The 57,671-nt window shown below is 70.3% G+C and carries 48 protein-coding genes and 1 pseudogene (1 of these 49 running past the window's edge); 25 read left to right on the forward strand and 24 right to left on the reverse strand.

The window, feature by feature from the left end:
* Positions 1-1,249: 1,249 nt before the first annotated feature.
* Positions 1,250-2,002, forward strand: coding sequence for a peptidoglycan recognition protein family protein (locus ADL12_RS15510; protein ID WP_062702720.1), 753 nt, complete (start codon positions 1,250-1,252; stop codon positions 2,000-2,002).
* Positions 2,003-2,048: 46 nt separating this feature from the next.
* Here ADL12_RS15510 and ADL12_RS15515 read toward each other — a convergent pair whose 3' ends face one another.
* Positions 2,049-3,176 carry a lipid II:glycine glycyltransferase FemX gene (locus tag ADL12_RS15515; protein ID WP_062702722.1) on the reverse strand — a complete coding sequence of 376 codons (1,128 nt, stop codon included), beginning with the start codon at positions 3,174-3,176 and terminating at the stop codon, positions 2,049-2,051.
* Positions 3,177-3,381: 205 nt separating this feature from the next.
* Here ADL12_RS15515 and ADL12_RS15520 point away from each other — a divergent pair, with 205 nt between their 5' ends.
* A complete protein-coding gene (locus ADL12_RS15520; protein ID WP_062702724.1) occupies positions 3,382-3,603 on the forward strand; it encodes a hypothetical protein in 222 nt (73 codons plus the stop codon).
* 42 nt (positions 3,604-3,645) lie between these two features.
* Here ADL12_RS15520 and ADL12_RS15525 read toward each other — a convergent pair whose 3' ends face one another.
* The 10 genes from ADL12_RS15525 to ADL12_RS57715 all read right to left on the reverse strand — a co-directional run bounded on the left by ADL12_RS15525 (position 3,646) and on the right by ADL12_RS57715 (position 15,441).
* Positions 3,646-4,164, reverse strand: coding sequence for a DUF4240 domain-containing protein (locus ADL12_RS15525; protein WP_062702726.1), 519 nt, complete (start codon positions 4,162-4,164; stop codon positions 3,646-3,648).
* 86 nt (positions 4,165-4,250) lie between these two features.
* A complete protein-coding gene (locus ADL12_RS15530; RefSeq protein ID WP_062702728.1) occupies positions 4,251-5,243 on the reverse strand; it encodes a helix-turn-helix transcriptional regulator in 993 nt (330 codons plus the stop codon).
* Positions 5,244-5,327: 84 nt separating this feature from the next.
* Positions 5,328-8,030, reverse strand: a complete 2,703-nt coding sequence (gene aceE, locus ADL12_RS15535; RefSeq protein WP_062702730.1) for a pyruvate dehydrogenase (acetyl-transferring), homodimeric type — start codon at positions 8,028-8,030, stop codon at positions 5,328-5,330.
* Between the two features lie 311 nt (positions 8,031-8,341).
* Entirely contained in the window at positions 8,342-8,785 is a 444-nt protein-coding gene (locus ADL12_RS15540; RefSeq protein WP_062702732.1) for a hypothetical protein, read from the reverse strand.
* 131 nt (positions 8,786-8,916) lie between these two features.
* Positions 8,917-9,051 (reverse strand): hypothetical protein, encoded by a 135-nt coding sequence (locus tag ADL12_RS57710; protein WP_279617145.1) that lies wholly within the window; start codon positions 9,049-9,051, stop codon positions 8,917-8,919.
* A gap of 187 nt (positions 9,052-9,238) precedes the next feature.
* The gene (locus ADL12_RS15545) at positions 9,239-9,871 is read right to left on the reverse strand and encodes a GntR family transcriptional regulator (RefSeq protein ID WP_062702734.1); all 633 of its coding nucleotides are present in this window, start codon (positions 9,869-9,871) and stop codon (positions 9,239-9,241) included.
* 227 nt (positions 9,872-10,098) lie between these two features.
* Positions 10,099-11,868, reverse strand: a complete 1,770-nt coding sequence (gene sucB / locus ADL12_RS15550; protein WP_062702736.1) for a 2-oxoglutarate dehydrogenase, E2 component, dihydrolipoamide succinyltransferase — start codon at positions 11,866-11,868, stop codon at positions 10,099-10,101.
* A gap of 68 nt (positions 11,869-11,936) precedes the next feature.
* On the reverse strand, positions 11,937-13,325 hold the full coding sequence (lpdA, locus tag ADL12_RS15555; RefSeq protein WP_062702738.1) for a dihydrolipoyl dehydrogenase: 1,389 nt from the start codon (positions 13,323-13,325) through the stop codon (positions 11,937-11,939).
* 271 nt (positions 13,326-13,596) lie between these two features.
* On the reverse strand, positions 13,597-15,150 hold the full coding sequence (locus ADL12_RS15560) for a leucyl aminopeptidase (RefSeq protein WP_062702740.1): 1,554 nt from the start codon (positions 15,148-15,150) through the stop codon (positions 13,597-13,599).
* Between the two features lie 165 nt (positions 15,151-15,315).
* Complete coding sequence (locus ADL12_RS57715) at positions 15,316-15,441, reverse strand: hypothetical protein (protein WP_279617146.1); 126 nt, start codon at positions 15,439-15,441, stop codon at positions 15,316-15,318.
* Positions 15,442-15,502: 61 nt separating this feature from the next.
* On the opposite strand from ADL12_RS57715, the gene ADL12_RS15565 reads away from it, so the two are divergent.
* The 5 genes from ADL12_RS15565 (at position 15,503) to ADL12_RS15585 (ending at position 22,119) form a co-directional block, all read left to right on the forward strand.
* On the forward strand, positions 15,503-17,548 hold the full coding sequence (locus tag ADL12_RS15565; RefSeq protein WP_062702741.1) for a hypothetical protein: 2,046 nt from the start codon (positions 15,503-15,505) through the stop codon (positions 17,546-17,548).
* Positions 17,549-17,643: 95 nt separating this feature from the next.
* The gene (pelF, locus tag ADL12_RS15570) at positions 17,644-19,167 is read left to right on the forward strand and encodes a GT4 family glycosyltransferase PelF (protein ID WP_062702743.1); all 1,524 of its coding nucleotides are present in this window, start codon (positions 17,644-17,646) and stop codon (positions 19,165-19,167) included.
* Positions 19,164-20,666: a hypothetical protein gene (locus ADL12_RS15575; RefSeq protein ID WP_062702746.1), complete on the forward strand. Its 1,503-nt coding sequence runs from the start codon at positions 19,164-19,166 to the stop codon at positions 20,664-20,666. Before pelF ends, ADL12_RS15575 begins: the two co-directional genes overlap by 4 nt.
* Positions 20,663-21,322 (forward strand): spherulation-specific family 4 protein, encoded by a 660-nt coding sequence (locus ADL12_RS15580; RefSeq protein ID WP_062702748.1) that lies wholly within the window; start codon positions 20,663-20,665, stop codon positions 21,320-21,322. The genes ADL12_RS15575 and ADL12_RS15580 overlap by 4 nt, the downstream gene beginning before the upstream one ends.
* Entirely contained in the window at positions 21,319-22,119 is an 801-nt protein-coding gene (locus ADL12_RS15585) for an endo alpha-1,4 polygalactosaminidase (RefSeq protein ID WP_062702750.1), read from the forward strand. Before ADL12_RS15580 ends, ADL12_RS15585 begins: the two co-directional genes overlap by 4 nt.
* Before the next feature lie 6 nt (positions 22,120-22,125).
* On the opposite strand, the gene ADL12_RS15590 is transcribed toward ADL12_RS15585, so the two are convergent.
* Positions 22,126-24,660: a toll/interleukin-1 receptor domain-containing protein gene (locus ADL12_RS15590; RefSeq protein ID WP_062702752.1), complete on the reverse strand. Its 2,535-nt coding sequence runs from the start codon at positions 24,658-24,660 to the stop codon at positions 22,126-22,128.
* Between the two features lie 92 nt (positions 24,661-24,752).
* Positions 24,753-25,565, reverse strand: coding sequence for an adenosylcobinamide-GDP ribazoletransferase (locus ADL12_RS15595; protein ID WP_062702754.1), 813 nt, complete (start codon positions 25,563-25,565; stop codon positions 24,753-24,755).
* A gap of 73 nt (positions 25,566-25,638) precedes the next feature.
* Between ADL12_RS15595 and ADL12_RS15600 the strand changes: the two genes are divergently transcribed.
* Entirely contained in the window at positions 25,639-26,397 is a 759-nt protein-coding gene (locus ADL12_RS15600; protein WP_062702757.1) for a hypothetical protein, read from the forward strand.
* Here ADL12_RS15600 and ADL12_RS55575 read toward each other — a convergent pair.
* Both ADL12_RS55575 and cobT read right to left on the reverse strand, forming a co-directional pair.
* Positions 26,343-27,035 (reverse strand): hypothetical protein, encoded by a 693-nt coding sequence (locus tag ADL12_RS55575; RefSeq protein ID WP_062702934.1) that lies wholly within the window; start codon positions 27,033-27,035, stop codon positions 26,343-26,345. The genes ADL12_RS15600 and ADL12_RS55575 overlap by 55 nt on opposite strands.
* Before the next feature lie 97 nt (positions 27,036-27,132).
* Positions 27,133-28,266, reverse strand: coding sequence for a nicotinate-nucleotide--dimethylbenzimidazole phosphoribosyltransferase (cobT, locus tag ADL12_RS15610; RefSeq protein ID WP_062702759.1), 1,134 nt, complete (start codon positions 28,264-28,266; stop codon positions 27,133-27,135).
* A gap of 300 nt (positions 28,267-28,566) precedes the next feature.
* On the opposite strand from cobT, the gene ADL12_RS15615 reads away from it, so the two are divergent.
* A complete protein-coding gene (locus ADL12_RS15615; RefSeq protein ID WP_062702761.1) occupies positions 28,567-29,382 on the forward strand; it encodes a class I SAM-dependent methyltransferase in 816 nt (271 codons plus the stop codon).
* Here ADL12_RS15615 and ADL12_RS15620 read toward each other — a convergent pair.
* On the reverse strand, positions 29,379-30,581 hold the full coding sequence (locus ADL12_RS15620) for a bifunctional adenosylcobinamide kinase/adenosylcobinamide-phosphate guanylyltransferase (RefSeq protein WP_062702763.1): 1,203 nt from the start codon (positions 30,579-30,581) through the stop codon (positions 29,379-29,381). The two genes, ADL12_RS15615 and ADL12_RS15620, sit on opposite strands and share 4 nt — an antisense overlap.
* 113 nt (positions 30,582-30,694) lie before the next feature.
* Between ADL12_RS15620 and ADL12_RS15625 the strand changes: the two genes are divergently transcribed.
* Positions 30,695-30,907, forward strand: a complete 213-nt coding sequence (locus tag ADL12_RS15625; protein ID WP_062702765.1) for a hypothetical protein — start codon at positions 30,695-30,697, stop codon at positions 30,905-30,907.
* Positions 30,908-30,959: 52 nt separating this feature from the next.
* Here the strand turns inward: ADL12_RS15625 and ADL12_RS15630 are convergent, their stop codons facing one another.
* The 3 genes from ADL12_RS15630 to ADL12_RS15640 all read right to left on the reverse strand — a co-directional run bounded on the left by ADL12_RS15630 (position 30,960) and on the right by ADL12_RS15640 (position 33,960).
* A complete protein-coding gene (locus tag ADL12_RS15630) occupies positions 30,960-32,051 on the reverse strand; it encodes a S1C family serine protease (RefSeq protein ID WP_062702766.1) in 1,092 nt (363 codons plus the stop codon).
* A gap of 494 nt (positions 32,052-32,545) precedes the next feature.
* Entirely contained in the window at positions 32,546-33,250 is a 705-nt protein-coding gene (locus ADL12_RS15635) for a class I SAM-dependent methyltransferase (protein WP_062702936.1), read from the reverse strand.
* An 80-nt stretch (positions 33,251-33,330) separates the two neighbouring features.
* Positions 33,331-33,960, reverse strand: a complete 630-nt coding sequence (locus ADL12_RS15640; RefSeq protein WP_079052062.1) for a DUF3043 domain-containing protein — start codon at positions 33,958-33,960, stop codon at positions 33,331-33,333.
* Positions 33,961-34,300: 340 nt separating this feature from the next.
* Here ADL12_RS15640 and ADL12_RS15645 point away from each other — a divergent pair, with 340 nt between their 5' ends.
* The 6 genes from ADL12_RS15645 (at position 34,301) to ADL12_RS15670 (ending at position 43,221) form a co-directional block, all read left to right on the forward strand.
* On the forward strand, positions 34,301-35,077 hold the full coding sequence (locus ADL12_RS15645; RefSeq protein WP_079052063.1) for a PspA/IM30 family protein: 777 nt from the start codon (positions 34,301-34,303) through the stop codon (positions 35,075-35,077).
* Positions 35,078-35,119: 42 nt separating this feature from the next.
* Positions 35,120-35,398: a PspA-associated protein PspAA gene (pspAA, locus tag ADL12_RS15650; RefSeq protein ID WP_062702938.1), complete on the forward strand. Its 279-nt coding sequence runs from the start codon at positions 35,120-35,122 to the stop codon at positions 35,396-35,398.
* 148 nt (positions 35,399-35,546) lie between these two features.
* Entirely contained in the window at positions 35,547-36,752 is a 1,206-nt protein-coding gene (locus tag ADL12_RS15655) for a sensor histidine kinase (protein WP_425265103.1), read from the forward strand.
* 69 nt (positions 36,753-36,821) lie between these two features.
* Positions 36,822-37,502: a response regulator gene (locus tag ADL12_RS15660; RefSeq protein WP_062702774.1), complete on the forward strand. Its 681-nt coding sequence runs from the start codon at positions 36,822-36,824 to the stop codon at positions 37,500-37,502.
* Positions 37,503-37,694: 192 nt separating this feature from the next.
* Positions 37,695-40,832 carry an efflux RND transporter permease subunit gene (locus tag ADL12_RS15665; RefSeq protein WP_062702776.1) on the forward strand — a complete coding sequence of 1,046 codons (3,138 nt, stop codon included), beginning with the start codon at positions 37,695-37,697 and terminating at the stop codon, positions 40,830-40,832.
* A 145-nt stretch (positions 40,833-40,977) separates the two neighbouring features.
* Positions 40,978-43,221, forward strand: a complete 2,244-nt coding sequence (locus ADL12_RS15670) for a serine/threonine-protein kinase (RefSeq protein WP_062702778.1) — start codon at positions 40,978-40,980, stop codon at positions 43,219-43,221.
* Between the two features lie 21 nt (positions 43,222-43,242).
* Here the strand turns inward: ADL12_RS15670 and nadA are convergent, their stop codons facing one another.
* Positions 43,243-44,439, reverse strand: coding sequence for a quinolinate synthase NadA (nadA, locus tag ADL12_RS15675; protein ID WP_062702940.1), 1,197 nt, complete (start codon positions 44,437-44,439; stop codon positions 43,243-43,245).
* A 327-nt stretch (positions 44,440-44,766) separates the two neighbouring features.
* On the opposite strand from nadA, the gene erpA reads away from it, so the two are divergent.
* Positions 44,767-45,123: an iron-sulfur cluster insertion protein ErpA gene (gene erpA / locus ADL12_RS15680; RefSeq protein WP_062702780.1), complete on the forward strand. Its 357-nt coding sequence runs from the start codon at positions 44,767-44,769 to the stop codon at positions 45,121-45,123.
* Between the two features lie 84 nt (positions 45,124-45,207).
* On the opposite strand, the gene ADL12_RS15685 is transcribed toward erpA, so the two are convergent.
* Together ADL12_RS15685 and ADL12_RS15690 are read right to left on the reverse strand one after the other, a co-directional pair.
* Positions 45,208-47,085, reverse strand: a complete 1,878-nt coding sequence (locus ADL12_RS15685; protein WP_062702783.1) for a hypothetical protein — start codon at positions 47,083-47,085, stop codon at positions 45,208-45,210.
* Positions 47,086-47,269: 184 nt separating this feature from the next.
* Positions 47,270-47,479, reverse strand: coding sequence for a hypothetical protein (locus ADL12_RS15690; protein WP_062702785.1), 210 nt, complete (start codon positions 47,477-47,479; stop codon positions 47,270-47,272).
* A 131-nt stretch (positions 47,480-47,610) separates the two neighbouring features.
* Here ADL12_RS15690 and ADL12_RS15695 point away from each other — a divergent pair, with 131 nt between their 5' ends.
* Entirely contained in the window at positions 47,611-48,585 is a 975-nt protein-coding gene (locus ADL12_RS15695) for a carbohydrate kinase family protein (RefSeq protein WP_062702787.1), read from the forward strand.
* A gap of 86 nt (positions 48,586-48,671) precedes the next feature.
* Here ADL12_RS15695 and ADL12_RS15700 read toward each other — a convergent pair whose 3' ends face one another.
* On the reverse strand, positions 48,672-50,051 hold the full coding sequence (locus ADL12_RS15700; RefSeq protein WP_079052065.1) for a cysteine desulfurase/sulfurtransferase TusA family protein: 1,380 nt from the start codon (positions 50,049-50,051) through the stop codon (positions 48,672-48,674).
* Positions 50,052-50,337: 286 nt separating this feature from the next.
* Here ADL12_RS15700 and ctaC point away from each other — a divergent pair, with 286 nt between their 5' ends.
* From ctaC to ADL12_RS15720, 4 genes and pseudogenes are all read left to right on the forward strand, one after another.
* Positions 50,338-51,303: an aa3-type cytochrome oxidase subunit II gene (gene ctaC / locus ADL12_RS15705; protein ID WP_062702791.1), complete on the forward strand. Its 966-nt coding sequence runs from the start codon at positions 50,338-50,340 to the stop codon at positions 51,301-51,303.
* Positions 51,300-52,993 (forward strand): annotated as a pseudogene (gene ctaD, locus ADL12_RS15710) (aa3-type cytochrome oxidase subunit I). Before ctaC ends, ctaD begins: the two are co-directional and overlap by 4 nt.
* Entirely contained in the window at positions 52,990-53,388 is a 399-nt protein-coding gene (locus ADL12_RS15715; protein WP_062702793.1) for a cytochrome c oxidase subunit 4, read from the forward strand. The pseudogene ctaD and the gene ADL12_RS15715 overlap by 4 nt, the downstream one beginning before the upstream one ends.
* A 131-nt stretch (positions 53,389-53,519) precedes the next feature.
* Positions 53,520-54,782, forward strand: coding sequence for a L,D-transpeptidase (locus tag ADL12_RS15720; protein WP_062702795.1), 1,263 nt, complete (start codon positions 53,520-53,522; stop codon positions 54,780-54,782).
* 20 nt (positions 54,783-54,802) lie between these two features.
* On the opposite strand, the gene ADL12_RS15725 is transcribed toward ADL12_RS15720, so the two are convergent.
* Positions 54,803-55,204 (reverse strand): response regulator, encoded by a 402-nt coding sequence (locus ADL12_RS15725; protein WP_062702797.1) that lies wholly within the window; start codon positions 55,202-55,204, stop codon positions 54,803-54,805.
* 146 nt (positions 55,205-55,350) lie between these two features.
* Here ADL12_RS15725 and ctaE point away from each other — a divergent pair, with 146 nt between their 5' ends.
* The 3 genes from ctaE to qcrA all read left to right on the forward strand — a co-directional run.
* Entirely contained in the window at positions 55,351-55,971 is a 621-nt protein-coding gene (gene ctaE, locus ADL12_RS15730; RefSeq protein WP_062702799.1) for an aa3-type cytochrome oxidase subunit III, read from the forward strand.
* Between the two features lie 80 nt (positions 55,972-56,051).
* Positions 56,052-56,864: a cytochrome bc1 complex diheme cytochrome c subunit gene (gene qcrC / locus ADL12_RS15735; protein WP_062702801.1), complete on the forward strand. Its 813-nt coding sequence runs from the start codon at positions 56,052-56,054 to the stop codon at positions 56,862-56,864.
* A protein-coding gene (gene qcrA, locus ADL12_RS15740) for a cytochrome bc1 complex Rieske iron-sulfur subunit (RefSeq protein WP_062702803.1) crosses the window boundary here: on the forward strand, positions 56,861-57,671 show its 5' portion. It continues 239 nt past the right edge of the window; 811 of the gene's 1,050 nt are visible here — the first part of the coding sequence; its start codon is at positions 56,861-56,863; the stop codon falls past the right edge of the window. The genes qcrC and qcrA overlap by 4 nt, the downstream gene beginning before the upstream one ends.

The raw sequence follows: 57,671 nt of genomic DNA on the forward strand, positions 1-57,671 counted from the left end.
GGAGAAGCCGGTTGTGCGAGGTGATCCCGTTGTGCGGGAGCAGTCGGCCGGGCGGGGGCAGTCTGCTGGGCGAGAAGCGTCGTCCGGACAGGGTCAGCAGGTCGAGTGGGAGCAGGCGGCTGGGCAGGAACAACCGGCTGGGTGGGGGCGGCCGGTTGTGGGAGAAGAGTCTGCCGTGAGGGAACAGTCAGCTGGGCGAGAAGCGCTGGCTGGGCGGGAGGAGCCGGTTGTGCCCGTTGTGCGGGAGCAGCTGGCCGGGCGGGGGCAGTCTGCTGGGCGAGGGGAGTCGTCCGGGCAGGGTCAGCAGGTCGAGTGGGAGCAGGCGGCTGGGCAGGAACAACCGGCTGGGTGGGAGCAGCCGGTTGTGCGAGAACAGCCTGCCGTGAGGGAACAGTCAGCTGGGCTGGGACAGTCAGTTGGGCGAGAAGAGTCGTCCGGGCGGGAACAGCTGGTCGAGTGGGAGCGGTCGGCGGGGCCGGAGCAGTCGGCCGGGCGAGAAGCGCTGGCCGGGCTGGAGCAGTCAGCTGTGCGAGAGGAGTCGGCCGGGCGGGAGCACCCGGCTGGGTTGGCTGGGCGAGAGCGGTCGGTCGTGCGAGAAGGGGCGGCCGTGGAGGAGCAGTCGGCAGGGCAGCAACAGCCGGCTGGAGGGGAGCCGTCGGCCGGGCGGGAGCCGCCGGGCGTGTCGGAGTGGCGGGCTGGGCCGGTGTCCGGGGCCGCGCGGCAGGACCGACATCGGCAGCGGCCTCGAACCTTGGGGCAGGCCCGGGTCGGGTTGCGATCCGGGACCGGGCAGCGCTCCCGAGCCCAGCGCGACTCCCGAACCCGGCTCCGCCCCCGAACCCGGCTCCGCCTTCGAGTCTGGCTCAGCCCCCGAGTCTGGCTCCGCCTTCGAGTCTGGCTCCGCCCGCAAGTCTGGCTCCGCCTTCGAGTCTGGCTCCGCCCGCAAGTCTGGCTCCGCCTTCGAGTCCGGCGGCAGCTCCAAGCCGGGCGGCACTCCCATGACCAGCTGCAGTCCCGTGACCGGCTGCAGTGGCGAGATCGGCTGCAGTCCCGTGACCGGCTGCACTTCCGTGACCGGCTGCAGCTTCGAGACTGGCCGCAGGCCGCTGTCGGGGAGCGGTTCCGAGCCGGGTTCTGGGCCTGTGTCGGGGAGCGATTTCGAATTCGGTCGCAGGGAGCGGGAGTCCGGCTGTGGTGTTCTGCCGGGTGGTCATCCCGGGGGCGGCTGCAGTCAGCTGCCGGGTGGCGTATGGCGCCCGTCGTGCTCGTGCTCCTCGGCTGTGTTCCCGGGCTTGCCGCCATTCTCGCGCTGGCGCTGTGCGCGGGCGGGGTCGAGCGGAGTGTGGCGGCGTCCGCACGGCAGGCCGTGGCGCGTGCCGCCCCGCACAAGGCGGCCCGGCCGCCCATCGTGCCGAGGTCGCTCTGGCTGGACGACGACTCCCGGCACGCCCAGCCGCCCCCGCGCTACGACGACACGGTCGTCGCGGTCTTCGTCCACCACACCGACTCGCCCAACGGCTACGACTGCGCCGACGCGCCCCGCATCATCCGCTACCTGTACGCGGGCCAGACCGGCTCCCGCGACTGGGACGACATCGGCTACAACTTCCTCGTCGACCGTTGCGGCACCATCTACGAGGGCCGCGCGGGCGGCATGGACCGCCCGGTGACCGGCGCCCACACCCAGGGCTTCAACCACCGCACCACCGGCATCGCCGCCCTCGGCACCTTCACGGCCGGCGTCGCCGTGCCGAAGGAGATGACCGACGCGATCGCCGCGCTGGCCGCCTGGAAGCTGGGGATGTCCGACACCGACCCGCGCGCGAGGGTCCGCCTGACCTCCAGCAACAGCCACAGCCGCTACGCCGCCGGCACCACCGCCACGCTCCCGGCCCTGGCCGGCCACCAGGAGGGTTACATGACGAGTTGCCCGGGCGCGGCCCTCAGCGCCCTCCTCCCGGAGATCAGGGAGACGGCGGCCCGCCTGCAGGGCAGACGCTGATCAGCGCGCTCCCCCCCGCCCCTCCGGACTCCCCCCCCCCGTGCCGTCACCGGCGCCCGAGATATACCCCCAACGCCCGCTGCAGCACCTTTCCCTGGCTGCCCACCGGAAGCTCCCACTCCCCGAGGTACTCCACGGCCCGGCCGCCCGTGCCGGTCTTGAAGCGGAGGCGTCCGAGCAGGCGGTCCTCGGTGAGGGCGGGGGTGATGGAGCGCAGGTCGTACGTCGCGGCGCCCGCAGCCCGCGCGTCACCCAGCATGCGCCACAACAGCGCGCTGCTGGGCCGCAGCCGGCGCCCGCGGCGGCCGGACGCGGCGTACGAGTGCCAGGCGCGGGAGCCGACGTTGATCATCAGGGCCGCGGAGAGCACCTCGTCGTCGTACTCGGCGAGGTAGAGGCGCAGCCGGTCGTCGTCCTCGGCGTTCAGGGCCTTCCACATGCGCCGGAAGTAGTCCAAGGGGCGGGCCTTGAAGCCGTCGTGGGCGGCGGTCGCGGTGTACAGGCGGTGGAATTCGGGCAGGTCGGCCGCCGAGCCCCAGGAGACCCGGACGCCTGCCGCCTCGGCCGTGCTCAGGGCCTGCTCCCAGTGCGGTGCGAGGTCGGCGCGCAGTTCGTCCATCGAGCGTCCCGCCAACGGGATCTCACAGCCGTAGCGCGGCTGGCCGAGACCGAAACCGCTCCCGTCGTCCTCCTCGCACCGCCGCCACCCGAGCCGGCGCAGCCGCTCCGCGGCGTCGAGCGCGTATCCGTCGATGCCGGCCGCGGGCAGCTCGTGCAGATGACGTACGTCGGGGTCGGCGATGCCGGCCGCCACGGTGGCCGCGTCCCAGTGCCGTACGACGAGGGGCGGGCCGATCCGGACCGAGAACGCCCCGATCCGCTTCAGATGGGCGACGAGCGGGTCCAGCCACCGCTCCAGGCGCGGATCGCGCCAGTCGATCGCGGGGCCGTCCGGGAGGTAGGCGAGGTAGCGCCGGGTCCCGGGCAGCGGCCGGTACAGGACCAGCGCCGTCGCGACCATCTCCCCGTCCTCGAACCAGCCGACGCTCTCCGGCAGCCAGTCGGGCTTCACATCGCCCCACTCGGGTATCTGCAGGTGGCTCGCGTCGGGATACAGCCGCAGATGGGCGAGGTGCTCCGCGCGCGGTATCTCCCGCACGAACAGGCTGGTCATGGGCTGGGTGCTCCTGGTCGGGGCGGCCACCCTAAGCCGGAGATCACACAACGGGTCAAGAGACGGGGCGTGAACCTTCCCGACCCGCCCGGTGACGTCGGTCACCAGGTGAAAACGCCTCACAGGTTTCTCGTAGCCGACTCAGGGATCCCTCCGAGACTGCCTCCCTATCGTCATGCACACGCACTGACCGGAGGTGGGGATCATGAGCAGCAGCAGCAGCAACAGCAACAGCAACAGCAACACCAGCCGCGCGCGGGTCTGGACGGTGGTCGCCACCGTCGCGACCGTCGTCCTCGGGCCGGCCGCCGTCACGGCGTCCGCGCTGGACCAGGCCAACAAGGCCCCGATGTACCACGCGGTGAAGGCCGAGCAGACGCAGGGCTACATCCCGTCGGACCCGAGCCGCCGGCGGGCCATGGCCTGAGGCTCAGTCCTCCGGCTCAGTTCTCGTGGCTCAGTCCTTGGCTCAGTCCTTGAACCGCTCCCACAGCCTGGGATACCGCTGCGCCAGCGCCTGTTCGTTCTCGAAGTCGACCGGTGCGCCCTCCGGTTCCGAGGGCGCGGGGGCGATGCCGAGGTCCGGGGCGACGGTGCCGGTGAGCTGCTCGTAGGCCTCGTCCGCGGCGTAGCCGAGCTCCTCGCCGTCGCCGTCGAACTCCTCGTCGAAGTCGCCCAGCAGGTCGGCGAGCGAGTCGGGCTCGTGCACACCGCCCTCGTACACCTCGCGGCCCTGGCCGATCAGCCAGCACCGGAAGAAGTCGAACGCGTCGTCGCTGGCCCCGTCCAGCAGGACCCAGGCGGCGCCCCACAGATCCCAGGTGTACGCGCGGTTGTAGCGGGCCTCGAAGTGACGGGCGAAGTCCAGGACCATGTCCGGCTCCAGTTGCAGGAGCTTGTCCACGAGCAGGTCGGCCTGCTCCTCGGGGTCGCCCTCGGCAGCCTCGCGAGTGCCGTCGACCAGCTCCCAGAACTCCGTCTCGTCCATCACGGGTCAAGCATCGGCCCTGTACGGGTGGGACGCACGTGGAGTGCGACGGATTGTTATCGACGTACGGCTCGTGGGCGTACGGCTCATGAGCGGTACAACGCGGCCAGCCGTATCGCATCGCTCGCGCACCGCGCCCGCAGTGCCTCCGGCGCGAGCACCTCGACCTCCGGGCCGAGCGACGCGAGCTGGGTGTGGGCGACTTCCTCGGATTCCACCGGGAGGGTCAGCGTCACCCATCCGTCCCCGTCCGGGGCACCCGCCGCCTCCAGCGCCTCCCGCGCGGACTGCGGATCGACGGCGTACGGCAGTCTGCGCACCCCGCCGGGGGACACCCGCACCACGACCTCGGTCCGCAGAAGGGACCGCGCGAACTGTTCCGCCCGCTCGTCCCAGAAGCCCGGCAGATCGAACTCCTCGTCCCGCTCGAACCGCTCGAACCGGTCGGACCGCTCGTCACCAGCGTCCACGGCGGTGAACCGGTCGATGCGGTACACCCGGTACGACCCGTGCCCCGCGACCCGGGCGCACACGTACCAGACGCCTGCCTTCAGCACGAGCCCGTACGGTTCCAGCTCCCGCTCGACCTCGGCCTCCCCGCGCCGGTACCGAGCGACGATCCGCCGGTCGTCCCACACCGCCTCCGCGACGGCCGGCAGCAGCTCGGGTGTCTTCGGTTCCTTGAACCAGTTCGGGGCGTCGAGGTGGAACCGCTGAGCGGCCGTACGGGAAGCGTCACGCAGGGAGGGCATCAGGGCTGCCGACACCTTCAGCCGGGCGGCGGAGGCGGCGTCCTCCAGCCCCATCTCCCGCAGTGCGCCCGGCACCCCGGACAGGAACAACGCCTCGGCCTCGCCCCGCGCGAGCCCCGTCAGCCGGGTCCGGTAGCCGCCGATGAGCCGGTACCCGCCGGCCCGCCCTCGATCCGCGTACACCGGAACCCCCGCCTCCGACAACGCCTGCGCATCCCGCGTGACCGTCCGCTCGGACACCTCCAGCTCCCGCGCCAGCTCGGCGGCGGTCATGGAGGGCCGGGACTGGAGCAGCAGCACCATCTTGATCAGCCGGGCAGCACGCATACGGCCATCATGCCGGGGGCCACTGACAACGAAGGGGTACGGCAACCGCCGTACCCCTTCGCCGAAGGCCAGGAAGGTCAGCCTTTACAGGCCGTACTTCTCGCGCGCTTCCTTCACGGCCGTCGCCTTGACCTCGCCGCGCCGGGCGAGCTGGGCCAGGGCCGCGACGACCACCGACTGGGCGTCGACACCGAAGTGGCGGCGAGCCGCCTCGCGGGTGTCCGACAGACCGAAGCCGTCGGCGCCCAGCGAGGAGTAGTCCTGCTCGACCCACTGCGCGATCTGGTCCGGGACCTGACGCATGTAGTCGGAGACCGCCAGCACCGGGCCCTCGGCGCCGTGCAGCGCCTGACGGACGTACGGCACCCGCTCCTCGCCGCGCAGCAGCGCCGTGTCGGCCTCCAGCGCGTCACGGCGGAGTTCCGTCCAGGAGGTCGCGGACCATACGTCGGCCGCCACGCCCCACTCCTCGGCGAGCAGCTTCTGCGCCTGAAGCACCCAGTGGATCGCGGTGCCGGAGCCCAGCAGCTGGATGCGCGGGGCGTTGGCCACCGGGGACAACCCGGCCGACTCGGCCGTGTTGAAGCGGTACAGGCCCTTGACGATGCCCTCGTCGATGCCGAGGCCCTGCGGCTTGGCCGGCTGCGGCATCGGCTCGTTGTAGACGGTCAGGTAGTAGAAGACGTTCGGGTCCTCGCCCGGGGCCGCCTCGCCGTACATCCGGCGCAGACCGTCCTTGACGATCGTGGCGACCTCGTACGCGAACGCCGGGTCGTACGTCAGCGCGGCGGGGTTCGTCGCCGCGATCACCGGCGAGTGGCCGTCGGCGTGCTGCAGGCCCTCGCCCGTCAGCGTCGTACGGCCCGCCGTGGCGCCGACGAGGAAGCCGCGGCCGAGCTGGTCGCCGAGCTGCCACATCTGGTCGGCCGTGCGCTGCCAGCCGAACATCGAGTAGAAGATGTAGAAGGGGATCATCGCTTCGCCGTGCGTGGAGTACGCGGTCGACGCGGCGATGAAGTCGGCCATCGAACCGGCCTCGGTGATCCCCTCGTTGAGGATCTGGCCGTTCTTGGCCTCCTTGTAGTACATGAGCTGGTCGCGGTCGACGGGCTCGTACGTCTGCCCCTTGGGCGAGTAGATGCCCAGCGACGGGAACAGGCTCTCCATACCGAAGGTGCGCGCCTCGTCCGGCACGATGGGCACCCAGCGCTTGCCCGTCTCCTTGTCGCGGACCAGGTCCTTGATCAGGCGGACGAAGGCCATGGTGGTGGCCACGTTCTGGGAGCCGGAGCCCTTGTCGAAGGACGCGAACGCCTTCTCGGCGGGGGCGGGGAGAGGCGCCACCGGGTGGACGCGGCGGGCCGGGGCCGGGCCGCCGAGGGCCGCGCGGCGCTCCTGGAGGTAGCGGACCTCGGGGGAGTCGGCGCCGGGGTGGCCGTAGGGGACCACGCCGTCGACGAAGTCGCTGTCCTTGATCGGCAGGTCGAGCAGGTCGCGCATCGCCTTGAACTCGTCCACCGACAGCTTCTTCATCTGGTGGTTGGCGTTCTTCGAGGCGAAGCCTTCACCGAGCGTGAAGCCCTTGACCGTCTGGGCCAGGATCACGGTCGGCGCGCCCTTGAACGCGACGGCGGCCTTGTAGGCGGCGTACACCTTGCGGGCCTCGTGACCACCGCGGGAGAGGTGGAAACACTCGAGGATCTTGTCGTCGCTCAGCAGCTTCGCCATCTCGACGAGCGCCGGGTCCTTGCCGAAGAAGTCCTGGCGGATGTAGGCGGCGTCACGTGTCTGGTACGTCTGGACCTGCGCGTCCGGTACCTCGCGGAGCCGTCGTACGAGCGCGCCCGTGGTGTCGAGCTGGAACAGCTCGTCCCACGCCGTGCCCCACAGGGTCTTGATGACGTTCCAGCCGGCGCCACGGAACTGGGCCTCCAGCTCCTGCACGATCTTGAAGTTCGCGCGGACCGGGCCGTCGAGGCGCTGCAGGTTGCAGTTGATGACGAAGGTCAGGTTGTCCAGGCCCTCGCGGGAGGCCAGGGCGAGTGCCGCCGTGGACTCCGGCTCGTCCATCTCGCCGTCGCCCAGGAACGCCCACACGTGGGAGGCGGAGACGTCCTTGATGCCGCGGTTGGTGAGGTAGCGGTTGAAACGGGCCTGGTAGATGGCCGACAGCGGGCCGAGGCCCATGGAGACGGTGGGGAACTCCCACAGCCAGGGCAGACGGCGCGGGTGCGGGTACGACGGGAGGCCGTTGCCGCCGGCCTCCTGGCGGAAGTTGTCGAGGTGCTGCTCGTTCAGGCGGCCGTCGAGGAAGGCGCGGGCGTAGATGCCGGGGGAGGCGTGGCCCTGGATGTACAGCTGGTCGCCGGAACCGTCCCCCTCCTTGCCCTTGAAGAAGTGGTTGAAGCCGGTCTCGTACAGCCAGGCCGCGGAGGCGAAGGTGGCGATGTGGCCGCCGACGCCGTGTTTGCTGCCCCGGGTCACCATCGCGGCCGCGTTCCAGCGGTTCCACGCGGTGATACGGGACTCCATCGCCTCGTCACCGGGCACGGACGGCTCGGCGGCGGTCGGGATGGTGTTGACGTAGTCGGTCTCGAGAAGCTTGGGCAGCGCGATGCCGGTGCCCTCGGCACGCTCCAGCGTGCGGCGCATCAGGTACGCCGCACGGTGCGGCCCGGCCGCCTTGGCGACCGCGTCCAGCGAGGCCTGCCATTCGGCGGTCTCCTCCGGATCACGGTCCGGGAGCTGGTCGAGCGCGCTCGGCTGGATGGCGTTGGGGTCGGTCATGTCGCCGCCTTCCTCAGTCGAAGGGGGTTCCCTCATCGGTAAGGGTTCGGGGGTGCCCTTGGTCTTTGGCAGGACAGGGCGGGAGGCCTCGGGTGGAAGCCCGTCGGCGACTGTAACTCCCTGATCGATGATCGATCAAAGGGTGGCGGCCTAAAAAGTCTCGACATCGAGAAATTGGCATCCGGTGCCGGGGAAAAGGGCACGCGGTGCCGCATTTTCCCTGCTCACCTGAGTTCTGGGCGGCTAGCTTGGGCGGCTTGCTCGGCCTTCAGGGTGCGGACGGGGACGGACGAGGACGGACGGGGACGTGGTCAACCCGTCGCTGCCTGCCGCCCCTGCTCGCCCTCGGCGCGCTCCCGGTCCATGCGTTCCCGGTCCATGCGCTCGTGCTCCTGGCGATGCTGTGCGGACTGCTCGCGGGTGATCACCTCGGTTGCCGCGCCGACGGCGACCGCGACCGGCCACGCCATGGCTCCGGCGGCGGTCATCCCGCCGAGGACCCCGTAGAAGGCCAGCCTGCGGGGCGTGGGGAGCAGGGCCGTGGCCGCCGATGCGGCCGTGGACGTGGCCTTGCGGGCGCCCGAGAACATGTCGCCCGGTGTCACATAGGGGATGGGGACCCGGGGGTGCGCGGTGTGCAGATGCACCACCTTGCCGCCGGTCCGCCTCTCCTCGTGATGCTCCGGCTCGGCCTGCGGTCCGGCCTCGGCCGGGGCGGGCTGAGCTCGCTGGGTCTGCGGCTGTGGGGAAGTCATAGCCGTCCTCCCCTGCTGGAAAGCGTGGGTAGTGGGTCAGTGGGTCCTTCCAGCCGCCTTCCATTGACGGGCATGGCTAAACGTGAAACCGACCCAAACGAACAATTCGCCCAGTCTGGCTCAGTCGCCGGTCAGGCCTGGGCGGCGGCCATCCGGCCCCCGCTCGTGCCGAACGCCTTCCAGAGCTGGATGGCCAGGCGCACCAGGACGGCCTTGAGCAGGGCGACCGCCACCTGGGTCAGGATCGTGGTGAGGATGTGCGGCATGGTGAGCCGCCTTTCGTGTGGGGCGAGCTGGGTACGGCTCCTTTGTCCGGTCCGATGCCATCCGGCAGGCTGCACCCGAGTGTCCTGCGGGTGAACTTTCCGCAGAGCATCGACCGCGCCCCGAGCCACGGAGGGCACCAGCACCGACCCCGCCGCAGAATTGGGCGGGGGACTCTGATCGGCGACGCTACTCGCCCTCGTGTCGAGGCGCGCATCCCAGCACATGGGCCTTGACCAGTTCGGCGATCCGGGGATCCCGGCGCTGGAACGCGGCCACCAGCTCCTCGTGCTCCTCCGCGTAGGACTGCTGCACCGTACCCAGCCACCGGATGGACAGGGCCGTGAACACCTCGATGCCGAGGCCCTCCCAGGTGTGCAGCAGCACCGAGTTGCCCGCCGCCCGCACCATCTCGCGGTGGAAGGCGACCGTGTGCCGCACCTGGGCCGTGCCGTCGGCCTTGCGGTCGGCCTCGTACAGGGCGCTGACGTGCGGCTCCAGCGCGGAGCAGTCCTCTGCGAGGCGGTCGGCGGCGAGCTCCGCGGCGATGGCCTCCAGGCCGGCCCGGACCGGGTAGCTCTCCTCCAGGTCGGCCGCGGTCAGACTCCGTACGCGTACGCCCTTGTTGGGCGCGGACTCGATCAGCCGCAGCGACTCCAGTTCGCGCAATGCCTCGCGTACGGGTGTCTGGCTGACCTCCAGCTCGGTGGCGATGCGCCGCTCCACGATTCGCTCGCCCGGCTGCCAGCGACCGCTGATGATCCCCTCAAGGATGTGCTCGCGGATCTGTTCGCGCAGCGAGTGGATGACGGGGGCGGTCATGAGGGCTCCTTAGGGCGCGTTGACGCTTAGACAATACGGCCGTTGCACTCCGCTGGGAGGGCGCGTGGGGGCGCTTTCGTGCAGGTGAGACGAGACTTACACGGCGGCAGTCAGTTGGGGCGCCCGCAGTTCCCCGCGCCCCTGGGGGTGCAGTCGACCGGCGCCGAAAACCGACGCCCCGCCCGGAGGAGCTCCGGGCGGGGCGTCGTACTGCTCGACAGGGGAGATCAGAGGCCGAGCTCGACCTCGAACTCGCCCGCCTCCAGGATCGCCTTGACCGCGGTCAGGTAACGGGCCGCGTCGGCGCCGTCCACCAGGCGGTGGTCGTAGGACAGGGTCAGGTACGTCATGTCGCGGACGCCGATGACCGTGCCCTCCTCCGTCTCGATGACGGCCGGGCGCTTGACCGTGGCTCCGATGCCGAGGATCGCGACCTGGCCCGGCGGCACGATGATCGTGTCGAAGAGCGCGCCGCGCGAACCGGTGTTGGAGATGGTGAAGGTCGCGCCGGACAGCTCGTCCGGGGTGATCTTGTTGGCGCGGACCTTGCCGGCCAGCTCCGCCGTGGCCTTCGCGATGCCCGCGATGTTGAGGTCGCCGGCGTGCTTGATGACCGGGGTCATCAGGCCCTTCTCGGAGTCCACCGCGATACCGATGTTCTCGGTGTCGAAGTAGGTGATCGTGCCCTCGGCCTCGTTGATCTTGGCGTTGATGGGCGCGTGGGCCTTCAGCGCCTGGGCCGCGGCCTTGACGAAGAACGGCATCGGGGAGAGCTTGACGCCCTCACGAGCCGCGAACGCGTCCTTGGCGCGGGCGCGCAGCTTCATCAGGCGGGTGACGTCGACCTCGACGACCGACGACAGCTGGGCCTGCTCGTGCAGCGCCTTGACCATGTTGTCGCCGATGACCTTGCGGATGCGCGGCATCTTGACGGTCTGGCCGCGGAGGGGGGAGGCCTCCAGGGTCGGCGCCTTCTTGGCAGCGGCGGCGGCAGGGCCTCCGGCAGTCACAGCAGCGGCCGGAGCCGGAGCAGCGGCGGCGGCCTTCGCGGCCTCGGCGGCGGCGATGACGTCCTGCTTGCGGATACGGCCGCCGACGCCGGTGCCCTTGACGGTGGCCAGGTCGACGCCGTTCTCGGCGGCGAGCTTGCGCACCAGCGGGGTGACGTAGGCGCCCTCGTCGGTCGCCTGGGCGGCGGCCGGAGCGGCCGGAGCCGGGGTGACCGGGGCCGGAGCGGCCGGCGCGGGGGCCGGGGCCGCGGGGGCGACCGGAGCCGGGGCGGCAGCGGCGGGCGCGGCCGGAGCGGCAGGGGCGGGCGCCGGAGCGGCCGGAGCCGCGGGCGCGGCCGGGGCAGCGGCGGCGGGAGCCGGAGCCGCCGGGGCCGGGGCGGCCGCCGGAGCGGCACCCGCGACGCCGATGACGGCCAGCTTGGCGCCGACCTCGGCCGTCTCGTCCTCGCCGACCACGATCTCCAGCAGCGTGCCGGAGGCGGGGGCGGGGATCTCGGTGTCGACCTTGTCGGTGGAGACCTCGAGCAGCGGCTCGTCGGCCTCGACGCTGTCACCGACCGACTTCAGCCAGCGGGTGACGGTGCCCTCGGTGACGGACTCGCCGAGCGCGGGCAGGACGACGTCCGTGCCCTCGGCGGCACCACCGGCCGGGGCGGCCGGGGCCTCGGCGACCGGCGCCGGGGCGGGCTCGGCGGCCGGGGCCGGAGCCTCGGCGGCAGCGGGGGCCGGGGCGGCGGCGGGCGCGCCCGTGCCGTCGTCGATCACGGCCAGCTCGGCGCCGACCTCGACCGTCTCGTCCTCGGCGACCTTGATGGAGGCCAGGACGCCGGCGGCGGGGGAGGGGATCTCGGTGTCGACCTTGTCGGTGGAGACCTCGAGCAGCGGCTCGTCGGCCTCGACGCGCTCACCCTCGGCCTTCAGCCAGCGGGTGACAGTGCCCTCGGTGACGCTCTCGCCGAGCGCCGGAAGGGTTACGGAAACCGCCATGGTTTCGGTTGCTCCTTACGAATTGCGGAAGTCTGTGTTCGTCGCGGAGTCGCTTCGTCGACCGAGGGTCAGTCGTGCGCGTGCAGCGGCTTGCCGGCCAGGGCCAGGTGGGCCTCGCCGAGGGCCTCGTTCTGCGTCGGGTGGGCGTGGATGAGCTGGGCGACCTCGGCCGGCAGCGCCTCCCAGTTGTAGATCAGCTGGGCCTCGCCGACCTGCTCGCCCATGCGGTCGCCGACCATGTGGACGCCGACCACGGCACCGTCCTTGACCTGGACGAGCTTGATCTCGCCCGCGGTGTTCAGGATCTTGCTCTTGCCGTTGCCCGCCAGGTTGTACTTCAGAGCGACGACCTTGTCCGCGCCGTAGATCTCCTTGGCCTTGGCCTCGGTGATACCGACGGAGGCGACCTCCGGGTGGCAGTACGTCACCCGCGGGACACCGTCGTAGTCGATCGGAACGGTCTTCAGACCGGCCAGACGCTCCGCCACCAGGATGCCCTCGGCGAAGCCGACGTGCGCGAGCTGGAGGGTCGGGACGAGGTCACCGACAGCGGAGATGGTCGGGACGTTGGTGCGCATGTACTCGTCGACGAGGACGTAGCCGCGGTCCATGGCGACGCCCTGCTCCTCGTAACCGAGACCGGCGGAGACGGGGCCACGGCCGACGGCGACGAGGAGGACCTCGGCCTCGAACTCCTTGCCGTCGGCGAGGGTGACCTTGACACCGTCGGCCGTGTACTCGGCCTTGGAGAAGAAGGTGCCCAGGTTGAACTTGATGCCGCGCTTGCGGAAGGCGCGCTCAAGAAGCTTCGAGGAGTTCTCGTCCTCGACCGGGACAAGGTGCTTCAGGCCCTCGATGACCGTGACGTCGGCGCCGAAGGACTTCCACGCCGAGGCGAACTCGACGCCGATGACACCGCCGCCCAGGATGATCGCGGACTTCGGCACACGGTCCAGGACGAGGGCGTGGTCGGAGGAGATGATGCGGTTGCCGTCGATCTCCAGGCCCGGCAGCGACTTCGGCACGGAGCCGGTCGCCAGCAGGACGTGGCGGCCCTGGATGCGCTGGCCGTTCACATCGACGGAGGTCGGGGAGGACAGGCGGCCCTCACCCTCGATGTACGTCACCTTGCGGGAGGCGACGAGACCCTGCAGGCCCTTGTACAGACCGGCGATCACGCCGTCCTTGTACTTGTGGACCCCGGCGATGTCGATGCCCTCGAAGGTGGCCTTCACACCGAACTGCGCGCTCTCGCGGGCCTGGTCGGCGATCTCGCCCGCGTGCAGCAGGGCCTTGGTGGGGATGCAACCCCGGTGCAGGCAGGTGCCGCCGACCTTGTCCTTCTCGATCAGGGCGACGTCCAGGCCCAGCTGCGCCCCGCGCAGGGCCGCGGCGTAACCGCCACTACCACCGCCGAGGATCACTAGGTCGAAAACGGTGCTGGCGTCGTTCGCCACGTCACGTCCTCCATGCATGTGCGCCGTACGCCGGTCTTCGACGACCGGCAGGCGGCTGGTGTCCGGCCGCTCTTTCTTCGGCCCTGTGGTGGGGCCCTGTCCTGCCGAGCCCCATCTTCGCACTTGTCCACACCGAACGAGACGCCGGGCCGGTGTGTGAGACGTAGCACGTTCATATGTGAGGGGCTCGCTCATGAACGGAACCAACCAGCCATACGGCGACGGGGCCTCGCCCTACCCGCATGCGAGGCCCCGTCGATCCGAACCGACCTCAGCCCAGGTCGCCGGAGGCCGTCAGCTCGGCCAGCCGCACCAGCGTCCGCACCCCGGACCCCGTACCACCCTTCGGCGTGTACCCGAAGGGACCACCCTCGTTGAACGCGGGACCGGCAATGTCGATGTGCGCCCACGTCACGCCCTCGCCCACGAACTCGCGCAGGAAGAGACCCGCGACCAGCCCACCGCCCATGCGCTCACCCATGTTGGCGAGGTCGGCGGTCGGCGAGTCCATCCCCTTGCGCAGGTGCTCCGGCAGCGGCATGGGCCAGGACGCCTCACCGACCTCCTCGGCCGCCTCCACGATCGCGGAGCGGAACGCGTCGTCGTTGGCCATGACACCGAACGTCCGGTTCCCCAGCGCCAGCACCATCGCGCCGGTGAGCGTCGCGACGTCGACGATCGCGTCCGGCTCCTCCTGCGACGCCGCCCACAGCGCGTCGGCGAGCACCAGCCGGCCCTCCGCGTCGGTGTTGAGCACCTCCACGGTCTTGCCGCTGTACATGCGCAGCACGTCACCGGGGCGCACGGCGGACCCCGACGGCATGTTCTCGGCGAGCGCCAGCCAGCCGGTGACGTTCACGTCCAGCCCGATCCGCGCGGCGGCGACGACGGCGGCGAACACGGCGGCCGCACCGCTCATGTCGCACTTCATCGTCTCGTTGTGACCGGCGGGCTTCAGCGAGATGCCGCCCGAGTCGTAGGTGATGCCCTTGCCGACGAAGGCGAGGTGCTTGGCCGCCTTGGAGCTGGTGTACGTCAGCTTCACCAGCCGCGGACCGGCCGCCGACCCGGAGCCGACGCCCAGGATGCCGCCGTAGCCGCCCTTGGCCAGCGCCTTCTCGTCGAGCACCTGCACCTTGATGCCGTGCTCCTTGGCCGCCGCCGAGGCGATCGCGGCGAAGGACTCGGGGGTGAGGTCGTTCGGCGGGGTGTTGATCAGGTCACGGGCGCGGTTGAGCTCCTCGGAGACGGCGGTGGCGCGCTCGATGGCCGCCTTGTGCTCCTTGTCGCGGGGCTTGCCGCCGAGCAGCGCGGCCTCGGCGAGGGGGGCCTTGCCGTTCTTCTTCTTCTTGTCCTGAGTGTTGTCGCCGTTGCCCTTGTAGACGTCGAAGGCGTACGCCCCGAGCAGCACCCCCTCGGCGACGGCGCCGACGTCACCGGCGTCGCCCAGCGGCAGCGCGAACGCGGCCTTCTTGGAGCCGGCGAGGGCACGGGCGGCGACGCCGGCGGCCCTGCGCAGCGCCTCGCCGTCATAGGCGCCGTCCTTGGCGTCCTCGGGCTCGGCGCCCAGGCCGACCGCCACCACGAGCGGGGCCTTGAAGCCGGCGGGCGCGGGGAGCTTCGTCACCTCGCCCTCGGCGCCCGAGGCGCCGAGGGTCTCCAGGACGCCGGCGAGCTTGCCGTCGTACGCCTTGTCCACAGCCTCTGCGCCCGGTGCGACAACCAGTCCCCCGGACGTGGACGCAGCGCCCTTGGCGACACCGATCACGATCGCGTCGGCCCGCAGGCCGGGCGCCGCGGCGGTGCTGAGAGTGAGAGCAGTCACGGTGGTGAAATCTCGCTTCCGATGTGAAGTTTGCGATGGCCGAATTGGTGTGGGTCGACCGGGCCCGACGGCCGACCCTAATTCCGACCTACGGGTGCGTAGCAGCGGGGCCTTCCCCGGTACGGCGAACACTTGGGATGAGCCTACGCTCGTGTGAGCGTTCGCTCATTCCTGCGGGCGTTCACCTGTCGGTGGCGTCGTCTCCATTTCTTGATCCACGCCATCGGTGAGCTGAGTCACACTCGTCTGGTTCCGGCGAGCGATCGGCTTGCCGCTTTGCATGATTTCCACGGATCCTCCGCCGTTTTGTCACACGAGGCCGCAAGAGGATCCTCTGGGGGAAGGGCAATCAATGGCGCGCAGTGCGCACAGCTGGAGACACCGCAGAAACGCCGTCGCCGCCTTGACGGCCGCGGGTCTGCTCGCCCTGGGGCTGGCGGCCCCGGGCACGGCGGCCGCCGGGGAGCCGCGCATCGATCTCAAAGTGCTGGTCGTGGACAACGGCGACAGCCCGGTCCGGGCCATCACCGCCCAGCTCAAAAGCACCGGCATCCCGTACAGCACCGTCGACCTGACCGACGCGAACCGCCCGACCATCACGGACGCGTTCCTCAGCGACACGGTGAACGGCACGCCCCGGGCCAAGTACCAGGGTGTCGTCCTGCCGGGCGAGGCCCCCTTCGGCGCGGACTCCGCCGAGCAGACCGCGCTGGAGAACTACGAGCGGACCTACGGCATCCCGCAGGTCGACGCCTACACCTGGGCCCACCCGGGCGTCGGCCTCGACTACACCAGCGAGGGCGGCTGGGCCGGCACCCTCGACGGACGGGCGGCGTCCGTCACGCCCGAGGGCAAGGCGGGGTATTTCGGCTATCTCGACGGCGCCTTCACCTTCGAGGACAACGACCCGGCCGTACAGGAGAGCTACGGCTACGTCGCCCGGCCCCGCACCGGCTTCACCAGCTATGTCGACATCCCTGTGCCCGCCGGCTCCGGGCGCGGCAGCCTGATCGGCGAGTACAGCCACGACGGGCGCCGCGAACTCGTCGTCACCTTCGCGTACAACGAGTACCAGCAGCAGTTCCGGGTCCTTGCCCGCGGCATCGTCGAATGGCTGACCCAGGGCGTGCATCTGGGGCAGGCACGCAACTACTTCGCGGTGCACATCGACGACGTCTTCGCGCCCGACAGCCGCTGGGACACCGAGCACAACTGCACCCCCGGTGACTTCGACTGCGTGGGCGGTGACGGCGAGGGGACCACGCCGATCCGTATGACGGCCGAGGACGCGGTCCACGCCGCGCAGTGGCAGCGGGAGCACGGCTTCACGCTGGACATGGTCTACAACGCCGGCTCGGGCGAGGAGTGGAAGAGCGGGAACGGCGGCACCGACGCCCTCGCCGACCGACTGCTCGCCGACAAGGCGCAGTACCGCTGGATCAACCACACCTACACGCACGCGTTCCTCGGCTGCGTCCAGGACACCTCGACCGTGCCCTGGAGCTGCGCCAAGAACGCCGACGGCTCGACCCGGTACATGAGCCGCGCGGACATCTCCGCCCAGATCAGGAACAACTACAACTGGGGCGTCACCAAGGGGCTCCCGCTCGACCGCACGGAGCTCGTGACCGGCGAGCACTCGGGCCTGAAGACCCTGCCGCAGCAGCCCGCCGACAACCCCAACCTGGCCGGCGCCCTCGCCGACAACGGCGTCAAGTGGATCGCCTCGGACAACTCCCGTGAGCCCGACCAGCGTCCGGTCGGCGCCGCGCTGACCGTGCCCCGGCACCCGATGAACGTCTACTACAACGTGGGTACCGAGGACGAGATGGTCGACGAGTACAACTGGGTCTACACCTCCACGGCCGACGGCGGCAGCGGCGTCTGCGAGAACAACCCGTCTTCCACCTGCCTGGACGACCCGCTGGACCCGGCCACCGGATACGACGAGTACATCGCCCCGCGGGAGGCCCGCACCGCCCTCGGGCACGCGATCAGCAACGACCCGCGCCCCCACTACGCCCACCAGTCCAACCTGGCCGAGGACCGGACGCTGTACCCGGTCCTGGACCAGGTGCTCGCCGACTACCACGCGCTCTTCGCCGACAACACCCCGGTGGAGAACCTCGCGCAGAGCGCCATCGGCACCGAGCTGCAGCGCCGCGCCGCCTGGCGGACCGCTCTCGCGAACGGCTCCGTCACGGCGTACCGCATCGGCAACACCGTCACTGTCACGGCCCCGTCCGGGACCCGGATCCCGGTGACCGCACCGGAAGGGACCACCAAGCAACTCCTCATCGGCACCACCGCGTTCGGGACGCCGTACGCGGGGAAGCGTTCGGCCTGGACCACGCCCGAACTGCTGCAGTCCGCTCTCAGGCTGAATCTGCCCTCGTAGTGCAGTGCCGGGCGCACCCCGGTCCCGACGACCTACCGGCCGGGGTGCGTTTCAGAGGCGTAGCACCACCTTTTGTTCCACAGGGGGGAACTCGCATGATGCGCACAGGCCGTCATGTCACCATGCTCACCGAAGGCACCTACCCGCATGTCCACGGCGGAGTCAGCACCTGGTGCGACCAGCTCGTCAAGGGCATGCCGGAGGTCGACTTCCACATCGTGTCGCTCACCGGAACCGGCCGCGAACCCGTCACCTGGGAGCTGCCGCCCAACGTCTGCCGGCACACCTCCGTACCGACCTGGGGCCCGCGTCCGGGGCGCACACGCGCGCCGTACGGCAGGGCCCGGCGCCGTTTCACCGACTCCTACGAGCGTTTCCTGCTCTCCTTCCTCGACCCCGAGGCCGACTGCGACTTCGGTGAGGCCCTGTACGAGCTGGCCGAACTCGCCCGTGACGGACGCCTGTCGGCGGCCCTGCGCACGGAATCCGCACTGCGGTCACTGATGTGGATATGGACGATGCCGCATCTGCCGACCGCGGCCGCCCGCCCCACCGTCCACGACGCCCTGACCGCGACCGACCTGCTGGAACACGCCTTGCGCCCCCTCGGGATCCGCATCCCCGAGGACTCCGTCGCCCACGCGGTGAGCAGCGGCCTCGCGACCCTCCCGGCCCTCGCCGCCCGCAAGCTGGACGGCGTGCCCTTCCTCCTCACCGAGCACGGCATCTATCTGCGCGAGCGCTATCTCGGCTACCGCAGCGACGCCCAGCGCTGGCCGGTGAAGGCGTTCATGCTCGGCTTCTACCGGGAGCTGAACTCACTCGGTTACCGGACGGCCGACCTGATCACCCCCTGCAACCAGTACAACCGCCGCTGGGAGGAGCGCGGCGGCGCCGACGCCGACAAGATCCGCACCGTCTACAACGGCGTCGACCCGCACGCCTTCCCGCACGCCGGCCCCGAGCCCGAGGTCCCCACCCTCACCTGGTGCGGCCGCGTCGACCCCATCAAGGACCTGGAGACCCTGCTGCGGGCCTACGACATGGTCCGCGCCGAACTCCCCGAGACCCGCCTGCGCCTGTTCGGTCCCGTCCCACCCGGCGGCGAGGCCTACCGCACCAGGCTGGAGAAGCTCGCCGCCGAGCTGGGCGTGACGGACGGCCTGACCTTCGAGGGCCGTATCGGCGAGGTCTGGCGCGCCTACGCCGCCGGTCACGTCGTCATGCTGTCGTCCATCTCCGAGGGCTTCCCGTTCTCCATCATCGAGGCGATGTCCTGCGGCCGTACGACGGTCTCCACGGACGTCGGGGGAGTGCGCGAGGCCGTCGGCGACACCGGTCTGGTGGTCCCGCCGCGCGAGCCGGAGAAGATGGCGGCGGCGGCGCTGACCCTGCTCCGGGACGACGAGCGACGCCTGGAACTGGGGGAGTTGTCCCGTCAGCGAGTGATCGACCGCTTCACGCTGCGCCGCTCCGTGGACAATTTCCGGACGATCTACCTGGAGCTCGCGGGCAGCGCCGAGGTGTACGAGCCCACGCTGGAGACGGTCGCCGACTGGACCCTCGAACTGCGCGACCCCTGGTACGAGAAAGTCGCGACGGACGGAACCGGCTGGTGAGCGGAAGCCTCTGGATGCCGCCCGGCTCCCGCCCCGACACCCTGCCCGCGATCCCGCGCCGGCGCACCACACCCGGCTGGGCGCAGCCCGACCCCCTCGACGAACTCGCCGAACGCCTCGACGACTTCATCGCCGCCGCCGTCCACCCCGACGAGATCGCCGCGCTGCTGGAGTCCGACGGCCTGTCCGACGACCAGATACGCGAGCGCTACGGCGTCAAGAACTCCTTCGCCCTCGCCGAGGAGCTGTACGAGCGAGTCGAGCGCCGCTACCCGGAGCCGGAAGGGCCGGTCCACGACCCCTGGCAGGTGGGCCTGCTCGGCTGCCTTCTGCGCGGCGTGGTCTTCGCCCTGCCCGGCCTCGGCTACGTCCTCGGCGCCCCCCTGATCGCCGGCCCGCGGGACGACTTCGGCCTCCCCGCCGGCACGGTCCCGCTGCTGGCCAGTGCCTTGGTCGGCTGGATGTGGAACCAGGGACTCGCCCATCGGGCGTACAGGTGGCTGGGGTTGGGCGACCGCAGTGCCGCCCGCCGCGCTCTGCTCCTGGGCGCCCCGGTCGGTGCGCTGCTCGGCGCCCTGGTGGCCCTGACGGTCGCGGGCGCCGCCCACCCGGCCGCCGTGGCTTTCGCGGCCGGCCAGTCGGTGTACCTGGGCGCGGCTACGGCCCTGTTGGTGATGGGCCGCGAACGGGCTTTGCTGACCGCGTTGTTGCCGATGACGGCAGGTGCGGTACTGGCGCTGGCCCACCCGGTGCCGGACGCCGCACGTCTCACCCTTCTCTTGGGTTCGCTTGCTGTGGTAGCACTTCTAGGCCTACGCGAGGTGGCACCCCCCAAGGGGCGCGGGGCTGTATGGGATATGCGGCTACCGCCGCGCGGGCGCGATCAACCACATCGAACCCGCAGCCGCCACACGACAATGGGTCCCCCTCTCTTAGGCTCCCTTCCCTACTCCCTCTTCGGCCTGGCCACCGGCGTCCTAGTCCTCCACACGGCCCTGGGCGACATCCTCACCGGCGAGCAGCACAGCGCCCCCGCCGCCGTCGCCCTCACCCTCAGCATGGGCCCCGCCGAATGGCTCCTGTACCGCTTCCGCAGCGGCAGCCTCGCCGGACTGCGCTCCAGCAGCACACCGACGGCCTTCTGGCGAACCACGGCGGTCACGCTCGTCGAGTGTCTGTCGGCCTACCTGCTCTCCCTGCTCGCCCTGAGCCTCGCCACCTCCGCCCTGTGGCCGCAGGCCCCCGGCATCGCCGGCGTCCGCCTCGCCGGTCTGCTCCTGCTGGGCGTGGTCCTGTGGACGGGCCTGCTCCTGCAGTCCTTCGGCGCGGTGCTCGGCGCCGCAGCGATCTGCTGCGCGGCAGCCCTCGCCCAGACGGTGACCCTGGTGACCCACTCGGGCAGCCCGCACTGGGCCGCCCTGATCGTGCACGGGACCGCAGCGTTGGCCCAAGTGGCCCTCGTCTGCGCCCTGTTGGGGAGAGTGACCGCCCACCGATGAGCGAACTACTGGTCCCCTACTACGAGCACCCGTCCGCCCGCCCCGCCGAATGGGACGCGATCATCATGGCCGCGCCCCACCTCTACGGCGTCGTCCTGAACCCGGCCAGCGGCCCCGGCGAGGCCCCCGACCCGGCCTTCGTCGAGGTCGCGGACCGGCTCCGGACCGCGGACGTGCGGGTGCTCGGCTACGCCGACACCGACTACGGCCGCCGACCGCACGCCGACGTCGTACGCGACATCGCCCGGCACCGCGACTGGTACGGCGCGGACGGCGTCTTCCTCGACCAAGTCGCCGCGGGACGCGAGGAGTTCGGGTACTACCAGCGGCTCGCGACGGCGGCCTGGGGCGCCGGCTGCGGCACGCTCGCCCTGAACCACGGCACGACGCCGCACCCGTCGTACGCCAGGATCGCGGACGTCCTGGTCACCTTCGAGGGCACCTGGGCGTCGTACACCCGGCTCGGCCCGCGGCAGTGGCATGGCGGCACCCAAATGTCCGGAGTGCGCCTGTGTCATCTGGTGTACGGCGTCCCGGACGGCGTCGACGCGGCGGATCTGGCCCGCGCCCGCGGGGCCTGCGTGTACTGCGCGGTACCGGGGATGGGCGATCATCCTTGGGGTACGTTGCCGCACACTCTGGAGCCCTCTCGGTGAGACGCCTCATTCCGCTGGTTGTTCTGCCTCTTCTCCTCCTGGCGGGCTGCACGACGGCCCCTGACGGCGCCGACGACGGCGAGGGCGGTCCGAGCGGCTCGCGCTGGCAGCCGCGGCCCGGCACGGCCTGGCAGTGGCAGCTCCGCGGCCGTATCGACACATCCGTCGACGTGCCGGTCTACGACATCGACGGCTTCGACCAGTCCGAGAAGACCGTCGCCGCGCTGCACCGCGAGGACCGCAAGGTCATCTGCTACCTCTCCACCGGTGCCTGGGAGGACTGGCGCCCCGACGCCGGGAAGTTCCCGAAGTCGGTGATCGGCAAGGGCAACGGCTGGGAGGGCGAGCGCTGGCTCGACATCCGGCGCCTGGACGTCCTGGAACCCCTCATGGCGGCCCGCCTGGACATGTGCCGCGAGAAGGGCTTCGACGCGGTGGAGCCCGACAACATGGACGGCTACAAGAACCGCACGGGCTTCCCGCTGAAGGCCCGTGACCAGCTCCGCTACAACCGTCTGATCGCCGGGCTCGCCCACGAGCGGGGCATGGCGGTCGGCCTGAAGAACGACCTGGACCAGATCCCGGAGCTGGTGGACGACTTCGACTTCGCGGTCAACGAGCAGTGCGCGCAGTACGGGGAATGCGCGGCCCTGAGCCCCTTCGTGAAGGCGGACAAGGCGGTGTTCCACGTCGAGTACGAGGTCCCGACGCGCAGCTTCTGCGCTCAGTCGCGTCGCCTGAAGCTGAGTTCGATGCTGAAGAAGTACGAGCTGGGGGTGTGGCGCCGGGTGTGCTGAGCGGACCTAGTCCGCGTCCGTCAGCGCATCCAGGTCGAAGTCCTCCTCCTGTCCGGCGAGTTGGTCGTCGCACCATCTGAGCTCGGCCTTGAGCTCGGCCCGCCGCTGCGCGGACAGGGCCTTGTGCTCGAGTAGGCCGCGCAGCGCATCCCTGCGGATCTGGAGGTGCACCGGGCGCTTGGGGCTGACGAACTTGGTGGTGTAGTCGAGAGCCGTCTCATAGTCCTGCTCGGCGATGCACAGCCTGGCCCGCAGACCGGTGCGGATGTCCCGTCGCTGTCGGTGGAACGCCTGGTCCAGGCGGTCGAGAGCTTCACGCGCCTCAGCGATATGAGACGTGCGCAGCGCGCACATCGCGTAGTGGGCAAGGACCTCGAACCGTACGTTCTCGGACTGGCTCACCGCCTGCTCGGCAAACTCGTACGCCCGGTCCATGTGCCCGAACAGGTATTCCACCCGAGATGTGCGGTGGCTGACCATGTCCCGCCGGTCGATGTCGGCCAGGCGCCGCAGCAGCTCCCTGACGGTCTTCTCGTCGCCGAGCTTGCACGCGATCTGGATCTTCAGGTCCACGACGTACCGGTTGTAGGGTTGCTTCTCCTCGGCGATGGAGATGTGCTCCTCGGCCTGCTTCAAGTCGTGCAGTCGCAGATGGCAGTCGGCCATGTCGCGATGAATGGCCATGCCGCCGCGGCCGTGGTCAAGAGCCTGCTGGTAGTGCCGAAGAGCTTGCCGGTGGTCCCCCCGGTTCCGTTCCAGGAACCCGAGCAGGAAGAAGGCGTCGCGGATCTGACCCCGCTTCTTCAGTTCCGCGATGTGCTTCTGGGCGTCGTCGTATTCGCTCAGTCTCACCTGGGAGCGAATGAGGGTCATACGGGCCTGGTGGAGGGTGGGATCGGTCTCCAGGACATCGCTCGCCAGCTGTACCGCCCGCTCATACTGCTGTTCGTGGTAGTAGTGCTCGGCCAGTTGTACGTGATCCGTCACCAGGGCGTAGGCCCGCGAGGTGGAGTCGCGCCCGGCGTTGTTGAAGGCGCGGAACAGCGTGCGTTGGAGAGCCAGGAAGTCGGTGCCGTCCTGGCTCTGGGCGAGGAAGGCGTCGAGGCCGGTGGCCACGGCCGTGTAGTCCGCCCTGGTGCACTGTCCGAACACATCCCGGATCGTGTCGGACGCCGGCCCGGACACCGCGTACCAACCGCCGGTGGTCGGGACGATGAGGGACACGTCGATGAGCCGGGTGAGCGCCGCTTCGAGTTCGCCGCCCGAAGCGCTGATGACCTGCCGCAGCACAGACAGCGGCAACGGGCTGTTGGCGTTCATGACGCGGAGGATGCGCATCTCCAGGGCGCTGAACTTGTTGTCTTTCAGATAGCGGGTGAACAGCCCCGCGCCGACCGTGGCCAGTACGCGGTCGCTGGCACCGAGATCGGGGCCGTACGCCTCGACGAGTTCGAGCGCATAAGTCACCGAGGGCGGATAGCCGCGAACCGCGGAGGTGATCTTCTTGACGGTAGGTGCCGTGAGGGGCATCTGGCGCGCTCTGGCCGCCAGTGCGACCAGACGACTTATGTCGGCGTCGTCCAGGGGTCGGAGATGGACCACGGTGGGCTGGGTCATGCCGCGGGCGGTGAAGGGCTGGCGCGCGGGCCGTCTGTGCGTCAGCAGGGCGATGACGATCTCCGGGTAGCTGTCCAGAGACTCGATGAGGTCGAGCACAAAGGGCGCCATGTCGCCGTCGTTGTCCAAGAGCCCGCCGATGTCGTTCAAAACGGGCATCTCGCGATAGCCGCAGATCTCGCGGAGCTTGCTCAGGACGAGGTCGAGGGCCTCCTGGCCGCCGAGCGCGGCGATCTCCTTGGTCCGCTTCAGGGACTCGTCCGGCATCTCCGAGGGGTCCACCTGAGCGGAGAGCTTCATGGCGAGGGCCTGGATGGTGTCTCCTGGCTCCACATCCGTAACCACAAGGCGTTCGAGGTCGAGGGACTCGCGGACCATTTTGGTCAACGCCGACTTCCGGCCTATGCCCGCGAGTCCGGTCACACAGGCGATCTGGGCCTCCGCGCCCGGTCCCGGGGCGGAATAGGCGTCCTGCAGGGCGGCGATCTCGGTCGCCCTGCCGACGAAGCGGGGGCTCTGGCCCTGACGGACAAGATCGTCGATGAGGCCCCCGATCTCCCGCGCCGCGGGTCTCGCCGCTGTGGCGGTGATGTGCTTGCTGCGGTTCAGCCAGTCGGGCAGGTCCTCGGGGGAGATGCGCTGATCGAGGCGGACGACGAGGGTGTTCTTGATCCGTCCCATCGCGGTCTGGAAGCGTGCCTCACGGATCTCGTGTGCCACCCAGGGAGATTCGAGGGCCGCCTTGCTCAGAAAGAGCACGAAGGCGGCGGACTCCTTGAGCGCGTCGTCTATAGAGCCGAGGATGTCCCCGCCCGCGGCGAAAGAGCGGTAGTCGATCCTGGCGAAGGCACGGCCAACCTTGGACGCCACTTCCCGGACGAAGTCGGCGTCCTTCGTCGAGTAGGAAAAGAATGCCTTGATCACTCGCCTGCCATTCCTCTCGACTGAGCCCGATGGACAGGCCTGCGAGGCACTTGCGCGCCCCCCTGGCCTCCAGACCCCGAAAGGATAGCGATCTATGGCTGCAGGAAGAGAGACATTGCCATCAACGCCGTTGTACCGCTGGTCTCTTCGAGCGCGCCGAACACGTCACCGGTCACCCCGCCGAATCTGCGAATGCAGCGCTGCAACAGGAATTCGGTGACGACGAGGGAGAGGGCGACCGCGAGGGCGGTGCGCGGGATGTCGTACGTCCCGAGCGGCGCTCCCGCCGCCGCGGCGACGCCCGTCACGGCCAGGGCGACGGCCACCGCACCGCGTACGGGGACGACGCCGGCCACCGCCGCGCCCAGCCCCTCCGGCCGCGCGGCGGGCACGCCGGCCCGGGCGGCCAGGGTGAGCGCGAGCCGGGCGGCGACGGCCGACACGACGGTGCCGAGGGCACCGCGGGCCCATGAGTCGCCGTACAGCTGGGAGAGGGCGGCCACCTGCGCGAACAGCACGAACACGAGCGTGATGACGCCGAAGGGCCCGATGTCCGACTGCTTCATGATCCGCAGCGCGTCCTCGGCGGGCTTGCCGCTGCCGAGCCCGTCGGCGGTGTCGGCGAGCCCGTCGAGATGCAGCCCGCGGGTGAGGACGGCGGGGACAGCGGCGGCGGCGACGGCGGCGAGGAGAGGACCGGCGCCGAGGAGCAGCAGCACCAGCGCGACGAGGGCGGCACCGCCACCGAGGACCACCCCGACGAGCGGTGCGCACAGCATCCCGCCGCGCGCCGCTTCCCGGTCCCACCGGCTCACCTCGACCGGGAGCACGCTCAGGGTGCCGAAGGCGAAACGGAGGCCGTGCAGACGGGGACCGTGCGGGGGTGGCGCGGGTGGCGGGGGCATGGACACGCCCGCAGACTAGCCCGGACGCCGTACCCGCCAGGCCGCCCACCCCTGGCGCGGACACACTGAAACCATGGGTGACTGGTGGCAGCGCAACATCATCGAACCGGGCAAACTCCCCCTACTCCTGGCACTGACCGCCTTCGTGGTCACCTTCCTCGTCACCCGCGTCATCACCCGCCTCATCCGCGCGGGCAAAGGGCCCTTCCGCAACATCGAGACCGGCGCCGTCCACATCCACCATGTGGTCCCCGGAGTCGTCCTCACGGTCATCGGCGGCTTCTGCGCGGTCGCCGGCGGACAGCACGGCTTCGGTGCGGCCGTGTCCGCCGTGCTCTTCGGCATGGGCACCGGCCTGGTCATGGACGAGTTCGCGCTGATCGTGCATCTGGACGACGTCTACTGGACCGAGGCCGGCCGCAAGAGCGTGGAGGTGGTCGTGCTCACCGCCGCCCTGGCCGGCCTGTTCCTCCTCGGCTTCGCACCCTTCGGGGTCAACGACCTCAGTGACGACGAGCTGCAGGACCGCGGGTCGGTGATCAGTACGGTCCTGGTGAACTTCCTCTTCGCCCTGATCGCCCTCGCCAAGGGCAAGGCCCGCATCGCGATTTTCGGGGTGATCATCCCCTTCATCGCCCTGTTCGGAGCCATCCGTCTGGCCCGCCCCACCTCCCCCTGGGCGAAACGCTTCTACCGTCGCCGTCCGCGCGCCCGCGCCAAGGCCCAGCTGCGCGCCTTCCACCACGACCGGCGCTGGGCGGGCCCCAGCCGCAAAGTTCAGGACTGGATCGGCGGCGCGCCCGACGCGGACCGGGCCCTGGAACGCCGCTGAAGCATCGCCGCCCACCCGCACAGCACCAGCACCGCCGCGATCGCCGCCAGGTGCTCCTTCCCGGCGAGGTTCTCCTTCAGCACGACCTCGACGACCATCGCCACGATCACCGCACCGGCCGTGACATACGCGCCGTAGCGCCATCCGAGGAACACGGCGAGACCCACCACCGCCGCCGACGGTCCCGTGTCCACGACCCGCGCGTCCGAGGCGGGCAGCCCGATCGGGTAGTCCGGGCCGAGCGCGATGCCCACGCGCGCGTACAGGGTTCCGGCGAGGGTCGCGACGTAGGCGATGACGAGCGTCCGCCACCGGCCCAGACAGAGCTCGGCGATCCCGAACACGAGCAGGATCTGCGCGAGCGCACCCCACACCGGCAGGTCGAGGGCGGGCACGAACAACGACAGCGGCGTCCGCAGGAGCGCGAGCCACAGCGGATCCTCGGCCTTCACCGCCCCGAGGTTCTGTACGACCTGATAGCCCCAGGACTGGTTCTGCACGACCTGCACGAGCCCGGTCAGACAAACCGCCCCGGCGGTCATCGGCACGGCCCGCCACCGCCGCTCCACCAACGGCCCCCGTACGGCGAGGTACAACGCCCCCCACTCGGCGCGGGCCCAGCGACCGAGGGTGTTCATCATGAGTGGCGATCATATGGGCACAGTCACGACGAACCGCCCTTTTCCGCGTCGCCGTGACGGGGCAGTCCGGCGGCGCCGAACTGCCCGCGCCCCGTCACTCCGTCTCTGACTGCTCCTTCTGCTCCTGCACCTGCTGCTGTTTCTCCGCCTCCGGCTCCATGGCCTCCGGCGTCTCCGGCTCCTTCGGCTTCTCCGGCAGCTCCGCGGCCAGCGCGGCGGCGGCCTGCACCATGGGGAGGGCCAGCAGTCCTCCGGCCCCCTCCCCGACCCTCACACCCTGGTCGAGCAGCGGCTCCAGGGCCATCCGGTCCAGCGCCTTCGCCTGCCCCGGCTCCCCGCTGTTGTGTGCGGCCAGCCACCAGTCCGGCGCCCGGAAGGCGATCCGCTGCCCCACCAGCGCACAGGCGGCGACCACGACCCCGTCCAGCACGACCGGCATCTTCCGCACCGCGCTCTGCAGCAGGAACCCGGTGATCGCGGCGAGGTCGGCCCCGCCCACCGTCGCGAGCAACTGCAGCTGATCCCCGAGCACGGGCCGCGCCCGGCGCAGGGCGTCCCGGATCGCCGCGCACTTGCGCATCCACACCAGGTCGTCGATGGCCAGGCCGCCCCGCCCGGTGACCACGGAGGCATCGGTCCCGCACAGCGCGGCGACCAGCACCCCGGCCGCCGTGGTCCCGCCGACGCTCACATCGCCGAGCACCACCAGATCCGTACCGGAGTCGGCCTCTTCGTCGGCCACCGCCACCCCGGCCCGGAAGGCGGCCTCCGCCTCCTCGAGCGTCAACGCGTCCTCGACATCGATACGACCGCTCCCGCGCCGCACCCGATGCCGTGCGACGGCCTCCGGCAGCGAGTCCGGGTCGCAGTCCAGCGCCATGTCGACGATGCGCACCGGAACCCCGAGCCGCCGCGCGAGCACGGACACCGGCCGGCCGCCCTCGAGGATCTCCCGCACCAACTCCCCGGCGCCGCCCGCCGCTCGCGCCGAGACACCCAGCTCGGCGACGCCGTGGTCACCGGCGAACAGCACGACCCGCGGCTGTTCGATCGGCCGCACCGGTACGGCCGACTGCGCCGCCGCCAGCCACTCACCCAGTTCGTCGAGGCGGCCCAGCGCCCCGGGCGGCACGATCTGACGCTCACGGCGCGCCTCGGCGTCCCGGCGCACCCCACCGTCGGGGCGCTCGATCAGATCAGTGAAGTCGTCGAGATTAAGCGAGCTCATTCGCCGAACAGTACCGGCACCGGTCGAACAGAACAGCGCCACATGGCTACTAGGCGCTCCGCTGGGAGTGCCGCGACAGTCCCGCGCCCCTTGGGGCGCTGCCGAACCGCAGTCGGCTTCGCCAGGTCCGCTTGGGGACTCCGCCACGTCACCGCCGCATCCGCGTGACGTCGTTGCACCCAAGATCGGCATCCCATACGTTCCGTTTTGCAGGGGATTGTCGGGGCATGCTCGCACCGTCCCGTCGTATGCCCCCCGCCGTACGCCCCCGCCATACGCCCACGCGCCCGGGAGCCGCCCATGACCGCGACCGCACCCCCCGAACGACCCCGCGCGGACTGCGCGTTCTCCCTCGGCGCATGCCGGGACCAGCCCTACGTCCCCCGGCACCTGGGGCTCACGCGGCTGCCGTCCGGCCGGCTGAGGGCGGCGGCCCGCGCGGTGCTGTCCTTCCCCGAGCCGGAGAGCTGGCTGGACGTGGGCACGGGGTACGCCCGTTTCCCGGAGGTGGCGAAGGAACTCTTCCCGTACACGGCGTTCGACGGCCTGGACCCGACTTACCGCGTCCTGCACGCACGCGTGGCCGAGCGGGTGGAGGAGGCCCACGTCGGCAATCTGACGGACGGCCGCATCAAGGCCCGCCTGCGGGCCCGCTACGACATCGTCAGCATGCTCCGCCACCTGGAACACACCCCGGACCCCCGCGAGGAGCTCCGCGCCGCCCTCACGGTCCTCAGACCCGGCGGCCTCCTCCTTCTCGAACTCCCCGACCCGCGTTGCGTGTTCGCCCTGCTGCTCGGCAGATGGTGGACCCCGCACAGCCGCCCGGGCCACCTGCACCTGATTCCGCTGGGCACACTCTGCCGGGAACTGGAGTCCCAGGGCTGCACGATCCTCTCCGCGGACCGCCGCACCCCGCACCTCCCGTACGACCTCGCGGCCACGACCTCGCGGGCGCTGTCGTTCTTCCTGCCCTCGCTGCTGTCCCGAGCGTGCGCGCCACTGGTGGCCGTGGCCTGGACGCTCGACCACATCCTGGCCCCCGTACTGCGCCACACCCGCTTCTCGAACACGTACCGCGTCATCGCCCGCAAGGACCCGACCGCACGGGCCTAACCCCGCAACACCAGCGCCTGCCCCGCTACCACCAGCACCACCTGCTCGCACTCCCCGGCGAACGCCGCGTTCAGCCGGCCCAGCTCGTCCCGGTACCGTCGCCCCGACGCCGTGGCCGGCACGATTCCCGACCCGACCTCGTTCGATACGGCGACCAGAGTCCGCCGCGTGGCCCGCACCGCCTCCGTCAGCTCCCGCACCCGTTCCCTCAGCGCCCGCTCCCCGCCGTCCGCCCACACCGCGTCGTCCCACGCCCCGACGGAGTCCATGGCGTCCGTCAGCCACAGGGACAGACAGTCGACGAGCAACGGCGCCCCGGCCTCGGCCAGCAGCGGCACCAGGTCGCACGTCTCGGCCGTACGCCATGACCCCGGCCGCCGCTCCCGGTGCGCGGCGACCCGCGCCGCCCACTCGGTGTCCCCGCTGCGGCTGCCCCCGGTCGCCACGTACAGCACATCGGGGAAGGCCTCCAACCGCCGCTCCGCCTCCACCGACTTCCCGGACCGGGCCCCGCCCAGCACCAGGGTCCGCCGCGGCACATCCGGCACGTCCTCGTACGCCCCCACCACCAGCGTCGCCCCGTCCGGCACCGCCCGCGCCCCCGCCGCGGCCAGCCGCCGCCGCAACTCGGCACCCGGCGGCACGTCATGGTCCAGATGGACGGCGATGACATCCGTCGTCGGCCCGACCGCGCCCACCGCCCGCAGCTTGGCCAGGGCGTCCGGCCGCCCCACGACATCGGCGACCACCATGTCGTACATCCCGACGGCCCCGTTCTCCAGCCCGGCCGGCGCGCCCCCCGGCGGCAGATACAGCAGCCGCTGCCCGCCCGGCCCGGTCACCGCGTACCCCGTGCCCGGCGAGTCCATCGCCACCGCCCGCACCCGATGCCCCGTCAGCAGCGTCAACTCCCGCCCGTCCGGCACCCGCCCGGGCTGCGGCAGGCCCGCCGGCACCTCGACGGCGGGCCCGTCGTGCGGATGCGACAGCAACACCTGCCGTACGCCCCCCAGCGAACGCCCCGCCCGAGCCGCCGCGAACGCCGCCCCGGGCGTCAGATCGAGCAACAGCGCCCCGTCGACGAGCAACGCGGTGGCCGCCCGCGCATCATCGCCGAGCGCGCCGGCACAGGCCGCACACGGACAGTCGGGGCGGGGGAGTCCCGCGGGGGCACCGGTGCCGAGGAGAGTCAGTTCCACGAAACTGATTTTCGCGTGTCTGCGCAGGTCTCGCGCATCCGGCTAGGCTCAGAACAGGAGCCGGACCAAGATCCGGCTCTTGCTCTGCACGTGCTGACACCTTGGAGGCGTACATGGCGGCATGGACGTGGCGGTTCGAGAAGGCCGACGGGGCGGAGGTCCAGCCCGCGGTGCAGCCCGAGGAGTTCACCACCCAGGGGGACGCCGAGTCCTGGGTCGGGGAGAACTGGAAGGCGCTGCTCGAGGGCGGTGCGGACCAGGTGCGGCTGTACGAGGACTCCACGGAGATCTACGGGCCGATGAGCCTGCACGCCGAGCAGGCCTAGGCGGAGGGGGGTGAGGGCCACACGGTCGTCCGGCCCTCGCCCCGCCCTCACGTCACTGCTCACCCAGCGTCACATCCACCGTCTTCTCATTGCCGTTGCGCGTGTACGTCACCGTCGTCCGCGCGCCCGGCCTGTCGGAGGCAAGCTCCTCGGAGAGTGAGGTGATGGTCGTGATGTCGGTGTCACCGAGCCGGGTGATGACGTCCCCGGGCTCGATTCCGGCCTTGTCGGCCGCCCCGCCCGCCATCACCTCGACCACGGCGACGCCCGCGACCTCGTAGTCGTCGTTCACGACCGTACGGCCGGTGATGCCGAGCGCCGCCCGGCCCGATTCGGTGACCCTGCCGTCCTTGACGATCTGGTCGGCGATCGTCCGCACCGTCGACGCCGGGATCGCGAACCCGATTCCGGGCGCCGCGCCCTCCCCGGCCCCCGGGAAGGTGGCCGCGAGGGTCGGGATGCCGATGACCCGCCCGTCGAGGTTCACCAGGGCGCCACCGCTGTTGCCGGGGTTGATCGCGGCCGACGTCTGCACCATGTTGGCGATCGTCGCGCCCGTGCCACCCCCGCTGCGGCCCTCGGTGACGGTCCGTCCGGTCGCCGACACGATGCCCTGCGTCACGCTGGACGACAGCCCCAGCGGTGAGCCCATGGCCAGCACGATCTGCCCGACCTCGACCTTCGCCGAGTCCCCGAACGCCGCCGCCTTCAGCCCCTTCGGCGCCTTGTCCAGCTTGATGACGGCGAGGTCCTGCTGCGGGTACGAGGAGACGAGCCGCGCGGTGAGCGTGTCCTCGCTGTTGGCGGTCGTCACCCGGAAGCTGTCCTCGTCCCCGACGACATGCGCGTTGGTGACGATGTGCCCCTGGCCGTCGTAGACCACGCCCGAGCCCAGATCATTCCTGGCCTGGATCTGCACGACGGATGGCAGAACGTCCTTGATCACCTTCAGATACCCGTCCTGGAGATCGTCGGCCGCCTCGACCGCCATCGGCACGGCGGCCTGCGTGGTCGTGTCCTCATCCCCTCCCGGGGACAGGGAGCCGGAACACCCGGAGAGAAGGGAGAGGAAGAGCCCGAGACAGCAGGAGAGGACGGCGACCGGAAAGGCCGACCGCAGGGCACGGAAACGGCGAGCGTCCATGCCCCGAGTCTCACCTCGGGTCCTGGCCCCGGCCCGTAGTGCTCACCCGAACGAGCCCGGCCGGGGATTGCGGGCGGGCGCGGGGCGAGGGAGCGATGGGCCTGGCCGGCCATTGCGGGACCCAGCCGCGCACTGCACACGGGTAACGGGTTCAGCCGCGTGCCCGCGTACGGATGGCGGGTTCAGCCGCGCGCGTGTGCATGGACAGCGGGTCCAGCCGTGCGCCGGCGCACGGCCAGGGGGTTCCGTCGTGAGCCCGCGCATGGGTGACGAGGTTCGGTCGTGTGCTCGCGTCCGGACAGCGGGTTCAGTCGTGCGCCCGCGTACGGACATCGGGTTTAGCCGCGCGCCTGTGCACGGATAGCGGGTTTCAGTCGCGCGCCCGTGCGCGGGCGAGGGGGCCAGCCGTGCGCCCGTGCACGGGTGACGGCTTCGGTCGTGCGCCCGCGTACGGACAACGGGTCCAGCCCTGCACCCGCGCACGGACAACGGGCTCAGCCCCGCACCCCGCACAGATGCAGCAACGCAGCGACGCTCCGATAGGGATCCGTCTTCCCGGCTCGCTCCTCGACCGCCAGCAACGCCTCCACGTCCGCCGGGATCTCCGCCCCGTCGACCGCCGTGTCGGTGAACACCCGCACCCCGTACCAGGCGTGCAGCGGCGCCGCGATGCCCGCGAGCGTCGCCGTCAGGTCCGTGAGCCGGTCCGCCCGTACGTCGAGCCCCAGCCGATTGCGGTACGCGGTGGTGTCGAAGGCGGCCAGCGCCCCGGCCCAGTCCCCGGCCAGTCCCGGCCGCATGGCCAGCGCGTCGCCGTTGCGCACCAGCAGCGACAGCAGTCCGCCCGGGGCGAGCATCCGGGCCAGCCCGGCCAGCAGCGGATCGGGCTCCTCGATGTACATCAGCACGCCATGGCACAGCACGACATCGAAGCTGCCCGGCAGAAAGTGGACGCCGGTGTCCCGTCCGTCCCCCTGGACGATGCGGACCCGCTCGCGGATCCCCTCGGGCTCGCGGGCGAGCTCCTCCCGGGCCGCGGCGATCATCTTCGGGTCCTGCTCGACGCCGGTCACCTGATGCCCGGCCCTGGCCAGGCGCAGCGCCTGCGTGCCCTGGCCCATGCCCACGTCGAGCACCCGCAGCCGCTGCCCGACCGGGAACCGCCCGGCTATCTGCTCGTCGAGCTGCCGGGCGACCAGCTCCTGTCGTACGACATTACGCAGCCCGCCCAATTTACTGAGCCAGGCGTCGGCCGCACCCCCGGTGAAAGCAGCTGCGCTCAGGGCCGCTCTCCGCGCTTGACCTGCGGCTTCGGCAGCCGGAGCCGGCGCATCTGCAGGGAACGCATCAGCGCGTAGGCGACGGCACCACGCTTGGGGGCGTCGGGGAAGCGCTCGGCGAGCTGCTTCTTCAGACGGAAGCCGGTGACGACCGAGTCGAGCACGATGAGCACGATCACGATCAGCCACAGCAGCAGCGCGATGTTCTGCAGCGCTGGAACCTGCACCATGCTCAGCACGAGGATGACCACGGCCATCGGCAGGAAGAACTCCGCGATGTTGAAGCGCGAGTCGATGAAGTCACGCGCGAACTTGCGGACCGGACCCTTGTCGCGGGCCGGCAGATACCGCTCGTCGCCCCCGGCCAGCGCCTGGCGCTGCTTCTCCAGGGCGGCCCGGCGCTCCTCGCGCTGGCGCTTGGCGGCATCCTTGCGCGTCATCGACGTGTTGGCCACGCTGCGACGCTGCGACTGGGCCTCACTGCGCTTGGGCGTGGGGCGGCCCTTCGGGGCCTCGGGGTGACGGGACTGAGTGGAGTCGGTCACCAGCGCCTTGTCGGCGGTCTGGGCCTTCTCTTCCTTGGCACGGCTACGGAACACAAAACCCAAGGGTACGGGGTACCGGGGCATGGACGTCAGCCCGGCGGGGAACGATCCGGCAACACCAGTCGTCGTAGGGGGACAGAGGGGACGTTGCAGACGGTTCGTTCGGCGGCCATCGGGAAGGCGCTCGGGCGGCACCGGGCGGACACTCATGGAACCCATTCATGAGTCCACCCATGAGCCACCCGGGAGTCACCTACTCCTTACGCCGGAGCGGGAGCGTCAGCAGTCGTCCTTGGGGATGAGCGCATCCGTCCCCGAACAGTGCGTCAATGGATGCAGGGCCCGTACTGTGGGTTCTGTCGCAGAGCTGGAGCTGGACGTCAGAAGGGGGCGCGCGAAGCCCATGAGCGGTGTCATGAAGCGTATGGGGATGATCTTCCGCGCGAAGGCGAACAAGGCCCTTGACCGGGCCGAGGACCCGCGCGAGACCCTCGATTACTCGTACCAGAAGCAGCTGGAGCTGCTCCAGAAGGTCCGCCGCGGCGTCGCCGACGTGGCCACCTCGCGCAAGCGCCTGGAACTCCAGCTCAACCAGCTGCAGTCGCAGTCCACCAAGCTGGAGGACCAGGGCCGCAAGGCGCTCGCGCTGGGCCGTGAGGACCTGGCCCGCGAGGCGCTGTCCCGCCGCGCCGCCCTCCAGCAGCAGGTGACGGACCTGGAGACGCAGCACGCGACCCTGCAGGGCGAGGAGGAGAAGCTCACCCTTGCGGCCCAGCGCCTGCAGGCCAAGGTCGACGCCTTCCGCACCAAGAAGGAGACGATCAAGGCCACGTACACCGCGGCCCAGGCCCAGACCCGGATCGGCGAGGCGTTCTCCGGTATCTCGGAGGAGATGGGCGACGTCGGCCTGGCGATTCAGCGGGCGGAGGACAAGACGGCCCAGCTCCAGGCGCGGGCCGGTGCGATCGACGAACTTCTCGCCTCCGGCGCCCTCGACGACCAGTCGGGGATGCACAAGGACGACATCCAGGCCGAGCTGGACCGGCTCTCCGGTGGTACGGATGTAGAGCTGGAACTGCAGCGCATGAAGGCGGAGCTGGCCGGTGGCCCGTCGGGCGGCCAGCAGGCCATCGAGGGCGGCAACGGCCAGTCGCAGGCCCAGCAGCAGCCGCAGGACACCCCGCGCTTCGACAAGCAGTAGCCGACGTCCGGGGCTCACGCCTAGGAGGGCGAGATGGGCGACATGATCGTCCGGATCATGGGTGAAGGGCAGGTGAAGCTGTCCGACAGCCACCTGCCCGAGCTGAACAAGCTCGACGACGAGCTCCTGGTGGAGATGGAGAACGGCGACGGTCCCGGCTTCCGCCGCACCCTCGCCGGACTCCTGTCCAAGGTCCGCGAACTCGGCGAGCCCCTGCCCGACGACTCCCTGGAACCGTCCGAACTGATCCTTCCGTCGCCGGACGCGACGCTGGAGGAGGTCCGGGAGCTGCTGAGCGACGACGGCTTGATCCCGGGTTGAGCTGGGGTGCCTCTCGACGCCGGTCCGTAATAACCAGCCCGTCCGGCGCGGGGGTCTGGGGGCGGCGACCCTCAGGCGACGCGCACTGCAACGCCGGGCACACACCACAAGGAACCTCCAGTTGGCCCCCGTTCCAAGCCCCGCAGGGATACGCGTACGGCGGCATCTCAAGGCGCACCCCATGGCGCTGGACGCCGCGTTGGCGGTGGGCGTACTGGCCTGCATGGTGGCCGGCTCGTTCGTGGACCCGCACGAGAAGACCGGGGTGACCTGGGGCCTGCGCACCCCGGACGCGCTCAGCCTCCTGCTCATCACCCTCGGCGCCGCAGCCCTCGTCTTCCGCCGCCGTGCCCCCATGACGGTGCTCGTCCTCACCGGCACCTTCTCCCTCGTCGAGTCCGTCAGCGGCGACCCCCGCGCCCCCGTCGCGATGTCCGCGGTCATCGCCCTCTACACCGTCGCCTCGACCACCGACCGCACCACCACCTGGCGCGTGGGCCTGCTCACCATGACCGCCCTGACCGGTTCCGCCATGCTCGCCGGCCCCCTGCCCTGGTACGCCCAGGAGAACCTGGGCATCTTCGCCTGGACCGGCATCGGCGCCACCGCGGGCGACGCGGTCCGCAGCCGCCGTGCCTTCGTCGCCGCCATCCGCGAGCGCGCCGAACGAGCGGAGCGCACCCGCGAGGAGGAGGCCCGCCGCCGCGTCGCCGAGGAGCGCCTGCGTATCGCCCGGGACCTGCACGACGTCGTCGCCCACCACATCGCCCTCGTCAATGTGCAGGCCGGCGTCGCCGCCCACGTCATGGACAAGCGGCCCGACCAGGCCAAGGAAGCCCTCGCGCACGTACGCGAAGCCAGCCGCTCGGCGCTCAACGAACTCCGTGCCACCGTCGGCCTGCTGAGACAGTCCGGCGACCCCGAGGCCCCCACCGAACCGGCCCCCGGCCTCGCCCGCCTCGACGAACTCGCGGGCACCTTCCGCAGCGCGGGCCTCCAGGTGGAGGTCGCCCGCGCCGACCAGGGCAGCACACTCCCCGCCGCCGTCGACCTGGCCGCCTACCGCGTCATCCAGGAGGCCCTCACCAACGTGCAGAAGCACGCGGGCCCGGACGCCAAGGCCGAGGTCAGCGTCGTCACGGTGGGCCCGAACATCGAGATCACCGTCCTCGACGACGGCGCCGGCGAGGACGACACCTCCGACGGCGGCGGCCACGGCCTGCTCGGCATGCGCGAACGCGTCACCGCCCTGCGCGGCACCCTCACCACCGGCCCCCGTTACGGAGGCGGTTTCCGCGTCCATGCGATCCTGCCGCTCAAGAGCCGCACCCGCGCCGCGGAAGACGCCGTATGACCACCGAAGCGGCAGACGCCGTATGACCACCGCAGACGCGGTACGCCACACGACAGACGAGGACCCCGCATGACCATCCGCGTCCTGCTCGCCGACGACCAGGCACTCCTGCGCAGCGCCTTCCGGGTGCTGGTCGACTCCGAGCCCGACATGGAGGTCGTGGGGGAGGCCTCCGACGGGGCGGAGGCGGTGCGGCTGGCCAAGGAGGAGCGGGCGGACGTCGTGCTGATGGACATCCGGATGCCCGGCACCGACGGTCTCGCCGCCACCCGCATGATCAGCGCCGACCCGACCCTCGCCCATGTCCGCGTGGTCATCCTCACCACCTTCGAGGTCGACGACTACGTCGTGCAGTCGCTGCGCGCCGGCGCCTCCGGTTTCCTCGGCAAGGGCTCCGAACCCGACGAGCTGCTCAGTGCCATCCGCGTCGCGGCCGGCGGCGAGGCCCTGCTGTCCCCGACCGCCACCAAGGGCCTGATCGCCCGCTTCCTCGCCCAGGGCGACGGCGCGGACGACCGTGACCCCGCCCGTGCCGAGCGGCTCGACGCGCTCACCGTCCGGGAGCGCGAGGTCCTGGTCCAGGTCGCCGGCGGACACTCCAACGACGAGATCGCCGAACGCCTCGAGGTCAGCCCGCTGACCGTGAAGACGCACGTCAACCGGGCCATGTCCAAGCTCGGCGCCCGCGACCGGGCCCAGCTGGTGGTGATCGCGTACGAGTCCGGGCTGGTACGTCCAAGGGTGGAGTGAGCTCGATCCTGCGTACTGCGGCCGGAGTATGCGGCGTATAAGGAAATGGACCTGGGGCCTACGAAACCGGGCTCCCCGATGGCTCAGGGTGTAAGGGCGGGCGCTCACATGTGCGGCGTGCTGTGTGTGACACAGCCGCCCTGCCACGTCCGCTGACCACTTCTGCCGCTCACAGAAGAGAGACCCTGACCCATGTCCTGGCTGTCGAGATTCAGCCTTGCCCAACGTGCCCTGATCGGCCTGATGTCGATCATCGCGATCGCCTTCGGCGCCATCGCGATACCCCAGCTCAAGCAGCAACTGCTGCCCTCCATCGAACTGCCCATGGTGTCCGTGCTGGCGCCGTACCAGGGCGCGTCACCGGACGTGGTCGAGAAGCAGGTCGTCGAGCCCATCGAGGACAGCCTCGAAGCCGTCGACGGCATCACCGGCGTGACCTCCACCGCCAGCGAGGGCAACGCCTTGATCATGGCGTCCTTCGCCTACGGCCCCGACACCAAGCAGCTCGTCGCCGACGTCCAGCAGGCCGTCAACCGGGCCCGCGTCCAGCTGCCGGACGACGTGGACCCGCAGGTCATCGCCGGTTCCACGGACGACATCCCGACCGTCGTCCTCGCCGTCACCTCCGGCCAGGACCAGCAGTCCCTGGCCGACCAGCTCGACCGGACCGTCGTCGCGGACCTGAAGGACATCGACGGCGTCGGCCAGGTCACCGTGGACGGCGTACGGGACCTCCAGGTCACCGTCACGCCGGACGACGCGAAGCTCGCGAAGGCGGGGCTCACTTCGGCCGCCCTCTCGCAGGCCCTGCAGGCGGGCGGCGCCACCGTCCCGGCGGGCTCCTTCGACGAGGGCGGCGACAACCGTACGGTCCAGGTGGGCGGCGGCTTCACCTCGATCCAGCAGATCGAGGACCTCATGGTCACCGGCGAGGGTGCTTCCGCCGCCGGGAAGAAGCCGGTCCGCCTCGGTGACGTGGCCGACGTCAAGCAGGAGCAGGCCCCGGCCGACTCCATCACCCGCACCGACGGCAAGCCGTCCCTCGCGGTCGCGGTCACCATGGACCGCGACGGCAGCGCGGTCGCGATCTCGGACGCGGTGCGCGACAAGCTCCCGGAGCTGCGGGGGGACCTCGGCTCGGACGCCACGCTCACCGTGGTCAGCGACCAGGGCCCGGCCGTGAAGAAGTCCATCGACGGCCTGACCACCGAGGGCGCGCTCGGCCTGCTCTTCGCGGTCCTCATCATCCTGGTCTTCCTCGCGTCGATCCGCTCGACGCTGGTGACCGCGGTCTCCATTCCGCTGTCGGTCGTCCTCGCCCTGATCGTGCTGTGGACGCGCGACCTGTCGCTGAACATGCTGACGCTGGGCGCGCTGACCATCGCCATCGGCCGTGTCGTCGACGACTCGATCGTGGTCCTGGAGAACATCAAGCGGCACCTCGGCTACGGCGAGGAGCGCGAGGAGGCCATCCTCAAGGCGGTCCGCGAGGTCGCCGGAGCGGTCACCTCCTCCACCCTCACCACGGTCGCCGTCTTCCTGCCGATCGGCCTGGTCGGCGGCATGGTGGGCGAGCTGTTCGGCTCGTTCAGCCTGACCGTGACGGCCGCGCTGCTGGCGTCGCTGCTGGTCTCGCTGACGGTCGTACCGGTCCTGTCGTACTGGTTCCTGCGCGCTCCGAAGGGCACCCCGGCGGACGCCGACGAGGCCCGCCGCAAGGCCGAGGAGAAGGAGGCGAAGAGCAGGCTCCAGCGCTTCTACGTCCCCGTCCTGCGGTTCGCGACCCGCCGTCGGCTGACCAGTGTGCTGCTCGCGATCGTCATCCTCGTCGGCACGTTCGGCATGGCGCCGCTGCTGAAGACGAACTTCTTCGACCAGGGCGAGCAGGAAGTCCTCACCGTCAAGCAGGAGTTGAAGCCGGGCACCAGCCTGGCGGCGACCGACGAGCAGGCGAAGAAGGTCGAGAAGCTGCTCGCCGGCACCAAGGGCGTCAAGGACTACCAGGTCACGATCGGCTCGTCCGGCTTCATGGCGGCCTTCGGCGGCGGCACCGACACCAACCAGGCGTCGTACCAGGTGATGCTGGAGGACTCGGCGTCGTACGACGAGGTGCAGGACCGCATCGAGGCGGGCCTGCAGAAGCTCGACGGCATCGGCACGACCACCATCGCGGCCGGTGACGGCTTCGGCGCCCAGGACCTGAGCGTCGTCGTGAAGGCGGCCGACGGGGACGTCCTGCGCAAGGCGGCCGAGCAGGTCCGGGAGGCGGTGGCCGGCCTGGACGACGTCACGGACGTCACCAGCGACCTCTCGCAGAGCGTGCCGCGCATCTCGGTCAAGGCGGGCGACAAGGCGGCCGCGGCCGGCTTCAACGACCAGACGCTCGGCATGGCTGTCGCCCAGGCGGTCCGCGGCAACACGGCGGCCCAGGCGACCCTCGACGACACCGAGCGGGACGTCGTCATCAAGTCGGCGAAGCCCGCGAAGACGCTGAAGCAGCTTCAGGACCTGCGCCTGGGCCCGGTGAAGCTGGGCGACATCGCGGACGTGAAGCTGGTGGACGGCCCGGTCTCGATGACCCGCATCGACGGCCAGCGCGCCGCCACGATCAGCGCCAAGCCGACCGGCGACAACACCGGCGCGGTGAGCGCGGACCTCCAGTCCAAGATCAATGGACTGACCCTCCCGGCGGGCGCCACGGCCGAGATCGGCGGCGTCTCCCAGGACCAGGACGAGGCGTTCGCCAACCTGGGCCTGGCGATGCTCGCGGCGATCGCGATCGTCTTCATGCTGCTGGTGGCGACCTTCCGCTCGCTGGCCCAGCCGCTGATCCTGCTCGTGTCGATCCCGTTCGCGGCGACCGGCGCGATCGGCCTCCTGGTGGCGACCGGCACCCCGATGGGCGTCCCCGCGATGATCGGCATGCTGATGCTGATCGGCATCGTGGTGACGAACGCCATCGTGCTGATCGACCTCATCAACCAGTACCGCAGGCAGGGTTACGGCGTCGTGGAAGCGGTCATCGAGGGCGGCCGCCACCGGCTGCGCCCGATCCTCATGACGGCCCTGGCGACGATCTTCGCGCTGCTCCCCATGGCGCTGGGCGTCACCGGCGAGGGCGGCTTCATCGCCCAGCCGCTGGCCGTGGTCGTCATCGGCGGCCTGATCACCTCGACCATGCTGACCCTGCTCATCGTCCCGACGCTCTACACGATGCTGGAGCTCCGCAAGGAGCGCCGGGCGAAGAAGCGGGCGGCGAAGAAGGCCAAGAAGGCCGGGACGCCCGCTCAGCCGGCGGAATCGGGGGAGCCCGAACCCGCGGGAGTGTGACGGCCCTCGCCGTCCAGGACGACGAAGGACCCCTGCACGGCGGCCGGGTCCCCGATCCACCAGGGTCGGGGACCCGGCCGCCGCCGTACCCGGGGTTACGTATTCTGTGGCCTCGAACTGCTCTGCGGCGGAAGGGGATTCGCGCGTGCCGCTGCACAGGGACGACCCGAAGTCGGTCGGCGGCTACAAGCTGGTCGACCGGCTCGGGGCCGGAGGCATGGGGATCGTCTACCTGGGCAGGGCACGCTCGGGCCGCGAGGTCGCTGTCAAGGTGGTGCACGCCCAGTACGCCGAGGACAAGGTCTTCCGCGCCCGCTTCCGCCACGAGATCGAGTCCGTCCGCAAGGTGAGCGGCGCCTTCACCGCGCCGGTCGTGGACGCCGACGCCGAGGCGGTACGGCCCTGGATGGCCACCCAGTACGTGCCCGGCCGCTCCCTCGCCGACCGGATCCGCGAGCAGGGCGCGCTGCGCGGCGCCGAACTGCGGCAGGTGGCCCTGGGGTTGGTGGAGGCCCTGCGGGAGATCCACCGGGCCGGGGTGGTGCACCGGGACCTCAAGCCGGCCAACGTCCTGATGGCCGAGGACGGTCCCCGCGTCATCGACTTCGGCATCTCCCGCGCCGCCGAGAACCACAACACCCTCACCGAGACCGGCCAGATGATCGGCACCCCGCCCTTCATGTCACCGGAACAGCTCACCGACGCCCGCAACGTCGGCCCCGCCTCGGACGTCTTCTCGCTCGGCGCGCTGCTGGTGTTCTGCGTCACGGGCCGGGGCCCCTTCGACGCCGACAGCCCCTATCTGACCGCTTACCGGGTGGTCCACGACGAGCCCGTGCTGGAGGGCGTGGCGCGCCCGCTGCGCAGCGTCCTGGAGCGCTGCCTGGCCAAGGAGGCCAAGGACCGGCCCGGGCTCGACGAACTGGCCCACGAGTTCGCGGCTGTCCTGCCCGAGCCCGCGGAGGGCGACCCGCCCACGACGACCCTGCGTCCGGGCCCGCCGCGGGCCGGCGCGGAGGCCGACCCGGGGATCGCCGCCGACCGCACCGCCTCCGCCGGCCGCCGCAGCCGTACGCGTCCGTTGTGGGCCGCGGTCGGCACGGTCGGCGTGCTCGGCCTGGGGCTCCTGGGCTATATGCGGTACGGGCCGGGTTTCGCGGACGACCCCTCGCCGGCGAGCCCCGCCCCGGCCGCCGCGTCCGCCGCGTCCCGCTGGGCCGCCCTCCCGGCCGGCTGGAAGCCGTGGCAGACGGGGGTGACCGTAACCGCCGCGAGCGGGGTGACGAAGGCGCCGGACGTGAACGGTGCGGACGTGGCGCCGCACTGCGCGGTGGACCAGGGCTCCGTCTACTGCGGCGGCAACGCACTCCTCCCGGCACGGATCGACGGTGCCACCGGCAGGACCCTCTGGCGCGCCGGCATCGCGCCGGCCGGCATCCCCGCCGACTGGTACACCTCGACGGTCGTCGGCGTCGACGGCGATGTGGTGCTCGTCCACCTGCTCGTCAACAACGCGTCCGGCTTCACCCAGGAGCAGACCCTCGTCGCCCTCGACCGCGACAGCGGCGAAGAACTCTGGTCCCGGAAGGTGTACAACGGCAGCCCGGGGTCGATCGACGTCGCCGGACTGGCCCTCATGCAGGAGGCCGACGGTCGGACGGTGACCGCCCGCTCGGCGGCCGACGGCAAGGAGCGCTGGAAGATACCCCTGCCGGCGAAGCACTTCTGCACCCTGATCGACAGGGAGGGCCGTCCGTACGTCGAGTGCGTCACCGACTCGGCGGACGACGACACGCAGTTCATCGTGATCGACCCCTCCGACGGCTCCGTGCGGCGCCTGGCCACCCCCGCGGACAGCGGCAGCTTCGTCGGCGCCCTCGACGGGAAGCTGCTGTTCGTGGAGTCGGACGCGGAGGCGGACGTGGTCGCGGCCGGCCGAGACCTGACGTACACCCGTATCGTGCGCGTCGACCCCGAGAGCGGGGAGCGCGAGGTGACAGAACTGCCCCAGCGGTACCGGGGGACCGTGGCCCTGGCGCGCGGCACGCTGTACTTCTCCAACTCCACCGGCCGGGTGACCGCCGCCTCGCCGCTGACGGGAGCCAAGGTGTGGGAGTCCCGCACCACCGTGGAATCGCCCGGCCAGGTCTCGGTGGACGCCAGCGGGCGCACCGCGTACGTGGCCAGTGGGAGCGGACGGGTGGCGGCCCTGGACGCGGCGCGGGGCACCCTGCTGTGGGAGTCCTCCACCCGCGCCGAGGTCCTGGCCGGCGGGATCACGCCCGTCGTGCTGTTCGACAAGGGTGCCCTGGTGGTGGCGACCGCCGACGGCACGATCTTCACCCTCGACCCGGCCCACCCCGACCGGACACCGGTCTCGGCGGGGTGAGCGCGGGCCGCGGTGGACGGGCTACGGCAGCGCCAGCATCCGCTCCAGCGCCAGCTTCGCGAACGCCTCGGTCTCCTTGTCGACCTCGATGCGGTTGACCAGGTTGCCCTCGGCCAGCGACTCCAGGGTCCACACCAGGTGGGGCAGGTCGATGCGGTTCATGGTCGAGCAGAAGCAGACCGTCTTGTCGAGGAAGACGATCTCCTTGCCCTCCGGCGCGAAACGGTTCGCCAGGCGGCGTACGAGATTCAGCTCGGTCCCGATGGCCCACTTGGAGCCGGCCGGGGCGGCCTCCAGGGCCTTGATGATGTACTCGGTCGAACCGACGTAGTCCGCCGCGGCCACGACCTCGTGCTTGCACTCGGGGTGGACCAGGACGTTCACGCCCGGGATGCGCTCGCGCACGTCGTTCACCGAATCGAGGCTGAAGCGGCCGTGCACCGAGCAGTGGCCGCGCCACAGGATCATCTTCGCGGCCCGCAGCTCGTCGGCCGTCAGCCCGCCGTTCGGCTTGTGCGGGTTGTAGACGACGCAGTCCTCCAGGGACATGCCCATGTCCCGGACCGCGGTGTTGCGCCCGAGGTGCTGGTCGGGCAGGAACAGCACCTTTGTCAAATGGGGCTCCCCCTGCTCGAAGGCCCAGTCCAGGGCCCGCTTGGCGTTGGAGGAGGTGCAGATCGTGCCGCCGTGCTTGCCCGTGAACGCCTTGATGTCCGCGGACGAGTTCATGTACGACACCGGCACGACCTGCTCGGCTATCCCGGCCTCGGTCAGCACGTCCCAGCACTCGGCGACCTGCTCGGCCGTCGCCATGTCGGCCATCGAGCAGCCGGCGGCGAGGTCGGGCAGGACGACCTTCTGGTCGTCGGACGTCAGGATGTCCGCCGACTCCGCCATGAAGTGCACACCGCAGAAGACGATGTACTCGGCCTCCGGGCGCGCGGCCGCGTCCCGGGCCAGCTTGAAGGAGTCGCCGGTCACGTCCGCGAACTGGATGACCTCGTCGCGCTGGTAGTGGTGGCCGAGCACGAAGACCTTGTTCCCGAGCTTCTCCTTGGCCGCGCGGACGCGCTCGACCAGGTCCGGGTCGGACGGCGAGGGCAGGTCGCCGGGACACTCGACGCCGCGCTCGCTCCTGGGGTCGGCCTCACGGCCGAGGAGCAGCAGGGCGAGGGGCGTCGGCTGTACGTCGAGCTCCTGGGTCTGGGCGGTGGTCACGACACGCACCCTTTCTGTTCTACGGCTCGCCGGGACCGGAGAATCCGGACCCGGCGGGTCAAGCGGGACACCTTCAACGACTTCTCGTCGATTTGACGCTATCTATCATAACCGGTTCACGTCAGTTTGACGACGGCCATCGCGTCGATGTGACGTGAATCCCGGCGAGGGGTCCGCGTATTCCCGAATGAGGCGTTTTCCGCTTCGCGCACCGTGTGCGAGCATGAAGAAGGACCGAAAGACAAGCGCCCGGCCCGGAATGAATCCGCGGCCCCGCCGGTTGCAACCGTCGGCAAGCAGTCTCCGTACAACCCGGGAGAGATGTAGATGTCCGTATCGGACGAGACCAGCACCGTCACCGACGGCATCGTCCTGACCGACGCCGCCGCGTCCAAGGTCAAGGCCCTGCTCGACCAGGAAGGCCGTGACGACCTGGCCCTGCGCGTGGCTGTCCAGCCCGGCGGCTGCTCCGGCCTGCGCTACCAGCTCTTCTTCGACGAGCGTTCCCTCGACGGCGACGTGGTCAAGGACTTCGGCGGTGTGAAGGTCGTCACCGACCGCATGAGCGCCCCCTACCTGGGCGGCGCCACCGTCGACTTCGTGGACACCATCGAGAAGCAGGGCTTCACGATCGACAACCCGAACGCGACGGGCTCCTGCGCCTGCGGCGACTCCTTCAGCTGAGCCCGGCTGAGACAGCCCGGCAAAGACGCAGGAAGGCGGCGACCCCCTCCGACGGGGCCGCCGCCTTCCCGTGTCCGCGGGCCCTTACCGGGCCCCGGACGTCTCCGGCGCGTCCGGAAGCCGCGTCCCGGGCTTCTCCAGCGGGATCGCCTGCCCGTCCGAGCCCACGACCTTGCGGTCACCGAGCGGCTCGTCCAGCTGCACGGTCTTGTGGAACACCTTGGCGATCAGGATGCAGACCTTGTCCGGCTGAGAGGTCGCGGTCACCTGGATCGTCACCTGCTCCTCGCTCTCGCTCGCCGTCACCTTGTACTCGGCGCACACGCCGCCCGTGAAGGCCACGGTCAGTTCCCTGCCGTCGGCGGTATAGCCATCCACCGCCACGTTCTGCGTGACCGGCGCCGACGTCGGCTCGTCCTTCGGCTCGGTCGGCCGCGGGGTCGGCTGCGCGGTCGGCTCCTCGGGCGGCGTGGCCGAGGCCAGGAACTTCGGGTCGACGGCCGGATACGTCACCGTGAAGCTGTCCTGCGCACCCGGCGCCCGCACCTGGAACAGCCAGGACGGCACCAGCGTCTGCCGCGTGTCCACGTAGTGCGAGGCCAGCCCGAACACCGCCTTCTCGACCGTGACGGTGTCCTTCGCCGGCGCACCCGTCGAGGCCTCCGTCCCGCAGGGCGCCTCGAGGCGGTCCTTCAGCGGTACGGGGCTGGCGCAGCCGCCTATGCCCATACGGTGGTCGGTCCCCGGCGCCGCGTTCATCAGCCCGAGCGTCTTCTCGGCATCCAGCACGGGGTACGTGTCCCCCTTCACCGGCGCCTTCAACTGGCCGCTTCCGCCGACCACCTCACCCTGGGGGCTCACGGTGACCCCGGTCGTCCAGCCGTACGTGGGCAGCCCGCCGACCAGGGGGCTGGCGTTCACGACCCGCTGGGCGCCCATGAGCTGACTCGCGTCGAGCTTCGCGTCGTCCTGACCCACCGCCTTGAGAATCGGCGCGGCTGCCTTCTTCGCGGCGGCCTCGCTCACCGGGTCGGCGGCCGGATCGGGGGCGTCCTTGCTGCAGACGGTGGTGCTCTCGCAGTTGTCGGTGCCGGGCGCATACCGGTAGAAGGTCCAGGTCCCCGGCGCCTGCTTGTTCACCTGCAGACTGGGCCCCGCCCCGTCCTGCGCCCCGACCTTCCAGGTCTGCCCCTGCACCACCGGCTTCCCGTCCACCCCGAGCGCCTCGGCCAGCCGGGCCACCTCGCCCGCGCCGACCTCACCCCGGGCCCGGTACACCGGCGCCGAGTCGGGCCCGTCCGCCAGCTCACCGCCGGCCTTGTAGGTGACGCCGTACGGGTTGGGCTCCCCGGGCGCGACGCCGCTGGGGCCGCCCTCGGTGTAGCCGTCGAGGTGGAGCGGCGGGGGCGTGTCACCGCCGGACGCCCCCGAGGCCGTACCTCCGTCCGACCCTCCGGACGCATTCGCGGCGAGGTAGGCTCCGCCGCCCCCGACGAGCAGTACGGCGGCAGCGACGGAGGCGATGACAGCGGGGGACCGGCGCCGGGCGCCGTCGTGGGCGCCATCGTGCCGGTGGCCGTCGTCATGCCGGTGGTCCGCGGCGGGAGCCGCGGGGGCCGGGGCCGAGACCGCCGAGGCCTCCTGCGAGGCGTCCTCGCCCTCGGGGACGGCCTCCGCGGCACCCTCCTGTTCCGATACGCCCTTCCCTGCCGGGGCCTCCGATGTCTCCGCGGCCTCCGGTGCCGCTCCGGCCTCGGAGGCTTCGGCCTCTGTGGCCTCGGTGGCTTCTGCGCCCCTTACGGCCTCGTCGGCCTCGCCGCCCCCGGCGCCAAGAGCTCCGCCCGCCGCCTCACCCTCGGCTCCGAGCCCCTCGGCACCGACGGCTTCCTTCTCCACCCGTGCCTCCTCCGCGTCCTGGCCGGAGGCGCCCGCGTCGTCGTTGTCGGGTCGCTCGGTGTTCACCGCATCGCTCCTTCGGCTGCGCACATGTCCCTTGACCCTGACCCGGCCCTGTCAAAAGGCCGGCTACCGGGTCGTATCCCGCATCCCCTTTACGGGGGACGCCGATGGGACGCAGCGGGGGAGCGCACGGTTCCCTGAAACGCGCCGATTCGGCCGCCGGAGTTCGATCGGTCGACGTGCCCGATCAGTCGCCGTAGTCCGACATCGCGTCCAGCAGTCGCGCCGACTTCGGCGGCACGGTCACGCCATGGATGAGTGACGGGGAGACCGGACGGGAAAGGACACGGTCGGGAGCGGTCCAGTGGGGAGCCATCCGCGCGCAGTCACCGGGCAGCGACGCCAGGTCGCCCTCCAGGTCGATCGGAGCGGGGGCGTGGACCTCGGATTTCGTCATAGCGGCACCGTATGCACGCCGGAGCCCGCGAAGAAAGATCTACTATCAGGTAGTTTTGGCCACTTCAGAGTCCTGGTCACGCACGGTAGCGTGGACTGTCAACCCAACCTCCCCGCAGGAGACTCCACGCCGTGCGCATCGCAGTCACCGGCTCCATCGCCACCGACCACCTCATGACCTTCCCCGGCCGTTTCGCCGACCAGTTCGTCGCGGACCAGCTGCACACGGTCTCGCTCTCCTTCCTGGTCGACAACCTGGACGTACGCCGGGGCGGCGTAGGCGCCAACATCGCCTTCGGCATGGGACAGCTGGGCACGAAGCCGATCCTGGTCGGCGCCGCGGGCTCCGACTTCGACGAGTACCGGGCCTGGCTGGACCGGCACGGCGTCGACACCGGCTCGGTCCGTATCTCCGAGACCCTGCACACCGCCCGCTTCGTCTGCACCACCGACGCCGACCACAACCAGATCGGCTCCTTCTACACCGGGGCGATGAGCGAGGCCCGCCTGATCGAGCTGAAGACCGTCGCGGACCGCGTCGACGGCCTCGACCTGGTCCTCATCGGCGCCGACGACCCCGAGGCGATGCTCCGCCACACGGAGGAGTGCCGCTCCCGCGCCATCCCCTTCGCCGCGGACTTCTCCCAGCAGATCGCCCGCATGAACGGCGACGAGATCCGGATACTGCTGGACGGAGCGACGTACCTCTTCTCGAACGAGTACGAGAAGGGGCTCATCGAGTCCAAGACCGGCTGGACGGACGAGGAGATCCTGTCCAAGGTCGGCCACCGCGTCACGACCCTCGGCTCGCGGGGCGTACGGATCGAGCGCGACGGGGAGGACCCGATCGAGGTCGGCTGCCCCGAGGAGGAGCGCAAGGCCGACCCCACGGGTGTCGGCGACGCCTTCCGCGCGGGGTTCCTGTCGGGACTGGCGTGGGGTGTGTCCCTGGAGCGGGCCGCGCAGGTCGGCTGCATGCTGGCGACGCTCGTCATCGAGACCGTCGGCACGCAGGAGTATCAGCTGCGGCGGGCTCACTTCATGGAGCGGTTCAGCAAGGCGTACGGGGATGAGGCTGCGGCGGAGGTTCAGGGGCATCTGGGCTGATTCGCCGACTGAGGGTGCGTGGGGGCTGGTCGCGCGCACGCGGCGGTAGCCGCATATCGACACAGTCCCGCGCCCCCTGAGGGTTCTCAACTCGTCCGGCGGATCAAGTACGCCGTTCCTTGGTCTGCCGGCTCCTCGCCCACGTACTCCTGCCCCCGCATCTCGCACCACGCCGGGATGTCCAGGCGGGCCGCCTCGTCGTCCGACAGGACGCGGATCATGCCGCCCACGGGCACGCTCCCGATGACCTTCGCCAGTTCGATGACCGGGATCGGGCACCGCTTGCCGAGGGAGTCCACGACCAGGACCTCCTCCTCCTGTACGACCGCCTCGCCGGTCGGTGCGCCCAGCTTCTCCCGCACCGCGGCGACGGTCCCCGGAAGCACCTCCAAGAACCGTTCGACGTCCTCCTCCGCCGTCCCGAACGGCAGGGACACGCGCACGTTCCCCTCGCTCAGCACCCCCATCGCCTTCAGCACATGGCTGGGCGTCAGCGTGCTGCTCGTGCAGGACGAACCGGAGGAAACCGAGAACCCGGCACGGTCCAGCTCGTGCAGCAGTGCCTCCCCGTCGACATAGAGACAGGAGAAGGTGACGACGCCGGGCAACCGCCGCACCGGATCGCCGACCACCTCCACATCCGGCACCAGCCGCGGCACCCGCGCCCGGATCCGCTCCGTCAGCTCGCGCAGCCGTGCCGCCTCTTGGGCCGCCTCCGCCTGCACGGCACGCAGCGAGGCCGCCGCGGCGACGATCGCCGGGATGTTCTCGAACCCGGCCGCCCGCCCCGACTCCCGCTCGTCCACGGGCCCTTGCGCGGCGAACCGCACCCCTTTCCGTACGACGAGCAGCCCGACCCCTGACGGCCCACCCCACTTATGGGCACTCCCGGTCACCACCGACCAGTCGCCCTCGACCCGCCCCCACCCGAGCGACTGCGCCGCATCCACCAGCAACGGCACCCCGGCCTCCCGGCACACACCGGCCACTTCCGCCACCGGCTGCTCGGTCCCCACCTCGTGGTTGGCCGACTGAAGACACGCGAGCGCGGTGTCCGGGCGAAGGGCGGCGACGTACGCTGCCGTGGTCACCATGCCCTGACGATCCACGGCGACTTGCGTGACCGTCCCGCCGTCGGCCTCGTGCGCATCGGCCATATGGAGCACGGACGAGTGCTCGACGGACGACACGATCAGGTGACGTCCCACCCGTCGCCGCCCCGCCAACACCCCCGCCATCCCGGAGTGCACGGCGCGCGTGCCGGACGGCGTGAAGACGAGCTCGTCCGGTCGGCAGCCCACGGCCTCGGCAGCCGCTTCCCGAGCCGCATCCAGCAACAATCGGGCCCGCCGCCCCTCCCGATAGAGCCGGGCAGGATCAGCCCATCCCTCATCAAGCGAGGCCTGGAGAGCCTGCCGAGCAACAGGATGAAGAGGAGCACTGGAAGCAGCATCAAAGTAGCCCACACAGCAACGCTAAACGTCCGGTGACTGCAACGTCCCTCAGGGGCGCGGGGCCGTGACATTGCGGCTCCGCCGCGGGGCGCGACCACCCACAAACCACCCGCAGCCGCCAATCAAGCGAACCCCCCACTCCAGTAGGCCCCCCTCCCCGCGAACCCTCGAAGAGCGTCGGCTAGGGTTTGGTCCGCATAAACATCCAAACCCCTGCCCGACGCAGGGCGGCGACCGACCAGCGAGAAGGCCAGGCCGCAGCCGATCCGCGCGGGCGAGACTCTCGGGAAGGCGCTACGTGAGTCCCAACGGCTCCGACCGCTCGCCGCGGCGCCCGATGCGGCGGAAGCTGCTGCAGGCAATGACTGCGGGCCTGGTCCTGGCGACAGCCACCGGTTGCTCGTACAACTGGGAAGACTTCCCCCGCCTTGGTATGCCCACCCCGACCACGGAAGAGGCTCCGCGGATCCTCTCCCTCTGGCAGGGCTCCTGGGCTGCCGCGCTGGCCACCGGCGTGCTGGTGTGGGGCCTGATCCTGTGGAGCACCATCTTCCACCGGCGCAGCCGCACCAAGGTCGAGGTTCCTCCGCAGACCCGGTACAACATGCCGATCGAGGCGCTGTACACGGTGGTCCCGCTCATCATCGTCTCGGTGCTGTTCTACTTCACGGCCCGCGACGAGTCGAAGCTCCTAGAGCTCAAGGACAAGCCCGACGTCACCGTCAACGTCGTCGGCTACCAGTGGAGCTGGGCCTTCAACTACGTCGAGCCCGTCGAGGGTTCCACCGGTGACGCGAAGACCGACAAGAACCTGGCTGCGATTCCGGACCGGTTCAAGGAGGACTTCCCGGCGAACGCCGGCGGAGTCTACGACGCCGGCACCCCCGGCACCCGGAACCCGCAGACGGGCAACCCGGGCCCGACCCTGTGGCTTCCCAAGGGCAAGACGGTCCGCTTCGTCCTCACCTCGCGTGACGTCATCCACTCCTTCTGGGTGGTGCCGTTCCTGATGAAGCAGGACGTCATCCCGGGCCACACCAACGCCTTCGAGGTGACCCCCAACAAGGAGGGCACCTTCCTGGGCAAGTGCGCCGAGCTGTGCGGCGTCGACCACTCCCGGATGCTGTTCAACGTGAAGGTCGTCTCCCCCGAGCGCTACGAGCAGCACCTCAAGGACCTCGCCAAGAAGGGGCAGACCGGTTACGTTCCCGCCGGCATCGCGCAGACGAGCCACGAGAAGAACCGGGAGACGACAAACCTGTGAGCATCCTCAACGAACCCCAGGGTGCCGCGGCAGCTGAACCCTCGTACGAGGACGAGCTGCCGGTCAGGCGCAAGCAGCCCGGCAACGTCGTGGTCAAGTGGCTCACCACCACCGACCACAAGACGATCGGAACGCTGTACCTCGTCACGTCGTTCGCGTTCTTCGTGATCGGCGGCGTGATGGCGCTGCTCATGCGCGCCGAGCTGGCCCGTCCGGGACTGCAGTTCATGTCGAACGAGCAGTTCAACCAGGCGTTCACGATGCACGGCACGATCATGCTGCTGATGTTCGCGACGCCGCTGTTCGCCGGCTTCGTGAACTGGATCATGCCGCTGCAGATCGGCGCGCCGGACGTGGCGTTCCCCCGGCTGAACATGTTCGCCTACTGGCTGTACCTGTTCGGCTCGCTCATCGCTGGTTCGCCTACAGCCCGCTCTCGGACGCGGTCCGCAGCCCGGGCATCGGCGCCGACATGTGGATCATGGGTCTGGCCTTCTCCGGCTTCGGCACCATCCTCGGCTCGGTCAACTTCATCACCACGATCATCTGCATGCGCGCCCCCGGCATGACCATGTTCCGCATGCCGATCTTCGTGTGGAACGCGCTGCTGACCGCGGTGCTGGTCCTGCTCGCCTTCCCGGTCCTCGCGGCCGCGCTGTTCGCGCTGGAGGCGGACCGCAAGTTCGGCTCGCACATCTTCGACGCGTCCAACGGCGGCGCGCTGCTGTGGCAGCACCTGTTCTGGTTCTTCGGGCATCCCGAGGTGTACATCATCGCGCTGCCCTTCTTCGGCATCATCAGCGAGATCATCCCGGTCTTCTCCCGCAAGCCGATGTTCGGCTACATGGGTCTGATCGCGGCGACCATCGCGATCGCGGGTCTGTCCGTGACGGTGTGGGCGCACCACATGTACGTCACCGGCGGTGTGCTGCTGCCGTTCTTCTCCTTCATGACGTTCCTCATCGCCGTCCCCACCGGCGTGAAGTTCTTCAACTGGATCGGCACCATGTGGAAGGGCTCTTTGTCCTTCGAGACGCCGATGCTGTGGGCGACCGGCTTCCTCATCACCTTCACCTTCGGTGGTCTGACCGGCGTCATCCTGGCCTCGCCGCCGCTGGACTTCCACGTCTCCGACTCGTACTTCGTGGTGGCGCACTTCCACTACGTCGTCTTCGGTACCGTCGTCTTCGCGATGTTCGCCGGCTTCCACTTCTGGTGGCCGAAGTTCACCGGCAAGATGCTCGACGAGCGACTCGGCAAGATGACCTTCTGGACGCTGTTCATCGGCTTCCACGGCACCTTCCTGGTCCAGCACTGGCTGGGCGCCGAGGGTATGCCGCGTCGTTACGCCGACTACCTCGCGGCCGACGGCTTCACTGCCCTGAACACGATCTCGACGATCAGCTCGTTCGTGCTCGGCGCGTCGCTGCTGCCCTTCTTCTACAACGTGTGGAAGACGGCCAAGTACGGCAAGCCGGTCGGCGTCGACGACCCGTGGGGCTACGGCCGCTCGCTGGAGTGGGCGACGTCCTGCCCGCCGCCGCGGCACAACTTCCTCACTCTGCCGCGGATCCGTTCCGAATCCCCGGCGTTCGATCTGCACCACCCTGAGATCGCCGCGCTCGACGAGCTCGAGAACGCGCCTCACGGTGAGAAGGCTCTGGCTGGTGGCAAGGAGGCCGGCAAGTGAAGACTCAGGGCACGATGTTCGCTTGGCTGAGCGTCTTCATCCTCGCCATGGCGGTCGTCTACGGCGTCTGGTCGAAGGAGCCGGCCGGTACCACGGCCCTCTTCCTGGCCTTCGCTCTGTGCATCATGATCGGCTTCTACCTGGGCTTCACCGCCCGGCGGGTCGACGCGGGTGCACAGGACAACAAGGAGGCGGACGTCGCGGACGACGCCGGCGAGGTCGGGTTCTTCAGCCCGCACAGCTGGCAGCCGCTCTCCCTCGCGATCGGTGGCGCGCTCGCCTTCCTGTCGATCGCGATCGGCTGGTGGCTGATGTACTTCTCGGCGCCGCTGGTCCTGATCGGCATCTGGGGCTGGGTCTTCGAGTACTACCGCGGTGAGAACCGCACCCAGTAACACGAGCTGAGCTCATCAGGAACCCGGACACTCCGTCAGGAGCGTCCGGGTTCCTGCTTTTGCAGCAATCGACATCACCCGTACGCGCTACCCGGCGCGCCGGGGGTGACATGGCTTCTTAGCGTGGGGCCATGAGCCAAATACCGCGTACGAGCACCCTCATAGGCTGCTCGCTCCTGCTGATCGCGATAGGCGCGAGCGCCGCCGGCTGCAGCAGCGACGGCAACCCGCTCTCCGCCGAGCCGTACGACGCGGCCGACCAGATAGCCTTCAACGGCCCCACGGGCGACGGCAGGAAGGCCGACCCCGACAAGCCCCTGGAGATCACTGCGGAGGACTCCGACGGCCGCATCACGGACGTCACCGCCAGGGACGCCGCAGGACGCTACGTCGCGGGCGAACTCTCCGCCGACGGCACCCGCTGGCACAGCACCTCCCCGCTGGCCGCCAACGCCCGCTACACAGTGCGGGTGAGCACCGAGGACGAGGACGGCGCCCCCGGCCGCAAGGTCCTCACCTTCGACACCAGCAGGCCGACCACCAAGAAGCACCTGACGGTGGAGTTCGGCCCCAAGGCGGGCACCTACGGCGTGGGACAGCCCGTCACGGCCGCACTGGACCAGCCCGTCAAGGACAAGAAGCAGCGGCAGATAGTCGAGCGGGCCCTGAAGGTCGACTCCATGCCCGCCGTGGAGGGCACCTGGCACTGGGTGGACGACAAGGAACTCCATTACCGTCCCAAGGAGTACTGGCCCACCAACGCCACCGTCCGGGCCCGCAGCAACCTCGAAGGCATCAAGATCAGCGACCGTCTCTGGGGCGGCAAGGCCAAGCCCCTGACCCTCACCATCGGCGACCAGGTCATCGCCGTCACGGATGCCGCGTCCCACCAGCTGACGCTCTACCGCAACGGCGAGGAGGTCAGGTCGATACCGGTCACGACCGGCAAGCCCGGCTTCGAGACCCGCAACGGCGTCAAGGTCGTCCTGGGCAAGGAGTACTTCGTACGTATGCGCGGCACCAGCATCGGCATAGCGGAGGGCTCCGCCGAGTCGTACGACCTACCGGTCTACTACGCCACCCGCGTGACCTGGAGCGGCGAGTACGTCCACGCCGCCCCCTGGTCGGTCGGCTCCCAGGGCTACGCCAACGTCAGCCACGGCTGCACCGGCATGAGCACCGCCAACGCCCAGTGGTTCTTCGACAACGTCCGCGAGGGCGACATCGTCAAGGTCATCAACTCGTACGGCAACACCATGGAACCGTTCGGCAACGGCTTCGGCGACTGGAACCTGCCCTGGAAGAAATGGCGGGGCGGCAGCGCGTTGGTGGGCGGCACCCCTGATGGCCCAAGCCCGTCGGAGCGGGCGAGGTTGAGGCCCCAGAGCGTGTGAGAGGGGCCGCCCCCGAGCTCCTAGGCGCTCTGAAGCCTCTGCGTCCGCAACAGAGATGCCAACGCCGCCGCGAACTCCACCGGCTCCACAGGCAACGTCACCGCCGCCTCGGCCCGACTCCACGTCGCCAGCCACGCATCCTGCGGCCGCCCGATCAGCAGCAGCACCGGCGGGGCGTTGAACACCTCGTCCTTGATCTGCCGGCAGACCCCCATGCCCCCCATGGGCACGGCCTCCCCGTCCAGCACGCAGACGTCGATGCCGCCCTTGTCCAGCTCGCGCAGCACCGCTGCCGGAGTCGCACACTCCACGAACTCCACTACAGGCACGTCCGGAGCGGGCCGGCGCCCGGTAGCCAGCCTCACCTGCTCGCGGGTGTTGGAGTCGTCGCTGTAGACCAGCACCGTGGCGGTCGGCTGCATTGTTCCTCCGTGACGTCGGCGTCGTAAGGACAGGGCCCGTTGGGCCGGATGCTACTCCCTTGAAGACCACGTCAACACCGGTATGAACGGGGAAGACACTCCGAACGGCACCCCCCGGAGTGAGGGCGGGATAAGCGACCGACATAATGTCGGTCGTGGCGACAGCAACGACAGTAGACAAGGGTCACGCGCACCCGTCGGTCAATCGACCGAACCTCACCAGCGTCGGAACCATCATCTGGTTGAGTTCCGAGCTGATGTTCTTCGCGGCCCTCTTCGCGATGTACTTCACCCTGCGATCGGTGACGGGTCCCGAGTTCTGGAAGGAGAAGGCCGACTTCCTGAACTTCCCGTTCTCGGCGACCAACACCACGATCCTGGTGCTCTCCTCCCTCACCTGCCAGCTCGGCGTCTTCGCCGCCGAGCGCGGTGACGTCAAGAAGCTCCGGGGCTGGTTCATCGTCACCTTCGTCATGGGTGCGATCTTCATCGGCGGTCAGGTGTACGAGTACACCGAGCTGGTCAAGCACGAGGGCCTCTCGCTCTCGTCCGACCCGTACGGCTCGGTCTTCTACCTGACCACCGGCTTCCACGGCCTGCACGTGACGGGCGGTCTCATCGCCTTCCTGCTGGTCCTCGGCCGCACGTACGCGGCGAAGAGGTTCACGCACGAGCAGGCGACCGCCGCGATCGTCGTGTCCTACTACTGGCACTTCGTCGATGTCGTCTGGATCGGCCTCTTCGCCACGATCTACATGATCAAGTAGCCGGGCCCGATCCCGCGCGCGTTCCACAAACGCACATACCGCAAGCATCGACGCAGAAGATCCTGACACCGGGGTAATCCGTGAAAAAGCTCTCCGCACGACGACGCCATCCGCTGGCGGCGGTCGTCGTCCTACTCCTCGCGCTGGCGTGCACGGGGGGGCTGTACGCCGTGTTCGCTCCCGCGGACAAGGCGCAGGCCGAGGAATCCGCCCAGTCCCTCACCATCGAGGAGGGCAAGAAGCTCTACACCGTCGGCTGCGCCAGCTGCCACGGAACCGGCGGTCAGGGCACCTCCGACGGTCCGAGCCTCGTGGGCGTCGGCGCCGCCTCCGTCGACTTCCAGGTCTCGACGGGCCGTATGCCGGCCGCCACCTCCCAGGGCGCCCAGGTCCCGAGCAAGAAGAACATCTACTCGCAGGCCGAGATCGACCAGCTCGCGGCGTTCATCGCCTCGCTGGGCGCCGGTCCGTCCGTCCCGACCGAGGAGCAGTACGGCCCCGAGGGCGCGGACATCGCCAAGGGCGGTGAGCTCTTCCGCAACAACTGCGCCCAGTGCCACAACTTCACCGGCAAGGGCGGCGCGCTGACGCACGGCAAGTACGCGCCGACGCTCGAGGACGTCGACCCGAAGCACATCTACGAGGCCATGCAGACCGGCCCGCAGAACATGCCGTCGTTCCCCGACACCACGCTGTCGGAGCAGAACAAGAAGGACATCATCGCGTACCTGCACGCGGTCAACAGCGACGAGACGGTCAATCCGGGTGGTCTGGAGCTGGGCGGCCTCGGGCCGGTCACCGAGGGCCTGTTCGCCTGGATCTTCGGCCTCGGGGCCATGATCGCCGTCGCCGTCTGGGTCGCCGCTCGGACCGCAAAGGCCAAGAAGTCATGAGTAGCCAAGACATTCCAGAAGAGAACCTGCCCGCTGAGCAGGACGCCACCGTCGCGGTGGCGGACGAGAAGCACCCCTTCGCCGACCCCGGTCTGCCGCCCCACGAGCACCGGATCCAGGACATCGACGAGCGGGCCGCCAAGCGGTCCGAGCGCACGGTCGCCCTGCTGTTCACGGCGTCGATGCTGGCCACCGTCGGCTTCATCGCCTCGTTCGTCACGATCCCGCACGACAAGTCGATCTTCGTCTTCCCGATCGGGCACCTCAACGCGCTGAACTTCGCGCTGGGCCTGACCCTCGGCGGGGCGCTGTTCTGCATCGGCGCGGGCGCGGTCCACTGGGCCCGCACCCTGATGTCCGACGTGGAGGTCGCGGACGAGCGGCACCCGATCGAGGCGTCGCCCGAGGTCAAGGCCAAGGTCATGGCCGACTTCAAGCAGGGCGCCAAGGAGTCCGCGCTCGGTCGCCGCAAGCTGATCCGCAACACGATGTTCGGCGCGCTGGCCCTGTTCCCGCTCTCCGGTGTCGTCCTGCTGCGTGACCTCGGCCCGCTGCCCGGCACCAAGCTGCGCCACACCCTGTGGTCCAAGGGCAAGCTGCTCGTCAACATGAACACCAACGAGCCGCTGCGTCCCTCGGACGTCGCGGTCGGCTCCCTCACCTTCGCCAAGCCGGAGGGCCTGGAGGAGCACGACCACGAGTTCCAGACCGAGATCGCCAAGGCCGCTCTGATGATCGTCCGGCTCCAGCCCGCCGACATCAAGGACAAGCGCGAGCTCGAGTGGTCGCACGAGGGCATCGTCGCGT

It is taken from the genome of Streptomyces regalis (assembly GCF_001509475.1).
In the GTDB taxonomy this organism is placed as follows: Bacteria; Actinomycetota; Actinomycetes; order Streptomycetales; family Streptomycetaceae; genus Streptomyces; species Streptomyces regalis.

What these genes read in the sequence shown, in the direction of transcription:
- ADL12_RS15525 (WP_062702726.1), bottom strand. Translation starts at nt 4,164, where the DNA reads ATGGACGAGACGGAGTTCTGGGAGCTGGTCGACGGCACTCGCGAGGCT.
- erpA (WP_062702780.1), top strand. Translation starts at nt 44,767, where the DNA reads ATGTCCGTATCGGACGAGACCAGCACCGTCACCGACGGCATCGTCCTG.
- pelF (WP_062702743.1), top strand. Translation starts at nt 17,644, where the DNA reads ATGATGCGCACAGGCCGTCATGTCACCATGCTCACCGAAGGCACCTAC.
- ADL12_RS15515 (WP_062702722.1), bottom strand. Translation starts at nt 3,176, where the DNA reads ATGACCAGCCTGTTCGTGCGGGAGATACCGCGCGCGGAGCACCTCGCC.
- ADL12_RS15545 (WP_062702734.1), bottom strand. Translation starts at nt 9,871, where the DNA reads ATGACCGCCCCCGTCATCCACTCGCTGCGCGAACAGATCCGCGAGCAC.
- ADL12_RS57710 (WP_279617145.1), bottom strand. Translation starts at nt 9,051, where the DNA reads ATGCCGCACATCCTCACCACGATCCTGACCCAGGTGGCGGTCGCCCTG.
- ADL12_RS15640 (WP_079052062.1), bottom strand. Translation starts at nt 33,960, where the DNA reads ATGCCCCGGTACCCCGTACCCTTGGGTTTTGTGTTCCGTAGCCGTGCC.
- ADL12_RS15530 (WP_062702728.1), bottom strand. Translation starts at nt 5,243, where the DNA reads ATGCGTGCTGCCCGGCTGATCAAGATGGTGCTGCTGCTCCAGTCCCGG.
- aceE (WP_062702730.1), bottom strand. Translation starts at nt 8,030, where the DNA reads ATGACCGACCCCAACGCCATCCAGCCGAGCGCGCTCGACCAGCTCCCG.
- ADL12_RS15580 (WP_062702748.1), top strand. Translation starts at nt 20,663, where the DNA reads ATGAGCGAACTACTGGTCCCCTACTACGAGCACCCGTCCGCCCGCCCC.
- ADL12_RS15630 (WP_062702766.1), bottom strand. Translation starts at nt 32,051, where the DNA reads ATGGACGCTCGCCGTTTCCGTGCCCTGCGGTCGGCCTTTCCGGTCGCC.
- ADL12_RS15690 (WP_062702785.1), bottom strand. Translation starts at nt 47,479, where the DNA reads ATGACGAAATCCGAGGTCCACGCCCCCGCTCCGATCGACCTGGAGGGC.
- cobT (WP_062702759.1), bottom strand. Translation starts at nt 28,266, where the DNA reads ATGAGCTCGCTTAATCTCGACGACTTCACTGATCTGATCGAGCGCCCC.
- ADL12_RS15615 (WP_062702761.1), top strand. Translation starts at nt 28,567, where the DNA reads ATGACCGCGACCGCACCCCCCGAACGACCCCGCGCGGACTGCGCGTTC.
- ADL12_RS15720 (WP_062702795.1), top strand. Translation starts at nt 53,520, where the DNA reads ATGAGCCAAATACCGCGTACGAGCACCCTCATAGGCTGCTCGCTCCTG.
- pspAA (WP_062702938.1), top strand. Translation starts at nt 35,120, where the DNA reads ATGATCGTCCGGATCATGGGTGAAGGGCAGGTGAAGCTGTCCGACAGC.
- ADL12_RS15540 (WP_062702732.1), bottom strand. Translation starts at nt 8,785, where the DNA reads ATGACTTCCCCACAGCCGCAGACCCAGCGAGCTCAGCCCGCCCCGGCC.
- ADL12_RS15665 (WP_062702776.1), top strand. Translation starts at nt 37,695, where the DNA reads ATGTCCTGGCTGTCGAGATTCAGCCTTGCCCAACGTGCCCTGATCGGC.
- ctaE (WP_062702799.1), top strand. Translation starts at nt 55,351, where the DNA reads ATGTCGGTCGTGGCGACAGCAACGACAGTAGACAAGGGTCACGCGCAC.
- ADL12_RS15520 (WP_062702724.1), top strand. Translation starts at nt 3,382, where the DNA reads ATGAGCAGCAGCAGCAGCAACAGCAACAGCAACAGCAACACCAGCCGC.
- sucB (WP_062702736.1), bottom strand. Translation starts at nt 11,868, where the DNA reads ATGGCGGTTTCCGTAACCCTTCCGGCGCTCGGCGAGAGCGTCACCGAG.
- ADL12_RS15600 (WP_062702757.1), top strand. Translation starts at nt 25,639, where the DNA reads ATGGGTGACTGGTGGCAGCGCAACATCATCGAACCGGGCAAACTCCCC.
- ADL12_RS15595 (WP_062702754.1), bottom strand. Translation starts at nt 25,565, where the DNA reads ATGCCCCCGCCACCCGCGCCACCCCCGCACGGTCCCCGTCTGCACGGC.
- ADL12_RS15625 (WP_062702765.1), top strand. Translation starts at nt 30,695, where the DNA reads ATGGCGGCATGGACGTGGCGGTTCGAGAAGGCCGACGGGGCGGAGGTC.
- ADL12_RS55575 (WP_062702934.1), bottom strand. Translation starts at nt 27,035, where the DNA reads ATGAACACCCTCGGTCGCTGGGCCCGCGCCGAGTGGGGGGCGTTGTAC.
- ADL12_RS15565 (WP_062702741.1), top strand. Translation starts at nt 15,503, where the DNA reads ATGGCGCGCAGTGCGCACAGCTGGAGACACCGCAGAAACGCCGTCGCC.
- ADL12_RS15510 (WP_062702720.1), top strand. Translation starts at nt 1,250, where the DNA reads ATGGCGCCCGTCGTGCTCGTGCTCCTCGGCTGTGTTCCCGGGCTTGCC.
- ADL12_RS15645 (WP_079052063.1), top strand. Translation starts at nt 34,301, where the DNA reads ATGGGGATGATCTTCCGCGCGAAGGCGAACAAGGCCCTTGACCGGGCC.
- ADL12_RS15660 (WP_062702774.1), top strand. Translation starts at nt 36,822, where the DNA reads ATGACCATCCGCGTCCTGCTCGCCGACGACCAGGCACTCCTGCGCAGC.
- ADL12_RS15725 (WP_062702797.1), bottom strand. Translation starts at nt 55,204, where the DNA reads ATGCAGCCGACCGCCACGGTGCTGGTCTACAGCGACGACTCCAACACC.